51 protein-coding genes (1 of these 51 running past the window's edge) are annotated in these 55,646 nt (G+C 71.3%); 19 read left to right on the top strand and 32 right to left on the bottom strand.

From position 1 onward, the window contains the following. The 5 genes from CQ044_RS07680 to CQ044_RS07660 form a co-directional block, all read right to left on the bottom strand. On the bottom strand, window positions 1–260 hold the 5' end (the start) of the coding sequence (locus CQ044_RS07680) for a DeoR/GlpR family DNA-binding transcription regulator (protein WP_105687920.1). 517 nt of this gene lie to the left of the window's left edge; only the first 260 of its 777 coding nucleotides appear in the window; it begins with the start codon at window positions 258–260; its stop codon lies beyond the left edge, outside the window. 91 nt (window positions 261–351) lie between these two features. Further along, window positions 352–1,221, bottom strand: coding sequence for a class II fructose-bisphosphate aldolase (locus CQ044_RS07675; RefSeq protein WP_105687919.1), 870 nt, complete (start codon window positions 1,219–1,221; stop codon window positions 352–354). Next, window positions 1,218–2,192 carry a 1-phosphofructokinase family hexose kinase gene (locus CQ044_RS07670; RefSeq protein WP_105687918.1) on the bottom strand — a complete coding sequence of 325 codons (975 nt, stop codon included), beginning with the start codon at window positions 2,190–2,192 and terminating at the stop codon, window positions 1,218–1,220. The genes CQ044_RS07675 and CQ044_RS07670 overlap by 4 nt, the downstream gene beginning before the upstream one ends. Further along, window positions 2,189–3,244, bottom strand: coding sequence for an ROK family protein (locus CQ044_RS07665; RefSeq protein WP_105687917.1), 1,056 nt, complete (start codon window positions 3,242–3,244; stop codon window positions 2,189–2,191). The genes CQ044_RS07670 and CQ044_RS07665 overlap by 4 nt, the downstream gene beginning before the upstream one ends. Before the next feature lie 9 nt (window positions 3,245–3,253). Beyond that, window positions 3,254–4,168, bottom strand: coding sequence for an SIS domain-containing protein (locus CQ044_RS07660; protein ID WP_105687916.1), 915 nt, complete (start codon window positions 4,166–4,168; stop codon window positions 3,254–3,256). 189 nt (window positions 4,169–4,357) lie between these two features. On the opposite strand from CQ044_RS07660, the gene CQ044_RS07655 reads away from it, so the two are divergent. Further along, on the top strand, window positions 4,358–5,119 hold the full coding sequence (locus CQ044_RS07655) for a histidine phosphatase family protein (protein ID WP_181158218.1): 762 nt from the start codon (window positions 4,358–4,360) through the stop codon (window positions 5,117–5,119). Window positions 5,120–5,141: 22 nt separating this feature from the next. Here the strand turns inward: CQ044_RS07655 and CQ044_RS07650 are convergent, their stop codons facing one another. Next, on the bottom strand, window positions 5,142–5,438 hold the full coding sequence (locus CQ044_RS07650) for a chorismate mutase (RefSeq protein ID WP_045271589.1): 297 nt from the start codon (window positions 5,436–5,438) through the stop codon (window positions 5,142–5,144). Window positions 5,439–5,586: 148 nt separating this feature from the next. On the opposite strand from CQ044_RS07650, the gene CQ044_RS07645 reads away from it, so the two are divergent. Both CQ044_RS07645 and CQ044_RS07640 read left to right on the top strand, forming a co-directional pair. Continuing rightward, window positions 5,587–6,822, top strand: coding sequence for an AI-2E family transporter (locus CQ044_RS07645; RefSeq protein WP_105687914.1), 1,236 nt, complete (start codon window positions 5,587–5,589; stop codon window positions 6,820–6,822). Between the two features lie 107 nt (window positions 6,823–6,929). Then, window positions 6,930–8,378 (top strand): HNH endonuclease signature motif containing protein, encoded by a 1,449-nt coding sequence (locus CQ044_RS07640; protein WP_105687913.1) that lies wholly within the window; start codon window positions 6,930–6,932, stop codon window positions 8,376–8,378. Between the two features lie 294 nt (window positions 8,379–8,672). On the opposite strand, the gene CQ044_RS07635 is transcribed toward CQ044_RS07640, so the two are convergent. Next, the gene (locus CQ044_RS07635) at window positions 8,673–9,017 is read right to left on the bottom strand and encodes a helix-turn-helix transcriptional regulator (RefSeq protein ID WP_082076650.1); all 345 of its coding nucleotides are present in this window, start codon (window positions 9,015–9,017) and stop codon (window positions 8,673–8,675) included. A gap of 100 nt (window positions 9,018–9,117) precedes the next feature. Here CQ044_RS07635 and CQ044_RS07630 point away from each other — a divergent pair, with 100 nt between their 5' ends. After that, on the top strand, window positions 9,118–10,422 hold the full coding sequence (locus CQ044_RS07630; protein ID WP_105687912.1) for an FAD-dependent oxidoreductase: 1,305 nt from the start codon (window positions 9,118–9,120) through the stop codon (window positions 10,420–10,422). A gap of 21 nt (window positions 10,423–10,443) precedes the next feature. Continuing rightward, entirely contained in the window at window positions 10,444–10,854 is a 411-nt protein-coding gene (locus tag CQ044_RS07625; RefSeq protein ID WP_105687911.1) for an arsenate reductase ArsC, read from the top strand. Window positions 10,855–10,883: 29 nt separating this feature from the next. Here CQ044_RS07625 and CQ044_RS07620 read toward each other — a convergent pair whose 3' ends face one another. The 4 genes from CQ044_RS07620 to CQ044_RS07605 all read right to left on the bottom strand — a co-directional run bounded on the left by CQ044_RS07620 (window position 10,884) and on the right by CQ044_RS07605 (window position 14,079). Then, window positions 10,884–11,357, bottom strand: coding sequence for a DUF3237 domain-containing protein (locus tag CQ044_RS07620; RefSeq protein WP_105687910.1), 474 nt, complete (start codon window positions 11,355–11,357; stop codon window positions 10,884–10,886). Next, window positions 11,354–11,851, bottom strand: a complete 498-nt coding sequence (locus tag CQ044_RS07615) for a MarR family winged helix-turn-helix transcriptional regulator (protein WP_105687909.1) — start codon at window positions 11,849–11,851, stop codon at window positions 11,354–11,356. Before CQ044_RS07615 ends, CQ044_RS07620 begins: the two co-directional genes overlap by 4 nt. After that, window positions 11,848–13,152 (bottom strand): flavin-dependent oxidoreductase, encoded by a 1,305-nt coding sequence (locus tag CQ044_RS07610; RefSeq protein WP_105687908.1) that lies wholly within the window; start codon window positions 13,150–13,152, stop codon window positions 11,848–11,850. Before CQ044_RS07610 ends, CQ044_RS07615 begins: the two co-directional genes overlap by 4 nt. A 240-nt stretch (window positions 13,153–13,392) precedes the next feature. After that, window positions 13,393–14,079 (bottom strand): TetR/AcrR family transcriptional regulator, encoded by a 687-nt coding sequence (locus CQ044_RS07605; RefSeq protein ID WP_219844933.1) that lies wholly within the window; start codon window positions 14,077–14,079, stop codon window positions 13,393–13,395. A gap of 141 nt (window positions 14,080–14,220) precedes the next feature. Here CQ044_RS07605 and CQ044_RS07600 point away from each other — a divergent pair, with 141 nt between their 5' ends. The 6 genes from CQ044_RS07600 to CQ044_RS07575 all read left to right on the top strand — a co-directional run bounded on the left by CQ044_RS07600 (window position 14,221) and on the right by CQ044_RS07575 (window position 22,053). Then, window positions 14,221–15,960, top strand: coding sequence for an amidohydrolase (locus CQ044_RS07600; protein ID WP_258133197.1), 1,740 nt, complete (start codon window positions 14,221–14,223; stop codon window positions 15,958–15,960). After that, window positions 15,957–17,624: an ABC transporter substrate-binding protein gene (locus CQ044_RS07595; RefSeq protein WP_105687905.1), complete on the top strand. Its 1,668-nt coding sequence runs from the start codon at window positions 15,957–15,959 to the stop codon at window positions 17,622–17,624. Before CQ044_RS07600 ends, CQ044_RS07595 begins: the two co-directional genes overlap by 4 nt. A gap of 49 nt (window positions 17,625–17,673) precedes the next feature. After that, window positions 17,674–18,630: an ABC transporter permease gene (locus tag CQ044_RS07590; RefSeq protein WP_105687904.1), complete on the top strand. Its 957-nt coding sequence runs from the start codon at window positions 17,674–17,676 to the stop codon at window positions 18,628–18,630. Continuing rightward, complete coding sequence (locus tag CQ044_RS07585) at window positions 18,627–19,493, top strand: ABC transporter permease (RefSeq protein WP_105687903.1); 867 nt, start codon at window positions 18,627–18,629, stop codon at window positions 19,491–19,493. Before CQ044_RS07590 ends, CQ044_RS07585 begins: the two co-directional genes overlap by 4 nt. Beyond that, window positions 19,490–21,172 (top strand): ABC transporter ATP-binding protein, encoded by a 1,683-nt coding sequence (locus tag CQ044_RS07580; RefSeq protein WP_105687902.1) that lies wholly within the window; start codon window positions 19,490–19,492, stop codon window positions 21,170–21,172. Before CQ044_RS07585 ends, CQ044_RS07580 begins: the two co-directional genes overlap by 4 nt. Window positions 21,173–21,429: 257 nt before the next feature. After that, complete coding sequence (locus CQ044_RS07575; protein ID WP_105687901.1) at window positions 21,430–22,053, top strand: histidine phosphatase family protein; 624 nt, start codon at window positions 21,430–21,432, stop codon at window positions 22,051–22,053. Window positions 22,054–22,305: 252 nt separating this feature from the next. On the opposite strand, the gene CQ044_RS07570 is transcribed toward CQ044_RS07575, so the two are convergent. Both CQ044_RS07570 and CQ044_RS07565 read right to left on the bottom strand, forming a co-directional pair. Then, window positions 22,306–23,709 carry an aspartate aminotransferase family protein gene (locus CQ044_RS07570; RefSeq protein ID WP_105687900.1) on the bottom strand — a complete coding sequence of 468 codons (1,404 nt, stop codon included), beginning with the start codon at window positions 23,707–23,709 and terminating at the stop codon, window positions 22,306–22,308. 20 nt (window positions 23,710–23,729) lie between these two features. Further along, window positions 23,730–25,229: a CoA-acylating methylmalonate-semialdehyde dehydrogenase gene (locus CQ044_RS07565; protein WP_105687899.1), complete on the bottom strand. Its 1,500-nt coding sequence runs from the start codon at window positions 25,227–25,229 to the stop codon at window positions 23,730–23,732. Between the two features lie 111 nt (window positions 25,230–25,340). On the opposite strand from CQ044_RS07565, the gene CQ044_RS07560 reads away from it, so the two are divergent. Continuing rightward, entirely contained in the window at window positions 25,341–26,933 is a 1,593-nt protein-coding gene (locus CQ044_RS07560; RefSeq protein ID WP_258133196.1) for a PucR family transcriptional regulator, read from the top strand. A gap of 29 nt (window positions 26,934–26,962) precedes the next feature. Here CQ044_RS07560 and CQ044_RS07555 read toward each other — a convergent pair whose 3' ends face one another. From CQ044_RS07555 to CQ044_RS07540, 4 genes are all read right to left on the bottom strand, one after another. Beyond that, entirely contained in the window at window positions 26,963–27,388 is a 426-nt protein-coding gene (locus CQ044_RS07555; RefSeq protein WP_045271574.1) for a VOC family protein, read from the bottom strand. A gap of 131 nt (window positions 27,389–27,519) precedes the next feature. Further along, complete coding sequence (locus CQ044_RS07550; RefSeq protein WP_105687898.1) at window positions 27,520–27,864, bottom strand: cupin domain-containing protein; 345 nt, start codon at window positions 27,862–27,864, stop codon at window positions 27,520–27,522. Then, on the bottom strand, window positions 27,861–29,255 hold the full coding sequence (locus CQ044_RS07545; RefSeq protein ID WP_105687897.1) for an FAD-binding oxidoreductase: 1,395 nt from the start codon (window positions 29,253–29,255) through the stop codon (window positions 27,861–27,863). Before CQ044_RS07545 ends, CQ044_RS07550 begins: the two co-directional genes overlap by 4 nt. A 104-nt stretch (window positions 29,256–29,359) precedes the next feature. Then, complete coding sequence (locus tag CQ044_RS07540) at window positions 29,360–29,827, bottom strand: Lrp/AsnC family transcriptional regulator (protein WP_045271571.1); 468 nt, start codon at window positions 29,825–29,827, stop codon at window positions 29,360–29,362. A 100-nt stretch (window positions 29,828–29,927) separates the two neighbouring features. Here CQ044_RS07540 and CQ044_RS07535 point away from each other — a divergent pair, with 100 nt between their 5' ends. Together CQ044_RS07535 and CQ044_RS07530 are read left to right on the top strand one after the other, a co-directional pair. Beyond that, window positions 29,928–31,376, top strand: a complete 1,449-nt coding sequence (locus CQ044_RS07535) for an aminobutyraldehyde dehydrogenase (RefSeq protein ID WP_105687896.1) — start codon at window positions 29,928–29,930, stop codon at window positions 31,374–31,376. Window positions 31,377–31,533: 157 nt separating this feature from the next. Then, the gene (locus CQ044_RS07530; protein ID WP_105687895.1) at window positions 31,534–32,325 is read left to right on the top strand and encodes an alpha/beta hydrolase; all 792 of its coding nucleotides are present in this window, start codon (window positions 31,534–31,536) and stop codon (window positions 32,323–32,325) included. A 77-nt stretch (window positions 32,326–32,402) separates the two neighbouring features. Here CQ044_RS07530 and CQ044_RS07525 read toward each other — a convergent pair whose 3' ends face one another. From CQ044_RS07525 to CQ044_RS07490, 8 genes are all read right to left on the bottom strand, one after another. After that, complete coding sequence (locus CQ044_RS07525) at window positions 32,403–33,320, bottom strand: ABC transporter substrate-binding protein (RefSeq protein ID WP_105687894.1); 918 nt, start codon at window positions 33,318–33,320, stop codon at window positions 32,403–32,405. A gap of 107 nt (window positions 33,321–33,427) precedes the next feature. After that, a complete protein-coding gene (locus CQ044_RS07520) occupies window positions 33,428–34,162 on the bottom strand; it encodes an ABC transporter permease (RefSeq protein WP_105687893.1) in 735 nt (244 codons plus the stop codon). Next, window positions 34,159–34,845, bottom strand: coding sequence for an ABC transporter permease (locus CQ044_RS07515; RefSeq protein ID WP_105687892.1), 687 nt, complete (start codon window positions 34,843–34,845; stop codon window positions 34,159–34,161). Before CQ044_RS07515 ends, CQ044_RS07520 begins: the two co-directional genes overlap by 4 nt. Window position 34,846: 1 nt before the next feature. Then, on the bottom strand, window positions 34,847–35,734 hold the full coding sequence (locus CQ044_RS07510) for an ABC transporter ATP-binding protein (protein ID WP_045271564.1): 888 nt from the start codon (window positions 35,732–35,734) through the stop codon (window positions 34,847–34,849). A gap of 14 nt (window positions 35,735–35,748) precedes the next feature. Continuing rightward, entirely contained in the window at window positions 35,749–36,081 is a 333-nt protein-coding gene (locus tag CQ044_RS07505) for a DUF427 domain-containing protein (RefSeq protein ID WP_105687891.1), read from the bottom strand. Window positions 36,082–36,294: 213 nt separating this feature from the next. Next, a complete protein-coding gene (locus CQ044_RS07500) occupies window positions 36,295–37,713 on the bottom strand; it encodes an NAD(P)/FAD-dependent oxidoreductase (RefSeq protein ID WP_105687890.1) in 1,419 nt (472 codons plus the stop codon). A 104-nt stretch (window positions 37,714–37,817) separates the two neighbouring features. Beyond that, complete coding sequence (locus CQ044_RS07495) at window positions 37,818–38,432, bottom strand: hypothetical protein (RefSeq protein WP_105687889.1); 615 nt, start codon at window positions 38,430–38,432, stop codon at window positions 37,818–37,820. A 155-nt stretch (window positions 38,433–38,587) separates the two neighbouring features. Continuing rightward, the gene (locus CQ044_RS07490; RefSeq protein ID WP_146116756.1) at window positions 38,588–39,868 is read right to left on the bottom strand and encodes a hypothetical protein; all 1,281 of its coding nucleotides are present in this window, start codon (window positions 39,866–39,868) and stop codon (window positions 38,588–38,590) included. 244 nt (window positions 39,869–40,112) lie between these two features. Here CQ044_RS07490 and CQ044_RS07485 point away from each other — a divergent pair, with 244 nt between their 5' ends. Continuing rightward, on the top strand, window positions 40,113–41,723 hold the full coding sequence (locus CQ044_RS07485; protein ID WP_105687887.1) for a response regulator transcription factor: 1,611 nt from the start codon (window positions 40,113–40,115) through the stop codon (window positions 41,721–41,723). Window positions 41,724–41,866: 143 nt separating this feature from the next. Next, window positions 41,867–42,958 (top strand): NAD(P)/FAD-dependent oxidoreductase, encoded by a 1,092-nt coding sequence (locus tag CQ044_RS07480; RefSeq protein ID WP_181158217.1) that lies wholly within the window; start codon window positions 41,867–41,869, stop codon window positions 42,956–42,958. Window positions 42,959–43,151: 193 nt separating this feature from the next. Here CQ044_RS07480 and CQ044_RS07475 read toward each other — a convergent pair whose 3' ends face one another. Both CQ044_RS07475 and CQ044_RS07470 read right to left on the bottom strand, forming a co-directional pair. Next, on the bottom strand, window positions 43,152–44,294 hold the full coding sequence (locus tag CQ044_RS07475) for a beta-propeller fold lactonase family protein (protein WP_105687885.1): 1,143 nt from the start codon (window positions 44,292–44,294) through the stop codon (window positions 43,152–43,154). A gap of 119 nt (window positions 44,295–44,413) precedes the next feature. Further along, a complete protein-coding gene (locus tag CQ044_RS07470; RefSeq protein ID WP_045271557.1) occupies window positions 44,414–45,700 on the bottom strand; it encodes an adenylosuccinate synthase in 1,287 nt (428 codons plus the stop codon). Between the two features lie 220 nt (window positions 45,701–45,920). Here CQ044_RS07470 and CQ044_RS07465 point away from each other — a divergent pair, with 220 nt between their 5' ends. Beyond that, entirely contained in the window at window positions 45,921–46,802 is an 882-nt protein-coding gene (locus tag CQ044_RS07465) for a hypothetical protein (RefSeq protein WP_146116755.1), read from the top strand. A gap of 118 nt (window positions 46,803–46,920) precedes the next feature. Beyond that, a complete protein-coding gene (locus CQ044_RS07460) occupies window positions 46,921–47,880 on the top strand; it encodes a DMT family transporter (protein ID WP_105687883.1) in 960 nt (319 codons plus the stop codon). A gap of 33 nt (window positions 47,881–47,913) precedes the next feature. Here CQ044_RS07460 and CQ044_RS07455 read toward each other — a convergent pair whose 3' ends face one another. From CQ044_RS07455 to CQ044_RS07445, 3 genes are all read right to left on the bottom strand, one after another. Then, the gene (locus tag CQ044_RS07455) at window positions 47,914–49,341 is read right to left on the bottom strand and encodes a mechanosensitive ion channel domain-containing protein (protein WP_105687882.1); all 1,428 of its coding nucleotides are present in this window, start codon (window positions 49,339–49,341) and stop codon (window positions 47,914–47,916) included. A gap of 1 nt (window position 49,342) precedes the next feature. Beyond that, complete coding sequence (locus tag CQ044_RS07450) at window positions 49,343–51,490, bottom strand: adenylate/guanylate cyclase domain-containing protein (protein ID WP_105687881.1); 2,148 nt, start codon at window positions 51,488–51,490, stop codon at window positions 49,343–49,345. 129 nt (window positions 51,491–51,619) lie between these two features. Further along, window positions 51,620–52,924, bottom strand: coding sequence for an acyltransferase (locus CQ044_RS07445; RefSeq protein ID WP_105687880.1), 1,305 nt, complete (start codon window positions 52,922–52,924; stop codon window positions 51,620–51,622). A gap of 156 nt (window positions 52,925–53,080) precedes the next feature. Here CQ044_RS07445 and CQ044_RS07440 point away from each other — a divergent pair, with 156 nt between their 5' ends. After that, the gene (locus tag CQ044_RS07440) at window positions 53,081–53,461 is read left to right on the top strand and encodes a DUF4190 domain-containing protein (protein WP_105687879.1); all 381 of its coding nucleotides are present in this window, start codon (window positions 53,081–53,083) and stop codon (window positions 53,459–53,461) included. A gap of 6 nt (window positions 53,462–53,467) precedes the next feature. Here CQ044_RS07440 and CQ044_RS07435 read toward each other — a convergent pair whose 3' ends face one another. Together CQ044_RS07435 and CQ044_RS07430 are read right to left on the bottom strand one after the other, a co-directional pair. Continuing rightward, complete coding sequence (locus tag CQ044_RS07435; protein WP_105687878.1) at window positions 53,468–54,139, bottom strand: response regulator transcription factor; 672 nt, start codon at window positions 54,137–54,139, stop codon at window positions 53,468–53,470. Continuing rightward, on the bottom strand, window positions 54,136–55,389 hold the full coding sequence (locus CQ044_RS07430) for a sensor histidine kinase (RefSeq protein WP_105687877.1): 1,254 nt from the start codon (window positions 55,387–55,389) through the stop codon (window positions 54,136–54,138). Before CQ044_RS07430 ends, CQ044_RS07435 begins: the two co-directional genes overlap by 4 nt. Window positions 55,390–55,646 lie beyond the last annotated feature (257 nt).

The raw sequence follows: 55,646 nt of genomic DNA, 5'->3' as shown, positions 1-55,646 counted from the left end.
GCCGACGCCGCCTGCGCGATGCGCTCCTTCTGCGAGGTGCGCTGATGGCTCTTGTACCGGATCGGCAGCTCGTACGCGACCGACTGCGCCACCGCCCCGCCGTGGGTGCGCGTGAGCAGCCGCCGCTCCGACAGGCTGTCCAGGTCGCGGCGGATCGTGGCGGCAGATGCGTCGAAACGCTCCGCGAGCTCCTCGACCGACACGTCCCCCCGCACGGCGAGCAGGTCGAGGATGGCCGTCAGCCGGTACGCCCTGTTCACCGGGCGACTCCGAATCCCTCGTTCGAAGCGCGCGAATCGCTGTATTCCGGGCGAAGATCGGGCAAAGTGCGCGCTTCGAAACGGAGCCCCGTCACGACTTGTCCGATCCGGCGAACAGGCGCAGCAGGCGCGCGGCCTCGCCGGCCACGGCGTCGCGGGCGGGGGCGAGGTACTTCCGCGAGTCGACGAGGCGCGGATCGGCTTCCAACTTCTCCCGGATCGCGCGGGTGAAGAAGCCGTTCAGGTGCGTGGAGACGTTGATCTTCGTCATCCCCGCGCGCACCGCCGCCGCGATCGCGTCATCCGGCACACCGCTGGATCCGTGCAGCACGAGCGGTACGTCGACGCCGTCCTCCCCCGCGCCGCGCAGGGCCTCGCGGAGGCCCGCGATGAGATCGAGGTCGAGCGCCGCGGTGCGGTCGGTCATCGCGTGCGAGGATCCGACGGCCACGGCGAGGGCGTCGACGCCGGTCTCCGCGACGAAGGCCCGAGCCTCCTGCGGATCCGTGCGGACGCCCGGCGCGTGCGCACCGTCCTTGCCGCCGACCTCGCCGAGCTCGCCCTCCACGTACACCTCGGCGGCGTGGGCGCGCTCGACGACCTGCGCGGTGAGCGCGACGTTCTCGGCGTAGTCGAGCGCGCCGCCGTCGAACATCACGGAGCCGAAGCCCAGGGCGATGGCCTCGTCCACGAGCTCGGGACGCTCGGCGTGGTCGAGGTGCACGGCGACCGGGGTCGCGGCGCGCCGTGCGACCGCGAGGGTGGCGAGCGCGATCGGCTCGAGGCCGCCGTGGTAGTCGGCGCAGTTCTGCGAGATCTGCAGGATCACGGGCAGCTCGGCCTGTGCGGATGCGGCGACCAGCGACTCAGCCGTCTCCAGGTGGATCACGTTGAAGGCGCCGACGCCGGTGCCGCGGCGGGCCGCGTCGTGCACGAGGTCGCGGGCGGAGACGAGGGTCATCGGGGTGTCCTTTCGGTGGACGGTAGGCTCAGCGCCGTCAGGGACGGGCTGTCGATGAGCAGGGCGGACTCGAGGTCGGGCCACGACGGGTGGATCTCGCCCGCGAGGGGCATCAGCACGGCGGCGGCCGACCAGGCCGTCGCACGGCGCAGCAGCACGGTCGGATCCTTCTCGCCCTGCGCCATCAGCACGGCGCAGGCGGCGACGGCGGCATCGCCCGCGCCGGTCGGATTGCCGGCGAGGGGGTGGGCCAGTCGGGCGCGGACGACCTCGTCCGCGGTGACCGCGAGCATCCCGTCCGCCCCGCGGGAGAGCAGGACCAGCGATGCTCCGCGGTGCAGCAGTTCGCACGCCCCGGCGATGGGATCCGCGATGCCGGTGGCCTCCGCGAGCTCGGCCGCATTGGGCTTGAGCACGGTCGCCCCGGCGTCGGCGGCGGCCAGCAGCGCCGGCCCCGATGTGTCGGCGATCACGATCGCGCCGGCGTCGCGGCCGATGCGGATGAGCGTCGGCAGCAGATCGTCGGGAGCGCCCGGCGGGAGGGATCCGGAGAGGACGAGGACGGGCTTCGCCTTCGTGGCCGGAGCATCCAGCGCACGCACCACGGCGGCCTTCAGCGCGTCCCACTCCTGTGTCGTCGGGTTGATGCCGCGCTCGTTGACGATCGTGGTGTCGCCGAGGTGCTCGTCGACCAGGGCCACGCTGCGACGGGTCGCCCCCTGCACCGGGACCAGCTCGTACGGAACAGGGGAGGAGGCCAGTTCGGCGGTGAATTCGGCGCCGGTCGCCCCGCCCGAGGTCGCGAGGGCGAGGACGGAGGCGCCCTGCGCGTGCGCCACCCGGGCGACGTTCAGGCCCTTGCCGCCCGCGCGGGCGATGCCGGCATCGGCGCGATGAGTCTCGCCCTGCACGATCCGATCGACGTGCCAGGTGAGATCCAGGGCGGGATTCGGCGTGACGGTGACGATCATCCGAGACTCCTCGCGCGCAGCGCCGCACCCAGGATCCCGGCGTTGCCCAGCAGCTGCGCGGGCACAAGCTCCGGGATGCGGTGGAAGCTGAGGCGCGCCCTCAGGCGCGCGCGCAGCTCGTCGAACAGTGCGCCGCCCGCGCGCGACAGCCCGCCACCGATCACGATGGCCTGCGGTGCGACGACCGCGGTGAGCTGCGCGAGCGACAGGGCGAGCGCGTCGAGCGCCTCGTTCCAGACCTCGACGGCGGCCTCGTCGCCCTCGGCGGCGAGCGCGATGACCTCCTTCGCCCCCTCGACGGCGATCCCGCTGCGCGCGGTGTAGCGGCGGGCGATCGCGCCTGCGGAGGCGATGGCCTCGAGGCAGCCGCGCGCTCCGCACGGGCACAGCGGCTCGTCCGCGACCGGGGAATGGCCGACCTCGCCGGCGTAGCCGCCCGACGTGAAGGGCTCGCCGCCCAGCAGCAGCGCCCCGGCGATCCCGGTGCCGATGATCAGCACGATCGAGTTCGGGTACGGGCGCGCGCCGCCGAGCACGTGCTCGGCCCACCCGCCCGTGCGGACGTCGTGGTCGAACGCGACAGGAAGCCCGAACGCCTCCTCCGCGAGTGCGCGGATCGGCGCGTCCCGCCAGCCCATGTTGCTGGCGAAGACGCCGACACCGGCGACCTCGTCCACGATGCCGGGGACCACCAGTCCGACCGCGACCGGATCCACCCCTGGATGCTCCTCGCGCAGCTGCGCGCCGAGCTCGACCAGCCGGGCGATCAGCCGCTCCGGGAGGTCCGCCCCCGGATCCGGCGTCGGGGTGCGGCGCAGCCCGAGCATGACGCCCTCGGCGTCGAACAGGGCCGACTTGATGTCGGTGCCGCCCACGTCGAACGCGAGCACGGGCGCACCCGCGCCGAGCTCGGCCGCCGACCCCGGATCCTGACGCGGGACGAGGGGGTCCCCCGAGGCATCGGTGATCACGTCGGGCACGGCACGGGCGGCCTCTGCCGCCTCGTGCGCGCGGGCGTCGTCCACGGTGGCGTCGCCGGAGGGGATCGTCATCGCCGGCTCTCAGTCCTCGAGGATGACCGAACGGGTGAGGTTGCGCGGCTCATCGGGGTTGAGACCCTTCGCCAGCGCGCGGTCGAGCGCCACGCGGTGCAGGCGGACGAGATCGGCCATCGGGTCGATCGCGTGCTGCACCCAGCGGCCGCCGGTCGCGGCGACCTGGGCGTCCAGCCCCTCGGGCGCGGCGCCGAACTGCCAGGTGATGCGGCCGGGGGCGGCGATGGCGATCGGACCGTGGCGGTAGTCCATGGAGGGGTACGACTCTGTCCACGACTGCGACGACTCGCGCATCTTCAGGGCCGCCTCGTGTGCGAGCCCGATCGTCCAGCCGCGGCCGAGGAACGTGTACTGCTCGGCGCCCGCGAGGGTCGGATCCACGTCGGCGAGCGCGGCGCGGGCGTCGGCGATGGCGGCAGTCAGGTCCTCGCCGAGCGAGGCGCGGAACAGCGCGAGCGCGGTGGTCGCGAAGCGGGTCTGCACGACGGACTGCTCGTCGGCGAACGGCAGCAGGATCGCGTCGTCGACCATGCTCACGAGCGGCGAGGTCACGTCGCCGATGACGCCGATGACGCGCGGCGCGGATCCGGATCCCTTGAGCTCGTCGACGAGCTCGAGCACCTCGGTGGTCGTTCCGGAGCGGGTCAGGGCGACGACGGCGTCGTAGCCGCGATCCATGAACGCCTCGCTCGCGGCGTAGGCGTCGGTGATGCCGAAGCCCGCGCGCTCGCGCAGCGCGGCGTAGGACTGGGCCATGAACCACGAGGTACCGCAGCCGATCACGGCGACGCGCTGGCCCTTCGCCGGCAGCAGCGCCTGCTCCGCCGTCATGCCGGCGGCGCGCTCCCACATCTCGGGCTGCGAGTCGAGCTCGGCGCGCATGTGGGCGCCGGGGGCGAGATTCTCGTTCGGGTCGGTCATGCGTCCTCCTCGGCGGGCTCCGGTCGACGTCGATTGCGTGACCATGCTCGATCTTACGGTAAAACACGCACTTTCTGTCACTTGATCCGGAAATGGCTCCGCGCACGAAACATGAACAGCACTAGGCTTTCGCCAGTTCGAAACCTTAACGACATATGGGTTTCGGAGACATCCATCGAAGGAGATGACATGCCCGATCTGTCCCGTCGCACCGCCCTGCTCTCGCTCGGCGGCGCCGCCCTCACCGGAACGCTCGCCCTGGCCGGAGCCGCTCCCGCGGTCGCGGCGCCGACCGCGCAGCCCAACCGTACGATCACCGTGTACCTCGTCCGCCACGGCAAGACCTGGCTGAATCAGGCCGGCCGGATCCAGGGCTGGTCGGATTCGCCGCTCACCGAGGCGGGGGTCGCGATCGCCGAGACCGTCGGCCGCAACCTCGCCGCGAAGATCGGCGGATTCGATGCCGCCTACTCCGCCGACATGATGCGTCACTTCCAGACCGCGAACGGCATCCTCTCGGCCGCGGGCTCTTCGCTCTCCCCGACGCAGATCGCCGGCCTCCGCGAGGTCGCCTACGGCGGCTGGGAGGGCGAGAAGCAGTCGACCGCGTTCCCGCAGCTCGCTGCCGCGGGGCCTCTCGACACTCTCGCGCACATCATCGACGCCTTCGTCGCGAGCAACCCCGACAAGACCCTGCCCACCGAGACCTGGGCACAGGTCGCCGAGCGGATGACTGCCGCGCTCACCGCCGCGGCAACCGACCGCCGTCTGCCCATGCGGCACGGCGGCAGCATCCTCGCGGTCTCGAGCGGTATGTCGATCACGTGCCTGCTGGAGTCCCTCGGCGCGACCGTCGACGGCGCCATCGAGAACGGAGCGGTCAGCACGCTCCGCTACGCGCGCGGATCCTGGACCGTGCAGTCCGTGAACGACACCAGCTACGCGGGCTGATCCCGCCCGTCGGGCCGTCGGGTCAGCGGGACTCGGCGGCCTCGGTGTGGTGCCGGATGACCTCCGCGACGACGAAGTTGAACCACTTCTCCGCGAACTCCGGATCCAGGTGCGCCTCCTCGGCGAGGGCGCGCAGGCGCGCGACCTGCTGCTCCTCGCGACCGGGATCCGAGGCGGGCATGTCATGTTCCGCCTTGAGCACGCCGACCTGCTGCGTGCAGCGGAACCGCTCGGCGAGCATGAAGATGAGGGCGGCGTCGATGTTGTCGATGCTGGCGCGCAGTCGCAGCAGTTCGGTGCGGGGATCGGGGGCGGACATCGGGGCTCCTCACCGGGCGGCGGATGTGCGATCCCTCCGACGATAACCCGTTCCGCCCCGAGTCGGATCCGCCGTGACGGGTCCAGGAACCTCGGAAGCGCGGGAGGGACACCCCCGGGGGCGCGCACCCCTCCCCTAAAGTGAAGCCATGACCAGCGACGACTCCGGGCTCGACAACAGCGCAGTCGCAGAGGCCGAGGACGGCGAACGCGCTGTCACGACGGCCCAGGCCGACACCATCGCGGCCGACGACGACGCCGAGGGCCACTACACGCCCCGCCCCGTCGTCGAGCCTGGCACGCCGCGCGGCTCGTTCTGGACCCGGATCGACCGCCCGTTCGTGTTCGGCTTCCTCGTCACCCTGGGCGGTCTCGCGGCGATCCTCCTCGGGCTCGCCCTGACGAGCCTGTCCACGGTGCTCATCTACATCGCGTTCGCGCTGTTCGCCGCGCTCGGCCTCGATCCGGCCGTCCGGTGGCTGGAGCGGCGCGGAGCCTCGCGCGCGTGGTCGGTCGTGATCGTGATCGTCGGGTTCGCGCTCGCTCTCGTGCTCGTCATCCTCGCGATCGTCCCCGTCGTGGTCACGCAGATCGCGGAGTTCGTCAAGTCGATCCCCTCGACGATCCAGGAGTTCCTGCACAGCGATCTGTACCGCTGGATCCAGGGGCAGTTCGGCGGCGGCGTGAGCGACCTCATGGGCGAGGTGCAGAAGTTCCTCAGCGACCCGAACAAGCTCATGCAGCTCGGCGGCGGCGCGCTGCAGGTCGGCAACGCAGCGCTGCAGGTCGGCGCGGCGATCGCGACCGGCATCTCCGGCGCCCTCATCGTCCTCGTCCTCACGCTGTACTTCCTCGCCACGCTGCCCTCGATGAAGAGCGGCCTGCTGCAGCTGGCGCCCGCGCGCGACCGCAAGAACGTCTCGCGGATCACCACCCAGATCACCGACTCGGTCGGCGGGTACGTGATGGGCATGGTGGTGCTCGCGCTCATCAACGCGGCACTCGTCTTCGTGCTCTACCTCGTGCTCGGACTGCCGTTCCCTCCCCTGATGGCGACCGTGGCCTTCCTCATCACGATGATCCCGCTGGTCGGCCCGATCCTGTTCTGGATCATCGGCACCGGCATCGCGCTGTTCAGCTCCCCGCTGATGGCCCTGATCTTCGCGCTCATCTACCTCGTCTACATGCAGGTGGAGGCGTACGTCATCACCCCGCGCGTGATGAACAGGGCGATCTCGATCCCCGGATCCCTCGTCGTGATCGGTGCCCTCGTCGGCGGCACGCTGCTCGGTCTGCTCGGCGCGCTCATCGCCGTCCCGGTGACCGCATCGATCCTGATCATCGTCAAGCAGGTCTGGATTCCCCGGCAGAACGCCCGCGTCTGATCGACGCCCCGTCGCACGACCGTTCTGTGATCGGTTCGTGATGTTTTGGCTGTTGAGGGGGCGCTTTTCGGGGTCGGAATGTCGGTGGTCCGGTGTTGACTTGATTCATGACGAACTCAGCCGACACGGTGGCGGATCCCGGGGTCGACCCGGTCGATCCGGTCACGGTGCTGCGTCTGCTGAGGGAGGGTCTGGCCGCGGCCGAGGCGACGATCATCCGGTTCCAGGCGTTGCGGGACGCGCAGCTCGGGGCCGCGCAGCGCGTCGCCGAGGAGATCGCCGCCCGAGACGCCGGTGCGGGAGCGGTGCGGGGTGAGTCGGTGGATCTCGCGACACGCAGCGTCGCGGCCGAGTTGGCCGGGGTGCTGCACATGTCGGATCGGGTCGTGCAGGCGAGGATGGCGCGCGCTGCGGACCTGGAGACCCGGTTCCCGGAGGTCACGCGGGCGTTCGGGGAGGCGCGGATCAACGCCGCCCACGTCCGGGTGATCCAGGACGCCGGTGCCCGTCTCGATGAGACGGTGCGGGCCGAGTTCGAACAGATCGCGGTGGACGCGTGTGCGGGGGAGACGCCGCATCGGGCGAAGCGGATCGTGGAACGGGTCGCGGAACGCCTCGCGCCGCGAAGCCTGACCGAGCGTCACCGGGAGGTGCAGGAGCAGCGTCGGGTGTGGCGGGAAGACCTCGGCGACGGGCAGAAGGCCCTGGGCGTGATCCATTCGGCCGCGATCGTCGACGGGATCTATGACCGGCTCACCCAGCAAGCGCGAGCAGTGAGTGTCGCGAACGCGCAGGCCGCGAAAGACGATGCCTCTCTCAAATCGGAGAGCCTCGGCGACCCCGGCGACGCGCGGACGATGGACCAGCTGCGCGCCGACTTGTGCGCGGATACCTTGCTCACCGGGACCGCGTCCGGGCACGACACGTCCGCCGGGCTCCTGTCCGCGATCCAGGCGCGGGTGGAGGTCACCGTCTCGGTGCTCACCCTGCTTACGCCCGACACCGCGGGGGCTGGCCGGAAAAAGTCACCGGCGGGATCCGGGACCTCGACAGGATCCGGGACCGCGTTCGGCGTCCGCACCGAACAGCCCGCGGAACTCGCCGGCGGGCAGCCCATCGACACGCACACCGCCCGCACCCTCGCCGGCGGGGCCACCGCCTGGGAACGCGTCCTCACCCACCCTGTCACCGGGGCGATCCTCGCCGTCGACCACTACCGCCCCAACGCCGACCTGCGCCGGCTCCTGCACGCCCGGGATTCCCGGTGCCGGTTCCCGACCTGCGGACTCCCACCCGCCGCGCAGGACCTCGACCACACCATCGACGCCGCGCACGGCGGACCCACGGAGGAAGGCAACCTCGGCGGACTCTGCCGCCGCCACCACATCCTCAAACACCAGACCGCCTGGAAAGTGACACAACGCGGAGCCGGGATCCTCGAATGGACCAGCCCCACCGGCGCCACCTACATCGACCGACCACCCTCACCCGTCACCTTCACGGTCGAAGACCCGGACCCACCCCCGGAACCCGACCCAGAGACCCCCGGATTCTGACCAGCGCGGCGGTCACCCTCGACCGTCACCCCGCGAGCGCGGTCAGCGCTGCGCGCCCGGGTCCTCGAGGGCACGCGTCCTGAGCGGAGCTTGGACCATCTGGAGCACGGCAAGAGCGTCCGGAGCACAGGCCAAGTCATCCCGACCTCAGCCAGAGCGGCCGGAGCACAGGCCAAGTCATCCTGAGCGCGGCCAGAGCATCCGGAGCACAGGCCAAGTCATCCTGAGCGCGGCCAGAGCGGCCGGAGCACAGGCCAAGTCATCCTGAGCGCGGCCAGAGCATCCGGAGCACACTCAGAGCATCCGGAGCGAGGCCGCTGCAGCGTCCAGCGCACCCTCGGCGATCGCGAAGTACGCCCACTTGCCGCGCTGCTCGCGCGTCACGAGCCCGGCCTCCGCGAGCAGCTTCATGTGGTGCGAGACCGTGCCCTGGGAGAGCCCGACCGGCTCGGTGAGATCGCAGATGCACGCCTCGCCCCCCTCGCCGGCGCCGATGAGCGAGAGCAGCTTTACACGCGTCGGATCCCCCAGCGCCTTGAACACGTGAGCGATCCGCTCGGCCTCCTCGACGCCGACCCGGGGCTCGCGCACCGTGGCGCAACAGGCGGCGTCGGCGACGATGGTCACGGGGAGCGTCATGCGCCCATCCTTCCACGTATTGACATTCATCGATAGATGATGGACGGTAGTCGCATTGAAGTCTTTCAATCTGAGACTGCTGCCGATCCGAGGAGCACCGATGTCCGACCTGCCCGTCGTCGTCGTGGGCGCAGGCCCCCAGGGCCTCGCCGCCGCCGCCCATCTCGTCGAGCGCGGACAGGACGTGGTCGTCCTGGAACGCGGGGAGAGCGCGGCCGCGGCTGTCTCGGAATGGGGGCACGTGCGACTCTTCTCAGGATGGCCGGAGCTGGTCGACGCCGCAGCACAACGCCTCCTCGAGGGAACCGGCTGGATCGCTCCTGCCGAGGGGTACCCGACCGGCCGCGAATGGGTCGACCTCTACCTCGCTCCCCTCGCCACGGCTCTGGGCGACCACGTCCGCACCAGCACGACGGTGACCGGCATCGCCCGAGCCGGGCGCGATCGGGTCGTCGATTCTGGTCGCCGCGACGCCGTGTTCACCGTGCACACCGTCGGCGCGGACGGACGGGAGGGACGCATCGCCGCGCGGGCCGTCCTCGACGCATCCGGCACCTGGGCGACACCGGGTCCGGCCGGTGCCGACGGCCTTTCGGCGCTCGGCGAGCGCGCAGCCGGCGACCGGATCTCCTACCGGATCCCGGACGACGTGTCGGCGCTCGCGGGGACGCACGTGCTCGTCGTGGGTGCAGGCAACTCCGCCGCGCACGCCGTGCTGCGACTCACCGAACTGGCCCGCACGGAACCGGAGACGAGGGTCACCTGGGTGCTCCGGCGCGGCGGAGTGGGTTCCGTGTTCGGCGGCGGCGACGGCGACGGCCTGCCCCAGCGCGCCGCTCTCGGCGTCCGCGCACGACGCGCGATGGAGAAGGGCCTCGTCGACGTGGTCACCGCATTCCGCGTGGCAGAACTCCGCGCGGACGCGGACGCGGACGGCGTCACGGCCGTGGCGGGCGACGGGCGCGAGATCCCCGGCATCGCCCACGTCTTCGCCCTGACCGGCTTCCGCCCCGACACGTCCTTCCTGTCCGAGCTGCGGATCGACCTCGACCCCGCCCTGGAGGCGGTGGCGGGCATCGCCGCCGAGATCGACCCGAACATCCACTCCTGCGGATCCGTCGGCGCGACCGGCGCACGCGAGCTGGTCCAGCCGGAACCCGGGTTCTTCATCGTCGGAGCGAAGAGCTACGGCCGCGCGCCGACCTTCCTCGCGCTCACCGGCTACGAGCAGGTGCGCAGCGTCGCCGCACACCTTGCCGGCGATCACGAGGCCGCGGCCCTCAACGAACTGGCCCTCCCGAGTACCGGCGTATGCGGAGGATCCGGCGACTTCGACGCGGCCGGCGAAAGCTGCTGCGCCGCCCCCGTCCTGCAGATCGGCGCCCGCCCGGTCGTCGTAGGCTGATCCCGGAACGAGGAGAGACGCATGACCGCCGAAGCCACCCCCGCCGTGCTGTTCGTCTGCGTGCACAACGCGGGCCGTTCCCAGATGGCCGCGGGCTTCCTGCGCGAGATCGCGGGCGACCGCATCGAGGTCCGCTCCGCCGGGTCGCTGCCCGCCGAGCAGATCAACCCCGTCGCCGTCGCCGCGATGGCCGAGCTGGGCATCGATATCGCCGCGGAGCAGCCCAAGGTCCTCACCACCGAGGCGGTACAGGACTCCGACGTCGTCATCACGATGGGCTGCGGCGACGCGTGCCCGTTCTTCCCCGGCAAGCGCTACGAGGACTGGGCGCTCGACGACCCGGCGGGCCAGGGCATCGAGGCCGTGCGGCCGATCCGCGACGAGATCCGCCGGCGGATCCAGCAGCTCGTCGGCGAGCTCCTGCCCGCCTGAGGCAGTCTCCCGACGGCGCGATCGGCGCCTCAGACGATCCGGTGCACCCGGTAGCGGACCTCTGATCCGTCCCGCCGGCACACGGCGACGAACAGGGTGCCCTGCAGCTCGGCGAACTCGGGAGCGGCCGCCTCGACCTCGAAGGTCGTCCGGAAGTAATAAGCGCCCGGATCCACCGGCTGGCCGCGCCCCAGCCGTGCGAGGACCTCGGCCGCCCCGCGGCGCACCCCGCGCGTGCGGATGAGCAGAGGCCCCGCGGCGGCGACGGCAGAGTACTCCGCGTCGATGCCGATCGTGCCGTCGGAGGCGATGAGCTGCCGGTCGGATCCACCGGCCAGGATCTCGGCCTCCAGAGAGCCGGTGATCCGGCCGCCGAGGATCGGCACCACGCGGCGGTGGCCGGCGGAGGTGATGCCATGATCCCGAGGGGGACCGACCTGCACCGTGACCTCGAACGCCGGCTCGAGCCGGGGCTCCGGAAGCTCTGCGAACAGGTCGCTCATCGCGTTGACCCTCGCAGCGCGGCGGCGAGCTTCTCCAGAGCCGGGACCGCGGCCGTCACGGCCTCGCGATCGGCAGGATCCAGGGTCTCCAGCGCGTCCCGGAGGAGCTCCCCCGCGGCCTGATCGAAGCGGCCGAAGAGGTCGAGAGCACGCGGCGACAGGACGACGACGACACGGCGGCCGTCGCCGTCGGCCCTGCGCCGCTCGACGAGGCCGTCGGCCTCCATCGCACCGAGCAGGTTGCTGACCGTGGAACGGTTCAGGTGCAGCGCCTCCGCGAGCTCGGCAGGACCGCGCTCCGCGCTGCCCGAAGACGGCAGCAGCGCACGCACGACCTCGATCTGGGCGTCGGGGATGTCGGGCAGCTCGCCGCGCTCGCGCGCCGCGGCCAGCAGGGTGCGCCGCAATGGGGAGATGACCGCGGCGAGGCGGTTCTCGGCGTCGCCCGCGGAGTCAGCAGCCGGCGCGGATCCGGCCGAGGCGCGGCCGCTCACGCCGGACCCCCGACGCTGAGCGAGGCGCGCTCATTGAGGATCGACGGCGCGAAGCCCGCGGCGCGCTTGTAGGCGTTCGCGATCTCCTCGCGCTCGCTCCGCGGGATCACGTCGTCGATGCGCGCGAAGCCCTGCGGGGCGCGCTCGGCCGCGAGCAGCATGACCCGCTCCGGACCGGTCGCCCTGGTGCCCGCCAGCAGCGCGGTCATCGCGGGGCGGCGCGCGTCCTCGTAGCCGGCGAGCGCCGCGTCGATCGCCGCGCCCTCCGCCGTACGGTCCGCCGCAGCCCCCGCATCGACGGCAGCTCCGGCCCGCGTCGCCGTGCCGAGGTGGAACGCGAGGGTGCGCGCGTCGAGGATGGCCTGGGATCCGCCGTTCGAGCCGTTCGGATACATCGCGTGCGCGGCATCGCCGATGAGCGTGGTGCGCCCGAACGTCCACTGCGGCAGCGCATCGCGGTCGACCATCGGATACTCCAGGATCTCCTCCGCGTTCGCGATGATCGCGGGCACGTCCAGGCCCTCGAACCTCCAGTCCGCGAAGAGCTCCGCGATCGGACCCGGATCCACGGCGCGGTTCCAGTCCGCATCGGGGTGACCGATCCCGCGCCGCTCGGCGATGAAGTTCAGCCGCTGACGCCCGTCCTCAGGAGCCCCCAGCGGGTACGCGACGAACTTCTGGTCGCCGTCGCCCGCCATGATCATCGTGCGCCCGTCGACGAGCACGGGCGCCTCGGCCACCCCGCGCCAGAGCGTCAGCCCGCTCCACGGCGGAGCCCCCTCGGCGGGATAGCGGAGCGCACGCAGCGCGGAGTGGATCCCATCCGCTCCGATCACCAGGTCGTAGGTCGCGGTGGTCTCGCCGTCCGCCGTCGCGAAGCGCGCCGTCTCGGATCCGTCGTCCTCGCCCTGCACATCCACGAGGCGATGGCCGAGCCGGATCACGTCGCCGAGGCGCTCCACGACCGCGTCGCGCAGGGCGAGCTGCAGGCGACCGCGGTGCACGGAGAGCTGCGGCCAGCGGTAGCCGGCGGCGAGCCCGCGGGGCTCGCTCCAGATGTGCTGGCCGAAGCGGTTCATGTAGACGAGGGTCTCTGGAGCGACGCCGAGCGCCTCTACGCGGTCGCGCAGTCCGAGCTCGGTGAGCTCACGGATCGCGTGCGGGAGCAGATTGAGGCCGACCCCCAGACCGCGGATCCGGTCCGTCCGCTCGTGCACCGTGATGTCGCGGAAGCCCGCGGCCTCCAGGCTGAGCGCGGTGGCGAGTCCGCCGATCCCCGCGCCGATGATTCCGATCCGCATCGATCTGCTCCTGTCCTCGGCATCCTCGCCGTCGGAAACTAGTTTTGTCACAAAATTATCCCCGACGCAAGCCTCTTTCTCGGCCCGTGGCGGTGGAGTCCCGGATTCTCCCGTCGCAGAAGCTGCCGTTCTGGCAACCGGAAAGCGGCAACTTTTGCGACGGGAGCGGTCCTTGGCGACAGCCATCGCGACGGGAACGGATCCGGCGAGGTCACCGGCGCGGACCTGCGGACGACACCGTCAGCGGGCGGCGCGCTCTGCGGATTCCAGGACGAGATCGACCCCGAGGAAGAACAGATCGCGGTCGCGCAGCGAGGCGAGCGCGACCGTGTGCGCGGCGATGCGGGGGTGGCTGCGCGGATCCGCGAGCGGCGGCTCGTCGAACCACGGGCCGTCGAGGTCCCCGTCGCCGCGGTCGGCTCTGGCCCGGGCGATGCCCGCCGCGGTCGACAGCACGTGCGAGGCCATCAGCGCATAGTGGCGCACGACGCCGGCCTCATCCAGGCCTGCGGTGGTGAACGCCTCCAGCATGAGTTCGATCGCGCCGAGCTCGCCGGGGCCGTGCGTGGTGAGCGTGGTGGCCTCCGCACCGACCGCGGGGTACTGCGAATACAGATCCAGCGTGGCGCGCGCCAGCGCACGCAGGCGTCCCTGCCAGTCCTCGACCGGCAGGTCGACGCTCCGGACGGCGCGCAGCGTGATGTCGTCCAGCAGCGCCCGCATCAGGTCGTCCTTGCTGCGGAAGTGCCGGTAGATCGCGGTCGGATCCGCGCCGAGCCGCGTGCCGAGCTCGCGCACCGAGATCGTCGTCGCACCCGAGGCCGCCAGCTCCAGCCCCGCCGACACGATCACGCCCGCGTCCAGACGCGGGCGCATCGGCACCGCGTCGTCGACATCCCCGCCGCGGCGGGCCCTCTTCGATGGCATATCCCCTCCTGCCTCTATCGTGCCACGCCCGCAACGTGCTGTCATCGCTTTAGTCAACACTGTTGACATCGCCTTTGACTCTGGCTAGCTTTGTCGCATCCCACGGCCGTTCGGCCCTGCTTCAACGACGAAAGGCGGATGATGACGACGCGCGTCTTCCACGGCGGATCGGTATTCACCGGATCCGGATCCCCCCTGCTCGGCCAGGCCGTCATCGTGCGCGACGAGCGCATCGACCGGATCGTGCCCGAGTCCGAGCTGGCCGCGATCATCGGCGCAGAACCCGGCGGATCCGTCGAGCTCATCGACCTGCGCGGCGCCCTGCTGAGCCCCGGCTTCCAGGACGCCCATATCCACGCGGTCGGCGGCGGCGTCGAGCTGCTGCAGTGCGACCTCAGCGGCACCGGAACCGCTGAGGAGGCGGTCGACGCCGTGCGCGCCTACGCCGAAGCGAACCCCGACGAGGAGTGGATCCTCGGGGGCGGCTGGTCGATGGACTGCTTCCCCGGCGGCAACCCGACCCGCGACCTGCTCGACGCCGCGGCCCCCGGACGTCCCGTGCTGCTGGCCAGCCGCGACCACCACAGCATCTGGGCCTCGACCGAGGCGATCGAGCGCGCCGGCATCACGAGCGAGACCGCGGATCCCGCCGACGGCGTGATCATCCGCGAGGCCGACGGCCACCCCGCCGGCACGTTCCACGAGGGCGCCGGCGAGCTCTTCAACACGGCGCGACCTGTGACCGGCGAAGACCTGCGCTACCGCGGCCTGCTCCGCGCCCAGGAGGAGCTCATCGCCCTCGGCATCACGGGCTGGCAGGACGCGATGGTCGGATCGAGCGCGATCGGGGTGCCGGATCCGCTCACGGCCTACGAGCAGGCCCTCGCCGAGGGAACACTCGCGGTGCACGTCACCGGCGCGCAGTGGTGGGAGCGCGACGGCGGCATCGAGCAGGTCGAGCGCATGGTCGCGAAGCGCCACCGCATCGCCGCCCTCGGATCCCCCGAGCGCCTCGAACTCGGCACCACCAAGATCATGGTCGACGGCGTAGCGGAGAACCACACCGCCGCGATGCTCACGCCGTACCGCGACGCGCATGGCCACGACACGCACAACCACGGCCTGAGCTTCATCGATCCGGAGCACCTCCGCGAATACGTGACGGCGCTCGACGCGGCGGGCCAGCAGGTGCACATGCACGCGCTCGGCGACCGCGCGGTGCGCGAGGCGCTCGATGCGCTGCAGGACGCCCGCGACGCGAACGGCCCCACCGACGGCCGCCACCACCTCGCTCACCTGCAGATCGTGGCGGAGGAGGACGTTCCGCGGTTCGCGGAGCTCGGCGCGATCGCGAACCTCCAGGCCCTCTGGGCCACGCACGAGGACCAGCTCGACGAGCTCACCCTGCCGTACCTGCAGGAAGGCCAGGAGGCGCGGCAGTATCCGTTCGGCGACTTCGTGCGCGCGGGCGTTCGCCTCGCGGCCGGCAGCGACTGGCCGGTGTCCAGCGCCTCCCCGGTCGACGCGCTCCACATCGCCGTCAACCGCACGACCCCGGGATCCGACCGGGAGCCCCTGGCGGGTGCGCACCAGCGCCTCGACCTCGCGACCGCGATGGCCGCGTACACCTCCGGTTCCGCCTACGTGAACCACCGCGACCACGACACCGGAACCATCGCCCCCGGCTTCCGCGCCGACCTCGTCGTGCTGGATCCGTCGCCCTTCGACCTGCCGGTCGAGGAGATCTTCCGCAGCCGCGTCGTGCAGACCTGGATCGACGGACGCCGGGTGTACGCCGCCGAGAGCGCCCTCGCCACCGCGGAGGCCGCACCCACGACCGAGAGCACCGCCCGCACCGAGCTCGAAGGAGAGCTGTCATGACCCGAACCCGCCTCCCCCGCGTCCGCGCCCGTCGCCGGTCCGCCGTCGCCGTCGGCGCCGCGGTGCTGATCGCCGCGACCTCCCTGACGGCCTGCTCCGGCAGCGCGAGCGGCACCTCCACCGGATCCGCCGGGTCCGACTGGAAGCTGACCACGAAGACCGCCGCCGCCACCGGCGACCTCGACTCCTACTCCTTCGCGCTCTACGCCGAGCCCGCGACGCTCGACTACGCGTACGCGTTCGACTACCCCGACAACCAGGTGCTCGCCAACGTGTGCGAGTCGCTGCTGCGACTGAACCCCGACTACTCGCTGAGCCCGGGACTCGCGAAGTCCTTCTCGAACCCCGATCCGCTCACCTGGGTGTACGAGCTGCGCGACGGCGTGACGTTCCACGACGGCACCCCGCTGACCGCCGCCGACGCGGTCGCCTCGATGCAGCGGATCATGGACCCCGCGGTCGGATCCGCCTGGTTCTCCGTCTATCAGAACGTCGAATCGATCACGCAGACCGGGCCGATGGAGGTCACGGTCAAGACGAAGATCCCCGACTCCCAGTTCAACCTGGGGATGGGCGGATCCGCCGGCGTCATCGAATCGGCCGCCACGCTGGCCGCGAAGGGCAAGGACTACGGCAACTCGACCGGCGGGGTGAACTGCACCGGCCCGTTCCAGCTCCAGCAGTGGAAGTCCGGCGAATCGCTCACACTCACCCGCTACGACGGCTACTGGGACAAGGACCTGCGCGCCAAGTCCGCGAAGATGACGTTCGCGATCATCCCCGACGCCACCGCGCGCGTGAACGCGCTGAAGTCCGGAAACGTCGACGGATCCTGGATGATCCCTCTCGAGGCCGCCTCGCAGCTGCAGGCCTCGGGCAAGGGCGACGTCCTGTACGCGCCGTCGAGCGCGACGAGCAACCTCGTCGTGAGCGACATGAAGGGCACGCTGGGCGACAAGCGCGTGCGTCAGGCGCTCATGCTGGCCCTCGACCGCAAGGGCATCCTCAAGGCCGCCTCGCAGAACATCGGCGAGGTCAGCGACGTGCTGACCACGAAGCTGGTGTGGGGATCCGCCTCCGACGCAGCGACCAAGACGGCGTTCGACGACGTCACGCACTACCAGCAGGACCTCGCGAAGGCGAAGAAGCTCGTCGAGGAGGCCGGCGCGACGGGCAAGGAGCTCGTCTACGTGACCGCCCCGATCGGCAACGACTTCTCCGTCGTCTCCCAGGCCACTCTGGCCGCCGCGCAGTCGATCGGCCTGAAGCTGACCATCAAGACGGTGACCCCCGCGCAGTACACGGCGCTGTTCAGCGACCCGAGCGCCAGGGAGGGCGTGGATCTGTTCTACACGGTCTGGTACCTCTCCAGCCCCGATGCCCTCGAGATGTACGGCGTGCTGCGCACCGGCGACTTCAGCAACTACGGCGGCTGGAGCGACAAGGAGTTCGACGACACCGTCAACAAGGCCGTCGGCACGTTCGACCCGGCCGAGCGCAGCGCGCTCACCGCGAAGGCGCAGCAGATCGCGAACGAGGAGCTGCCCTGGCTGCCGCTCGCCGCGGGCCCGCTGCCGCTGTTCCTGGGCAAGCGCATCACGGGACTGCAGCCGTCGATGGCGTTCCTGTACTACCCGTGGGCCGCCCAGATCGGCAAGCGATGAGTCCGGCTCGCGCTGAGCGCAGCGCCGAGAACAGGACAGCACGGATCCGATGAGCACCGTTCGTCGCGTCGCGGGGAAGCTGGGCGGGCTCCTGCTCACCCTCTTCCTCGCCTCGCTCCTCGTCTTCTTCTCCCGCTTCCTCGTGCCGGGCGACCCGATCCGGTTCCTCCTGCGCGGGCGCAAGCCCTCGCCCGAGGCGATCGTCGAGGTCACCGCCCAGTACGGCCTGGACCTGCCGCCGTGGCAGCAGTACCTGCGCTGGATCGGGGGCGTCCTGCACGGCGACTTCGGCCGCTCGCTGCAGTTCCGGCAGGACGTCACGACCGTGCTCGGCGACCGCCTGCCGGTCACCCTCATGCTGGTCGTGATGGCCGGGGCGATCATCGCCGTCGTCGGCCTCGTCGGCGGCGCGGTCGCGGCCCTGAACAAGGGACGCGCGGCGGACCGCGGCATCCTCATCGGCCTCACCGTGCTCGGTGCGATCCCGTCGTTCGTCGGATCCATCGTGCTCATCTCGATCTTCTCCGTGCAGCTGGGCTGGTTCCCCTCCTTCGGATCCGGATCCGGACTCTGGGACACGGCGTTCCACCTGGTGCTGCCGTCGATCGCTCTCGCGATCGTGTTCATCGTGCTGGTCGGCAAGGTCACCAGATCCGCGATGGTCGAGCAGCTGAACCGGGAGCACGTCGAGGTCGCCGTCTCGCGCGGCGTCCCGCGGATCGCCGTGGTGCGCCGGCATGTGCTGCGCAATGCGCTCGGCCCGATCCTCACGGTGTCCGGCCCCCTCGTGGCCGGTCTCATCGTCGCGAGCTCGATCGTGGAGCAGGCCTTCGGGCTCTCCGGGATCGGATCCCTGCTGGTCGGCTCGGTCGACCGGCTCGACTTCCCCGTCGTGCAGGCGATCGTCCTGCTCGTGGTCACCGCGTTCGTCCTGGTGAACGCGATCATCGACATCCTCGAACCCTGGATCGACCCCCGATCCGCTGCCGGAGCAGGAGCACGATGACCTCCTCAGCCCCCACCCTCGCCGTGCGCGTGCTGCGCATGCCGAAGAAGATGCGCGGACGCGGCATCGTGATCACGAGCATCGTGGTGCTCGCGATCGTGACGCTCGCCGCGATCCTCGCCCCCTGGGTCTCGCCGTACGATCCCGACGCGGTGGACTTCACCGCGTTCTACGCCCCGCCGTCGGCCGCGCACCTGCTCGGCACCGACTCGCTGGGCCGGGATCTGCTCAGCCGGATCATCTGGGGCGGGCGCACGGCCCTGCTGGGCCCGCTGCTCGTCGTCGTGTTCTCCACGATCCTCGGCATCCTGCTGGGCCTGGTCGCCGGCTGGCGCGGCGGCTGGGTCGACGCCGTGCTGGGCCGCATCTTCGACGTGCTGTTCGCCTTCCCGTCGCTGCTCATCGCGATGATGGCCGTCGCCCTGTTCGGCAAGGGCCTGATCGCGCCGGTGATCGCGATGAGCATCTCGTACGCGCCGTTCGTGGCACGGCTCACCCGCTCGCTCGTGGCGGCGGAGCGCACCCGCCCGTACGTCGCCGCGTACCGCGTGCAGGGCTTCGGCGGCGCGTGGATCGCGCAGCGCAGGGTGCTGCCGAACGTCGCGCCGATCGTGGGCGCGCAGTCGACGCTGAACTTCGGCTACGTGCTCGCCGAGCTCGCAGGACTGTCTTTCCTGGGCCTCGGGGTGCAGGCGCCGACCGCGGACTGGGGCGCGATGATCAACGAAGCCCAGGCCGGCATCGCCGCCGGACAGTTCCTCCCGGCGATCGCGCCCGCCATCGTGGTGGTGCTCGTGGTCATCGCCGTCAACATCGTCGGCGAGGACCTCTCCGACCGCATCGGAGGGGAGATCCCCGCATGACCGGATCCGCAGTTCTCGACACGTCAGCACCGTCGTCCGTGACCGCTCTGCTCGACATCCGCGAGCTCACGCTCGACCTCGCCGACGGCACCCGCCTGCTGCACGGGATCTCGCTGTCCGTCGCGCCCGGCGAGACCGTGGGCCTCGTCGGCGAGTCCGGATCGGGCAAATCGCTCACCGCGCGCACCGTGCTCGGGCTCACTCCCGACCGGGCCGAGATCGGCGGATCCGTCTCGGTGGACGGCCGCTCGCCGCTCGCCCCCGAGACGCTGCGGAGCATCCGCCGGGCCGACGCCGCGATGGTGTTCCAGGACCCGAGGGCCGGCATCAACCCGATGCGCACGATCGGCGATCACCTCACCGAGGCGCTGCGGTTGAACGAGGGCTGGTCCCGGTCGCGGGCCAGGGCTCGCGCCGCCGAGCTGCTCGCGGACGTGCGTCTCCCCTCCCCCGCCGAGCACCTCGACCAGCATCCGCACGAGCTGAGCGGCGGCATGCTGCAGCGCGTCATGATCGCGGGTGCGCTGACGACCTCGCCCCGCCTGCTCGTCTGCGACGAGCCGACCACGGCCCTCGACGTGACCACCCAGGCCGAGATCGTGCAGGTGCTCCGCGAGCTCTGCGCCGAGCGCGGCATGGGCATGCTGTTCATCACGCACGACCTCAACCTCGCCGGATCCCTGTGCGACCGGCTGGTGGTGATGAAGGACGGCGCCGTGGTCGAGGAGGGCCCCGCCCTCGAGGTGCTGCGCGCCCCGCAGGCCGAGTACACCCGCCGCCTCGTCGCCGCGACCCCCCGCCTGACCGGCGACATCGCAGTGATCCCTGACCGCGAGACTGCAACTGGGCGACGAGACAGCGCTCAGGAGCCGCAGTCTCGTCGCGGAGATGGAGTCTCGCGGGAAGGGCGGGAAGTCGAGGTCAGCGGGGTCTCGAAGACGTACCGGGTGCGCGGGCGCGGCGAGGTGCACGCGGTGGCCGATGCCACGCTGCGGATCCCGGCGGGCGGGGCGCTCGCGGTCGTGGGTGAGTCCGGATCCGGCAAGTCCACGCTCGCCCGCATGATCGTCGGGCTGGAGCAGGTCGACACCGGCACGATCCGGATCGGCGGACGCGACGCCGGAAGCGTGCCGAAGAGTCGCGAGGAGCGCCTCGCCCGCGCGAAGAGCGTGCAGATGGTGTTCCAGGATCCGTACCTGTCCCTGGATCCGCGGATCCCCGCCGGGCGGGCCGTCGCCGACGCCCTGCGACTGCACGCGGGACTCGACAAGGCCACGGCGAACGCCCGCGCGCTCGAACTGCTGACGGCCGTCGGCCTCGGCGAGGAGCACGCGGTGGCGCGCCCGAAGACGCTCTCCGGCGGGCAGCGGCAGCGCGTCGCGATCGCCCGTGCGCTCGCGATCGAGCCCGACCTGCTCGTGATGGACGAGGCGACCAGCGCGCTGGACGTCTCGGTGCAGGCGCAGGTGCTGGACCTGGTCGCCGATATCCGCCGCCGCCAGGGCCTCACGCTGCTGTTCATCAGCCACGACCTGGCTGTGGTGCGCAGGGTCTGCGAGCAGACCCTCGTGATGCGCCGCGGGGAGATCGTGGAGCGCGGCGCGACGGCCGAGCTCCTCACGAACCCGCAGCACGAGTACACCCGCCTGCTGCTGGACTCCGTGCCGGTGCCGGCCTGACTGACCGGGCCGGGCTGGCGGGCTGGCTGTGCTGGCCTGAGCGTGCTCAGCCTGGCACTTCAGGGCCGCTCCGTTCGGGGCCTGTCGGTTCGGGGCCTGTCGGTTCGGGGCCGCTCCGTTCGGGGCCGCTCCGTTCAGGGCCGCTCGGTTTGGGGCGTACTTCACGGTTTTGGGGCGCGTCCCATCGCTCAAACACGGCAGGATCCGCCCCAAAACGGCTGGATCCGCCCCAAAGCCGGGCGACCTAGGCTGAAACCATGACGCGGATCTGGGTGGTGCGGCACGGGCAGAGCATGCTGAACGAGGCGGAGCGGATGCAGGGCTGGTCCGATGCGCCGCTCACCGCGCTCGGCCGCGAGCAGGCGACGACTCGAGGGCTCGACCTCGCCGCCGCCGGGATCCAATTCGACGCCGCGTTCTCGGGCGACGGCATCCGGCACCGCGAGACCGCGGCGCGACTGCTCGACGCGTCCGGATCCGAGCTGCAGGCGGAGCCGGATCCGCGCTGGCGAGAGCTGTGCTTCGGGCGGCTCGAGGCGGTGCGCGCCCGCAAGTTCTTCCGGCTCATGCAGGCGCACGCAGCGGCCGACAATCCGTTCATCGCGACGCTGGACGCCCTCGCCGCGAAGGATCCGCTCGCCGAGGCCCCCGCGGACGTCGCCCGGCGCGCGACCGCAGCGCTGCACGACGTCGCCGGCGCCGGATCCGAGGTGCTCGTGGTGACCAGCGGCATCACGATCCTGACCCTGCTGCACGGCCTCGGCGCCGACCTCGAACACCTCGCCACCGGCCCCGCGAACCTGTCGGTCTCCACGGTGCACCGCATCGACGAGGGCTGGCGGGTCGACCGCGTCGCGGATCCGGATCCCGTCGCGGTCTGACGACGAGGTTCCGGCTCGCCCGAGGCCGGTTCGGGGCGCACTCCCACGTTTTGGGGCGCACCACGCCCGCAGAACGTGACGTCACGCGCCCCAAAACGTCGAATCACGCCCCAAACCGGAGATGGACCAGCCCCAAACCGGAGATGGACCAGCCCCAAAACGGGAGCCAGCCCCAAAACGGGAGAAGGCCCTCCCCGAACCGAACGGATCCCGCCCCAAGACGGGACGGGATCCGGAGCAGCTCCGCGCGGCTCAGTCGGTGTGCGAGTCCGCGACGTCGAGGGCCTCGTCGAGCACGGCGAGACCGCGGACCAGCTCGTCCTCGGTGATCACGAGGGGCGGCGCGACGTGCATGCGGTTGAAGTGCGTGAACGGCCACACGCCGCCCTTCTTCGCCGCCGCGGCGAACGCGCCCATCGGCGCCGCATCGGCGCCGGCCGCATTGAACGGCACGAGCGGCTCGCGGGTCTTCTTCGAGCGCACGAGCTCGACAGCCCAGAACAGGCCCTGTCCGCGCACCTCGCCGACGCTCGGGTGCTTCTCGGCCCAGGCCTCGAGCGTGGGCTGCACGATCCGGGCGCCGAGGTCGCGCACGCGCTCCAGGATCCCGTCGCGGCGGAACACCTCGAACGTCGCGACTCCGGCCGCGCAGGCCAGCGGGTGGCCGGAGTACGTGAGCCCGCCCGCGAAGGACACGTTGTCGAACGCCGCGGCGATCCGGTCGGAGATCACGACGCCGCCGAGCGGCACGTAGCCCGAGTTCACGCCCTTCGCGAAGGTGATGAGATCCGGCTTGGCGTCGAACGCGTCGATGCCGAACCACTCGCCGAGCCGGCCGAAGCCGACCATGACCTCGTCCGCGATGTACACGATGCCGTAGCGGTCGCACAGGTCGCGCACGCCCTGCAGATAGCCCGGCGGCGGTACGAGCACGCCGTTCGTGCCGACGACCGTCTCGATGATGATCGCGGCGATCGTGTTCGGGCCCTCGAGCTGGATCGTCTGCTCGAGGTGCTCGAGAGCGCGCTGCGACTCCTCGGCCAGCGTCGTCGAGTGGAACGCGGTGCGGTACAGGTACGGGCCGAAGAACCGCACCGTGCCGTTGTCGACCGAGTCGTTCGCCCAGCGCCGCGGGTCGCCGGTCAGCGAGATCGCCGTCGCCGTGGAGCCGTGGTAGCTGCGGTACATCGACAGCACCTTGCGGCGCCCGGTCGCGGTGCGCGCCATGCGCACCGCATACTCGTTCGCGTCGGCGCCGCCGTTCGTGAAGAACACCTTCTCCATGCCCTCGGGCGCGACCTCGGCGATCAGCCGGGCCAACTCGCCGCGCACGTCGTTCGCGATCGACGGCTGGATGGTCGCCAGGCGACCCGCCTGCTGCTGGATCGCGGCGACGAGATCGGGCTGCTGGTGACCCAGGTTGAGGTTCACGAGCTGGCTCGAGAAGTCGAGATAGGCGTTGCCCTGGTAGTCCCAGAACGTGGATCCCTCGCCCGCCGCGACGGGTACAGGATCGATGAGCGCCTGCGCGCTCCAGGAGTGGAACACGTGCGCGCGGTCGTCAGCGCGCACCTGCGCCTCGGCCTCGGAAGCCGGCAGCGCGTGCACAGCGCCGTGCCGGTCGGTGAGGCGAGCGGTGTCGGTGAGGGTGCTCATGGTCTCGGATCCTTTCCGCGTCAGTGGTTGCTCGGGAAGCCCAGGTCCACCTGCGCCGGCGTGTTGTCGGGCCAGCGCGTGGTGACGACCTTGGAGCGCGTGTAGAAGTGGACCGACTCGGGGCCGTAGATGTGCGAGTCGCCGAAGAGCGACGCCTTCCAGCCGCCGAACGAGAACGCCCCCACCGGGACGGGGATCGGCACGTTGACGCCGACCATGCCGACCTCGATGTCGAACTCGAACTGGCGGGCGGTGCCCCCGTCGCGGGTGAAGATCGCGACGCCGTTGCCGAACTGGTGGGCGTTCACGAGCTCCACGGCCTCCGCGTAGCTGTCGACCCGGACGACGCCGAGCACCGGGCCGAAGATCTCGTCCTCGTAGAGCTTCATGCCGGGCTTCACGCCGTCGATGAGGCTGATGCCGGTGAAGAAGCCGTTCTCGTCGAGACGCTCGCCGGCGGCGATGCGCTTCGTGCCGTCGATGAGCACCGTGGCGCCCTCGCCCGCGGCTCCCGTGACGTACGACTCGACGCGGTCGCGGTGCTCGCGGGTGATCAGCGGGCCCATCTCGCTCGCGGCGTCGGTGCCGTCGCCGATGCGCAGGTTCTGCACCTTCTCGGTGATCGACGCGATCAGCGGATCCGCGATCTCGCCCACGGCGACCAGCACCGAGACGGCCATGCAGCGCTCGCCGGCCGAGCCGTAGGCGGCGGAGACCGCGGCGGCTGCGGCGCCGTCGATGTCGGCGTCGGGCATGACCACCATGTGGTTCTTCGCGCCGCCGAGGGCCTGCACGCGCTTGCCGTTCGCCGAGGCGCGCTCGTAGATCGACTTCGCGATCGGGGTGGATCCGACGAAGCTGACCGCCTTGACGTCCGGCGAGTCGAGCAGGGTGTCGACAGCGACCTTGTCGCCGTTGACGACGTTGAGCACGCCATCGGGCAGCCCTGCCTCCTGGAAGGCCTTCGCGAGCCAGATCGCCGCGGACGGGTCCTTCTCGCTCGGCTTCAGCACGACCGTGTTGCCGCAGGCGATCGCCGAGGCGACCATCCACAGCGGGACCATGACGGGGAAGTTGAAAGGCGTGATGCAGGCGACGACGCCGACCGGCTGCTTGACCGAGTGCACGTCGACGCCGCGCGCGACCTGCTCGGCGCGCTCGCCCTTGAGCAGGTGGACGAGACCGGCCGCGAACTCGACGTTCTCGATGCCGCGGGAGACCTCGCCGGCCGCATCGGAGAGCACCTTCCCGTGCTCGCTCGTGACGATCGCGGCCAGCTCGGGCGTCCGCTCGGCGAGGATCTGGCGGAGGCGGAAGAACACGTCGGCGCGCTTGATGAGGCTCGTCGCGCGCCAGGCCCGCAGCGCGGCCTTGGCTGCTGCGATGGCCTGCTCGACCTCGGCGGCGCTCGCGAAGGCGACGGTGCGGTGGGCCTCGCCGGTCGCAGGGTTGTACACCGGGCCGGTGCGCTCGGTCTCGCCGGTGTCGGCGCCGTCGATGAAGTGGCGGATCACAGTCACGTGATGCTCCTCGGGTCAGGGATTCGGGGACTCAGGACGCGGATCCGGACACTCTGATCGGACGCGTCCGCGGGCTTGCTCTCCCATGCTGGCAAAGGGGAGGATGGATCCGTGCCCGCAGATCGTCTCGACTTCCCCGCCGATCGGACAGATCGTCCGAACCGCTCGCCTCGCGCGCCAGACCGGTCCCTGAGCGAGCGAAGCGAGACGAAGGGCGACCCCGGGCTCCCGACCGTCGCAGACGCTCTCGTGGTCGCCTCGCTGCAGGCCGGGATCCCCGAGGTGCTGGCCGGATCCGTCGAGGTGCCGGTGCGCTGGGTGCACGTGTCGGACAGCGAGCGGGTCGCCGCCCTGCTCGACGGCGGGGAGCTGTTGCTCACGACGGGCGCCGGCTGGCCCGGTGCGGCCGATGCGCTCACCCGGCTCGTCGACGAGCTGGCCGATGCGGGCCTCGCCGGCATCGTGCTGGAGCTCGGCACCCGGTTCGCGGTGGTGCCGCCACCACTGGTCGCCGCATGCCGCGCGCGGGACCTCGCGCTCGTGACCCTCGACCGCGAGGTGAAGTTCGTCGCGGTCACCGAGGAGGTGCACCGCCGCATCATCGCCGGGCAGGTCGAGGCGCTGCAGGAGCGGCAGCGGCTGCACGAGCTGTTCACCGGGCTGAGCCTGCGCGGAGCGCCGGTCGAGGTGGTCGTGCGGGAGACCGCGCGAGCGCTGCGGGCGCCGGTCGTGCTGGAGGACCTCGCGCACGAGGTCGTGGTCGCCGACCCGTTCGACCTCGCCGAGGCGGAGGTGCTCGACGGCTGGCCCGGTCGGTCGCGTCGGCTGCCGCCGGAGTGGACGCGCGTGCCGGTCGCCGCCCGCGGCACGCGCTGGGGCGAGCTGATCGCGCTGCCAGGACCACCGCACCCCGCGGGGCCGGCGACCGTGCTCGAGCAGGCCGCCACGGCGCTCGCGCTCTCGCGGCTCGCGGACGGCGAGGGGGCCTGGGCGCGGTTGCGCGCGGAGGGACTGATCGCCGCGCTGCTCGGCGAGCGGTACGTGACGGTCGCCGACGTCGAGGCGCGCCTGGAGGCTTCGGGGTTCCCCGTGCGCGGGCGCGCGCTGTACGTGGCCGTGTCGACGGCCGGTGTGTCGGGGCCACGGGCCGCAGAGGCGAACGCGGACGCGGACGGACGGACCGTCGCCGACGTCCGCACCCTGACCGCCGAAGTCGGATCCGAGCGGATCCTGCTCGTGTCGCTGCCCGCGGGTGCGCGGCTGCCGGATCCGCTCGTCGCGGACCTGGATCCGGGCGCCGTCAGCGATCCCGCCGCGACGACGGCCGAGCTGCTCGCCGCGATCCCCGTCGTGCGGCGCCTCGCCCGCCAGGCCGCGCCCGGATCCGTGCTGCGCGTCGCCGACCGCCCCCTCGCGCGCCTCGCCGCCGAGCTCAGCGGCGATCACCGGCTCCAGGAGCACAGTGCGCGGCTGCTCGCGCCGCTCATCCGCCACGACGACGCCACGGACGGCGACCTGCTCAGGGTGCTGCGCGCCGTGGTCGCGCACCCGGGGAACCGCACCGCCGCGGCGACCGCCTCGCACCTGTCCCGCTCGGTCTTCTACCAGCGCCTCGCCCTCATCGCGGATCTGCTCGGCGCCGATCTCGACGACGGCGAGACGCTGTCGGCCCTGCACCTGGCACTGCTCGCCCACGGGCGGTGACGGACCGAGGTCACCGCCCGCGCCCCGACTCAGCCGGCCGCGCGCGCCCCGCCCATCACACGCTCCATCATCTCGGGCGACGGTTCGCCGATCGCGATGATGTTGTCCTCGGTGTCGCTGAACCACGCACCGCGCTCGCCTCCGAGATCCGCGATCCCGTCGACGGTCTTCAAACCAGGGAAGTCGTACTCGTGGAACTCGACCCCTCGCGAGCGCAGCTCCGCCACGTCGCGGTCGATGTCGTCGGTCACGAGATTGAGTGCGGTGTTCTTGGCCGTGCCGGCGAAGTCGGTGCGGTACACCAGCACGACGGCGCCCCCGACGTCGTAGAACAGGTTCTCCGATTCGGCGTCCGTGTAGATCGGGTCGCGATCGAGCACGTCGTGCCACCAGCGCTTGGCGCGATCGAGGTCCGTGACCGGAAGGACGGCCGTCGCCATGAGTTTCTCGAACATGATGAGCCCCAGCCCAGGGGGTTGTCATCCCCGCGTCGGTAGCGCAACGCCGCGCCGCCTGGGCGCGCGGATGAGGTCCCCGCGCTGAGTCTATTCCTGCGCCCGCCGTCGGAGAAGACCTCCCGGAGGAGTCAGGCGATGTACACCTTGCGCAGGGTCTCCGTCACGGTCCAGGTGGTCCGCATGCCCTCGGCGAGACGCACGACGGATCCGGGACCGACCTCGAGATCCGGCAATGCCGGATCCTCGAAGACGACGGTCGCCCGCCCGGAGAGCACGACGAAGAGCTCGTCGACCTCGGTGTCGCACGCAGTGCCCGGCGTCATCTCCCAGATGCCGATCTCACGATCGCCGGTGTCGTCGAGCACCGCGATCGCCGTGGTCGGAGCGCCGGCCACGACCTCGTCCGCGGGCAGCGGCTCGTGCGCGAGGACGAGGTCGACCACCGCGGTGCCGGCGGCGGGCAGGGCGGTCACGAGTCGAACCCCATGCCGACGGCGTCGAGCGTCTTCAGGAACAGGTTGCGCCTGCCCTGGTTGTGGTCCGCCTGGTTCATCGCCGAGCGCACGAGGTTGACCCCGATCGAGGCCGCCGGCTCCGGCGGGAACGGGATGGGCTTCGTGCGCACCATCTCCAGCTGGGTGCGCTCCGTCGTGAGCCCTGCGAGCTCGTCGAGCATGACGTCGGCCGCGAACCGGGTCGCGCCCACGCCGAGGCCGGTGAAGCCGGTCGCGTACGCGACGCGACCTCCGCGCGCGGTGCCGAAGAACGCGCAGAACCGGCTGCACGAGTCGATCGCGCCGGCCCAGCGGTGCGTGAAGCGCAGGCCCTCGAGCTGCGGGAACGTGGTGAAGAAGTGCGAAGCGAGCCGCCGGAAGCTCTCGGGCCGCTCCTCGTACTCCTCGCGCACCTTGCCGCCGAAGTGGTAGACCGCGTCGTAGCCGCCGAACAGGATCCGGTTGTCGGCGCTCAGCCGGTAGTAGTGGAACTGGTTCGCGCTGTCGGCGAGGCCCTGACGGTTCTTCCAGCCGATCGCGTCGTACTGCTCGGCCGTGAGCGGCTCGGTCATGAGCGCGTAGTCGTACACGGGCACGGTCATGAGGCGGTTGCGCTTGAGCAGGGAGGGGAACACGTTCGTGGCGAGCGCGACCTGGTCGGCGACGACGGAGCCGTTCTCCGCCGTCAGGGTCTGCACGCCCTTGCCGTTCAGGCCCGTGACGCGGGTGCGCTCGAAGATCCGCACGCCGAGCTCAGTGGCGACCCGTGCGAGCTCGAACACGAGCTTGGCCGGGTGCACCATCGCGCATCCGGTGCGATCCCAGGATCCGGCGAGGTAGGTGGGCGAGGCGACCTCGGCCCGGACGGCGGACTCGTCGAGGAAGTCGTCGCCCTCCATCCATTCGATCTGATGCGGCTCGACGGCCACGGCCATCTGGCCCGTGCGCTCCCAGTCCACATCCATGCCGTAGCGCTCGACCGTGTCCTGGATGCCGTCGAGGTTCTCGAGCCCGAGACGCTCGAGCTGCTCCATCTCGTCGGGCCAGCGGTTCGTGCCGTTCTCTTCGCCGTGCGTGAGGCTCGCCTCGCAGAACCCGCCGTTGCGGCCGGATGCCGCCCAGCCCACCCGGTTGGCCTCGAGCAGCACGACGGAGCGCTGGGGGTCCCGCTCCTTGGCGCGGATCGCGGTCCACAGCCCCGCGTATCCGCCGCCGACGATCGCGAGATCGGCGCGCACCTCACCCGACAGCGTCGGGTAGGAGGGGCGCTCGATGTCGTCGATCCAGAACGCGGCGTGCGCGGTGTTCTCGAGAGAGCGCTCGATGACCGAGGCGCTCGGCTGCCGTCGTTCGAAGACGGTCGTTCCCATGATGATTCCTTGTCCGGGATGGTGGGTGGTCTTTCGCGGGGCGCGACGCAACGCCCCTGGCGCCGCCGTGCGGCCGGGTTCTGGAGGGCAGAAGGCTCAGCGGATCAGCGCGTGCCCCAGTTGTAGAGGTCCTTGTGGAGCCCTGCGTAGAGGAAACACTCGGTGTGCGAGACGCCCTCGATGGTGCGGATCCGGGTCGCGATCAGCTCGAGCAGATCCTCGTCGCTCTCGCAGATGGCCTCCGCGAGGATGTCGAAGGATCCGAGCGTCACGTTGACATATGCGATCTCGGGAATATTCGCGATCGCCTCCGCGGCGACTCGCGGATCCCCATCGACGCGGATGCCCAGCATCGCCATGCGGGAGAATCCGAGTTGGCGAGGATCGGTCACCGCGACGATCTGCACCACACCGCTGTCGGTGAGACGCTGCACGCGCTGACGCACGGCCGCCTCGCTGAGTCCCACGGCGCGGCCGATCTCGGCGTAGGGCCGACGGCCGTCCTCCTGCAGCAGTTCGATGATCCGCTTCGAGACGTCGTCCAGCACCGGCACCTTCGGCTTGTCGCTCATGTGACGATCTTGACATTCCCGACGGCACTCTGCAACTGATTTCGCAGAATCTGATCCAGATTTCTTCCGATTCCGTCGATTCTCGCCTATTCTTTTCACCATGCAGAGCACACTGTCTGAAACTGCACTGTTGCAGAACTTCATCGGCGGGCGCGCCGTCGCCGCCCACGGCGAGGGCCGCATGGACCTCATCGACCCCGTCACAGAGCAGGTGTACGGCCAGGCCCCGATCTCGGACCAGAGCGACGTCGACGCCGCCTACGCCGCGGCCGCCGCCGCCTTCCCGCTCTGGCGCGACACCACCCCGGCGGCGCGCCAGCTCGCGCTGTTCCGGATCGCCGACGCGATGGCCGCGCGTGCGGAGGAGTTCGCCGATCTGGAGTCGCAGGACACCGGCAAGCCCCGCGCGAACCTCGTGGCCGACGAGATCGACCAGTCCGTCGACCAGTTGCGCTTCTTCGCGGGAGCGGCGCGGAGCCTCGAGGGCCGCGCCGCTGCGGAGTACATGGCGGGGCACACCTCGTACGTGCGGCGCGAGCCGGTCGGCGTGATCGGTCAGGTCACGCCCTGGAACTACCCGCTGAACATGGCCGTGTGGAAGATCGCACCCGCGCTGGCCGCCGGCAACACCGTGGTGCTGAAGCCTGCCGAGGCCACCCCGCTCACGACCCTCCTGCTCGCGGAGATCGTCGCCCAGCACACTCCCGCGGGAACGCTGAACGTCGTGCTCGGCGACCGCAGCACCGGCGCCGCCCTCGTCGCGCACAAGACGCCGCAGATGGTCGCGATCACCGGATCCGTCCGGGCCGGCATGGCCGTCGCCGAGTCGGCCGCGGCCGACGTGAAGCGCGTGCACCTCGAGCTCGGCGGCAAGGCCCCCGCGATCGTGTTCCCCGACGCGTCGATCGAGAAGGCCGCGGAGGGCATCGTGACCGGCGCGTTCTTCAACGCCGGGCAGGACTGCACGGCCGCGACCCGCGTGATCGTGCACGCCTCGGTGCACGACGCTCTCGTGAAGGCCCTCGTCGAGCGGGTGCGCACGCACGCCCGCACCGGCGCACCGCACGAGGAGGGCGTGTTCTTCGGCCCGCTCTCGAGCGCCGCGCAGCTCGCCCAGGTGCAGGGCTTCGTGGACCGCCTGCCCGCGCACGCGACGATCGAGACCGGCGGCACGCGGCAGGGCGACGTCGGCTACTTCTTCGAGCCCACGATCGTCTCCGGCATGCGCCAGGACGACGAGGCCGTGCAGAGCGAGATCTTCGGGCCGGTGCTGACCGTCCAGTCCTTCGAGGACGACGACGAGGCCCTCGGCTACGCGAACGACGTGCCCTTTGCGCTGGCCGCATCCGTGTGGACGAAGGACCACACGCGGTCGCTGCGCTTCTCCCGGGATCTGGACTTCGGCTGCGTGTGGATCAACACGCACATCCCGTTCGTCTCGGACATGCCGCACGGCGGATTCAAGCACTCGGGCTACGGCAAGGACCTGTCGCAGTACGGTTTCGACGACTACACGCGCATCAAGCACGTGATGAGCGCCCTCGACTGACACGGGCAGGGGTGCTACTGTCGCCTACGCCGTGCCGGCGAGAGATGAGGAGGTGATACCCATGAACGATTCGACGTGGGTGCTCCTCCTCGGGGTCACGGTCGGGCGATAGGTCGTCCGGGAGCGCCGTACCAGCGCACTCCCGAAAGGCACGACCATGAACATCACCCCTGAACTGATCTTCACCACAGATAAGCGCACAGCTTCTGAGCAGGCTTCTTCCGCGCCGCAGCTCGACGACATCGCCGAGCGCGACTTCACGCTGGGCGGCATCGACGGCATCCTCTGGACGCCGGGATCCGCCTCCGCCGACCATCCCGTCCCCCTGATCCTGCTCGGGCATCCGAGCGGGCCCGGTCTGGCCCGGATGCGTCCGCGGCTGGAAGGGCGAGCCCGTGCCGCCGCCGAGCTCGGCTTCGCCTCCGTGGCGATCGAGATGCCCGGCAACGGCGCACGACCTCGGCTTGCCGGGCTGGAGAGCGCTCGCGCCGACCTGATGCGGGCGCTCGACGCCGGCGCGCGCCCGAGCGAGGACGTGATCGACCGCCTGGTGCTCCCGCTCGTCGACGAGACGGTGCCCGAATGGCAGGCGACGCTCGACGCGATGCTCGCCCTCCCCGAGATCGGCGGCCCCGTCGCCTACTCGGGCGGCGTGCTCGCGATCGGCATCCGGCTCGCCCTGGTCGAGCCGCGGATCGTGGCCGCCGGCCTGTTCGCAGGCAGCTACGTGCCGTTGAGCATCCTGGACGAGGCCCGGCGGGTCACGATCCCCCTGCACGTGCTGCTGCAGTGGGACGACGAGGGCAACGACCGGCAGCGGTCGCTCGACGTGTTCGACGCGTTCGGATCCGCCGAGAAGACCCTGCAGGCCAACCTCGGCGGGCACACCGGCGTTCCGGCGCACGCCGGGGAGGACGCCGGCAGGTTCTTCGCGCGGCATCTCGGGTAGCCCCGGCGCCTCCGGGGTCGTTGACAAGGACGGCCCCGGGATCGGATCCCGGGGCCGTCCTGATCAGAGATTGGGCGTCAGCTCAGGCCCTGCGCCTTGAGCCAGGCCTTGGCGATGTCCGGAGCCTGCTTCTTGTCCACCGTGCTCTGCACGTTGAGCTTGACGAGCTCCTCCGTGGTCAGCTTGGCGCTGACGGCGTTGATCGCCTTCGAGATCTTGTCGGAGACGGTCGCGCTCGCGATCGGCACGACGTTCGACGACAGGATCATGTTCTTCGGATCCTTGAGGGCGACGAGGTCGCCCTTCTCGAACGCGGGGTCGGCCGAGTAGATGTCCGCCACCTGCACGGTGCCGGCGCGCAGCGCCTCGAGCGTCGTCTGGCCGGTCGCCGAGAACGCCAGGTCGACGCCGTAGTCGGTCTTCGCCGCGGCGGGGCCGTAGGGACGCTTCTCGAACTCGGGCGCGCCACCCACGGTGACCGTGCCGGTCATCTTGGAAAGGTCGGCGATCGAGTCGAGACCGAACTTGTCGGCGATGGACTTGAGCACCGTGTAGGTGTCCTGATCCGCGGCCTTGGCGTAGTCGAGCGCGACGAGGCCCTTCGGGAGGGTCTTCTTGAGCGCCGCGTAGACGTCGTCCGGGCTGTTCGTGTCGGCCTTGCCGCCCAGGTACTCGAGCAGGTTGCCGGTGTACTCGGGGAACAGGCTGATCGCGCCCGACTTCACATCGGGCATGTACGCATCGCGCTGCCCGATGTTGAACTGGCGCTTGACGGTCATACCGTCCTTCTCGAGCGCCTGCGCGTAGATCTCGGCGATGATCTCGTTCGAGTAGTAGGCCTGGGATCCGATCACGATCGTGTCGGAGGATCCGGATCCGCTGCTCTCGCTCGGCTTGTCGAGCGGGTTGCTGGATCCGCACGCGCTGAGTGTGAGCGCGACGGCGACCGCGGCCGTTGCTGCGGCGGCGATCCGGGTGATGCGAGCGGTGAACATGGTGTTCCTCTCTTGGGCGATCTGTGTTCTTGGGCGATCTGTGTTCTTGGGCGATCTGTGTTCTTGGGCGATCTGTGTGTTCTGCGGATGCGGGACGGCGGAGGTGATCAGCTGCGGGCGGCGCGGAGCGCGCGGGCACGGCGTCGGGGTTCGCCCTCGGTGCGCCCGCCGCCCGAGGCCCGCACTCCGGCGGGCACGGCGGCACGCTGTGCGAGCGCGAACACGAGATCGGCGAGCAGGGCGAGGGCGGCCACGAGGAGCGCGCCGGCGAGCACCTGATCGAACTGGTTCAGCTGGATGCCCTGGATGATCGGATAGCCCAGCCCGCCCAGGTTCACCCACCCGGCGATCGTGACGGTGGCGATCACCTGCAGGGTCGCGGCACGGAGGCCGCCGATGAGCAGGGGCAACCCGAGCCGGAACTCGACCTTCCAGAACACCTGCCACGGTGTCATGCCCATCGCCTTGGCCGCGTCGAGGACCCGGGGATCGATCGCCTCGATGCCGATGTAGGCGCCCGCGAGGAGGGAGGGGATCGCGAGGAGCACGAACGTGACCAGTCCCGCGGTGGGGATCTGAAGCACGCCGAACAGCAGCACGAGCAGGATCAGCAGGCCGAACGAGGGGATCGCACGGGCGGCACCCGAGATCGCCACGGCGACCTCCCTGCCGCGACCGGTGTGGCCGATGATCCATCCGGCGGGGACGGCGATGACCGCTGCGACGAGCACCGACGCCACGGTGTAGAGCAGGTGCTGGCCGAGCAGGTTGGGGAGCGCGTAGGTGCCGGTCCACTGCGCGGGATCGAGCAACCACCGGATCGCGTCGATGAAGAGGTTCATACGGCGCCCCCCGCCACGACGGCAGGCCTGGCGCCGAGCGAGGACCGCTTCGGCGCGCGCTGCCACGGCATGAGCACGCGGCCCAGCAGCACGAGCAGCACGTCGACGATGAGCGCGAGCACGACCACCGCGAGCACGCCCGCGAAGACCTCCTCGATGAGCCGGCGGTCCAGCCCGTTGGTGAAGAGATAGCCGAGGTTCGTGACGCCGATCAGCGTTCCGACCGTCGCGAGAGCGATCGTGCTGACCGCGGCCACGCGGATGCCGGCGAGGATCACAGGCCCGGCGAGGGGCAGCTCGACGGTCCAGAACCGGCGGCCGGATCCGTAGCCCATCGCGGTCGCCGCCCGGCGGACGTCGGCATCGACCGAGTCGAGCCCGTCTGCGACCGAACGCACCAGGATCGCGATGTTGTAGATCGTGAGCGCTGCGACGAGGTTCGGCTCGAGCGTCGCCCGGTAGCCGAACAGGGCGGGCATCAGCATGAGCAGCGCCAGCGAGGGGATCGTGTAGAGCAGGCCGGTGAGCACGATGATCGGTCCGCGCACCAGCCGGAACCGCCAGGCGATCCAGCCGAGCGGCACCGAGACGACGACCCCGAGCACGAGCGCGATCAGGCTCTGCCGCAGATGGGTTGCGGTCAGATCGAGGATGAGCCCGAGATTGTCGATGATCCAGGTCATGTCAGTCGGCGGTCCTTGCGTCGACGGAGACCTCATCCGCCGCCCTCGGCGGATGCGCGTCCAGCAGCGAGGCCGGGGACTGCACCAGCGTGCCCTGGGCGCGGCCGTCGGCGTCGACGATCAGCGTGCCGTGCGGGGTCTGCTTCAGGTGCAGCGCGCGCTTTCCGCGGTCGGCGCCGACGAACGCCGCGACGAAGTCGTCGGCCGGGGCGGAGAGGATGTCCTCAGGGGATCCCTTCTGCACGACGCGGGCGGACTTGTCCAGGATCACGATCTGATCGCCGAGGAGGAAAGCCTCCTCGATGTCATGCGTGACGAACACCACCGTCTTGTCGAGTTCGCGCTGCAGGCGCAGCAGCTCCTGCTGCAGCTCCGTGCGCACGATGGGATCCACCGCCCCGAAGGGCTCGTCCATGAGCAGGATGTTCGGATCCGCGGCGAGCCCGCGCGCGACGCCGACGCGCTGCTGCTGCCCGCCGGAGAGCTGACTGGGATAGCGGTCGGCGAGGGCCTGGTCCAGCCCGACGGTGTCGAGCAGCTCTCGCGCGCGGACGTGCGCGTCGCGGCGCGGGGTCCCGTTGAGGCGCAGCACCGTGGCGACATTGTCGATCACGGTGAAGTGCGGCATCAGCCCCGAGTTCTGCATCACGTAGCCGATGCTGCGGCGCAGCGCCACGGGATCCTTGTCGAGCACGCTCTCGCCGTCGATCTCGACGGCGCCGGAGGTGGGCTCGACCATGCGGTTGATCATGCGCAGCAGCGTGGTCTTGCCGGAGCCGGACGAGCCGACCAGGACCGTGGTCTTCCGGGCGGGGATGACCAGGCTGAAGTCGTCGACGGCGCAGGTGCCGTCGGGGAAGGTCTTGGTGACGGAGCGGAATTCGATCATCGGCAGTCCGCCCCTCAGGGGAGCGCCCCCTCCTGCGGAACGACGCCCTCGCGCACCGTCACGGCCGGGGCGAACGCGACGTACCCCGAGAAGTCGACACCGGCGCGCTCGACGGCCTCGGCGGACGGATGGAGGTGAGCCCAGGCCAGATCCTCGTGGTCCTGCTCGCCCACCCGGATCGCGTAGGACTGGCGCTCGCCCTGCCCCGAGGGCGATTCGGACGTGGAGCCGGCCTGCAGCACGCCCTCCGTGATCGACGTCGGCGGGAAGTACCTGTCACCCTCGATGACCACCACGTCGGCGTCATCCGCGTTCGCGATGACGGTTCCTTCGAATACTGCTTGCATGCTCGTCCCTCCGGGGAATCGATGCGACTCGCTTCTTCTCGGCCTGCGGCGTGGCGACACGGCGCGTTACCGACAGTACGCGGGGCCTCCGACATCGGGAACAGCCATGCCGTTCTCCGGATTCCCCCTTTCCCCGGTTCGAAGCGCGCAAATGGCTGGATCCGGGGCCCGGATGGAACCATTTGCGCACTCTGAAACCGGGGAGGGAGTCCGTCAGGCGGACTCGCGGCCGTAGGCCTCGAGGAGGCGCAGCCAGACCTCGCTCATGGTCGGATACGACGGCACCGCGTGCCAGAGCCGAGCGAGCGGGACCTCGCCCGCGACCGCGATCGAGGCGGCGTGGATGAGCTCGGCGACGTCGGGTCCGACCATGGTCACGCCGAGCAGCACCTGCCGGTCCTCGTCGACGACCATGTGGGCGCGGCCCTTGTAGCCGTCGGCGTGCAGCGATGCCCCCGAGACCGAGGAGAACTCGACCTCGACCTCCCGGACACGATGGCCGGCCTCGCGGGCGGCCGCCGCGGTGACGCCCACGGCCGCGACCTCGGGCTCCGAGAACACGACCTGCGGCACCGCGGCATGGTCGGCCGTCGCGACGTGCCGGCCCCAGCGGTCGTCGTCGACCGGCTCGCCCTTCGCGCGTGCAGCGATCACATCGCCCGCGGCCCGGGCCTGGTACTTGCCCTGGTGCGTGAGCAGCACCCGGCCGTTCACGTCGCCGACCGCGTAAAGCCAGTCCACGCCGGGCACGCGCAGGGTGTCGTCAGTGCGGATCGAGCGGCCGGCCGGGAGTCCCACGGTCTCCAGGCCGATGTCGCCGCTGCGGGGCGTTCGTCCGGTCGCGACGAGGATCTCGGCGGCGTGCACATCGCCGCCGTCGGTCGTCACGGTCACCCCGTCGGCATCGCGCGAGACGCTCTCGGTCGCGACGCCCAGGCGCACGTCGACGCCGAGCGCGCGCAGCCCCTCGGCGACGAACTCGCCCGCGAACGGCTCGACGGATCCGAGCAGACCCGTGCGGGCGAGCACCGTGACCTCCGCACCGAGCGAGGCGTAGGCGGTGGCCATCTCGACCGCGACCACCCCGCCGCCGATCACGACGAGCGAGGCCGGGATCTCTTCGGCGCTCGTGGCCTCGCGACTCGTCCAGGGGTTCGCCTCGTGAAGGCCGGGGATCGGCGGGATCGCGGCGTCGGATCCGGTGCTGACCGCGACGGCGTGCCGAGCGGTGAGGGTGCGCACGCTGCCGTCGGGCGTGGTGACGGCGACCTTCCGCTCGCCGCTCAGGCGCCCGTGCCCTCGCACGAGATCGATCCCGGCGGAGCCGAGCCAGGCCACCTGGCCGTCGTCCTGCCAGTGGCTCGTGAACGCGTCGCGCCGGTCGAGCACCGCACGCACGTCGAGCTCACCGGTGATCGCCTCGGCCGCACCGCCGACATGCTGCGCCGCGCGCAGGGCCTGCGGCGAGCGCAGCAGCGCTTTCGACGGCATGCACGCCCAGTACGAGCACTCGCCGCCGACGAGCTCGCTCTCCACGATCACGACGCTGAGCCCGGCCTGCACCGCGCGGTCGGCCACGTTCTCTCCCACGGGGCCGCCGCCCAGCACGATCAGGTCGTATTCGTCGGTCATGCGATCCGCCTCTCGGTCAGGGGTGGTCGCAGAGCACGGCGCCCCCCCGACCTCATCCACCCTCCCAGAACAGCCGGAGTCCAGCGCGGATTCCTGAGAAATCGTCAGACGGGGTCCGCGGCGGGTGTCACGACCGACGGATCCCGGACTTCGATCACGAGCGGAGCGTCGGCATCCGCATCCCTGATGCGCCAGATCCGCGCCCGCGCGCCGACGCCGGGCACCTGCGTCTGGAGGAGCATCGGCGTCCCTGCCGTCGCTCGTTCCCACGTCCCGGAGAGCGCGCCTCCGGCGACGTCGACCACGAGCTCGAAGCGGTCGACGCCGCCGTCCTCGATCGTCGACACCGTGCGCGCCCGGACCGCGCCGTCGAGGCGCTCGATGCGGCCGGCCGCATCGAGCCAGCGCGCATGGGCCCGGACGCGCTCCGCACTGTGCACCAGGGAGCCGATGTAGACCGCCCAGAGCACCACGACGAGGACCGCGATGAACACGGTGAAGAAGAGCGAGAACCAGACGCCGGGAGTCGTCATCGTCCAGAGCGGGACGATCGAGCCCGCCCCCACGACCGTGGCGAGCACGAGGAGCACCACGAAGACCGCCCTGGCGCCGGGGCGCATCGCACCTCGCAGCGGAAGCTCGGTCGGCGGAACCGGATCCGGCCAGTGCTCGACGAGCACCACGACCTGACCGACGGACGCCGAGGGCGGAGGGGTCATAGCCGGGAGTCTAGGGCGTGGAGGGAAACGGTCTGGGCGTCAGTTCCGCAGGAGATCTGCAACTCCGCGGGAGGATCCGCGCGGGAATCACCTGCGAAGTTGCAAGGATCCTGCAGAGTGGCGATGTCACGCCGCGGGACGGCGGCCCCGGTCCCTCAGCGGCAGGCCATCGCCTGCTGCACGACCGCGTCCGGCGGGGAACCGTACGCCTGCGTGCCGTTGCCCGGATCGGTGAATCCCATGCCGATGGCCCAGGCCGTCGCCCACGCCTCCGCCGAGGCCGAGTCCGTGTTGTCGACCATCGACCGGCACTTCGTCGCGATCGCATGTCCGGCCTCGTGCGCCACCAGCGCTCTGCTGGAATCGCCGGGCCATTCCTCGGCGACGGAGTTGGACAGCAGGATCGTCGCGTACTGGCCCGACTCGATCGGCGTGCGCGTCTCACCGGACAGGTAGCCGTTGTCGCCGCCGAGGTCGTTCACCCGATCCGCCCACTGGAAATCGAGCAGCACCCCGGGGACGAGGGATCGCGCGAAGTCCTCGATCTGCTGTCGCGCCCCCTGCAGCGGACCCGCCTCGGCCGCGAGAGTCGCGACGTGCCCGTCGCGCACCTGCTGCACGGTCGTGGCGTAGTCGCGGAATCCCTGCGCGACCTGCTCGTCGAAGGAGGTGGTGGCGACCAGCTGGGCAGACAGCTCGCGCAGCGTCAGGACGCCCTCGTTCGGCGAAGGCGTGTTGTCGCTCTCGATCTGCGCGGCGAGCCCGCCCGCGGCCTTGACCACGGCGAGACCCGTCTCACCGATCGCGCTGGTCGCGGATCCGAGTTCCTCGGACGAGTGGCCGAGCGCCGAGGTCAGGGTGCTGACCTCGCGCGAATCCGCTTCCAGCCGGGCCGTACGGGCGTACAGCTCCCAGAACCAGGACGGCTTCGTGCCGGGCTCGGGAACCCGGGCGCTGGTCAGCGACATGGCCGCAGCGGACGCCTTCTGCGCGCGGTCCCGCGCCGTGGTGAGCCCGGCCCTGTGCGCGTCGGTGACGAGGGCGGGATCGGTCACGCCCAGCAGCACGTCGGCGGCACGCGCGGATTCGTCGTCGACGGCGCGGACGCGCTCGTTGTTCGACGCCTCATCGCCCTGCTTCGTCAAGGCCGTCGCCAGCTGCGTGTGCGCCTGGTCGTAGCCGAGGTTCGCCGTGAGCTGCAGCACCGCGCCGACACCGGCGAGCAGCAGCACCCCGGCGATCGACAGCGACCGGGCCAGCACGACGCGGCGCCGACGACGGGGAGCCGGGTCGGCGGGTGCGGGGGCCTGGCCGGGCGAGACCCCGCCCACGGGACCGGCGGAACCGAAGCCGACAGCGAGCTCGTGACCGCCCTCCCGCGCGACGTCGAGGGGATCCGGTGCGCCGGGCGCGGGCATCGACTCGTCATCTGCCACGTTCATATCCCCCGCCCGCATTCGCGTCGCTGCGTCGTGCGCGGTGGCCGTCGGCCCCGCTGCGATCAGACTAGAGCCTGACGGGAGCAGGCGACACGACCGCGGGACCGGATCCTGTGCTGACATCCTGCAGGTCGATGGTGGCTCCGCAGGAGAGTCCGAGCAGGAATCGCCTGCCGAGTTGCAAGCATCCTGCATCGAACACGCCCTTGTCCCCTGTCGCGGTCGGGAACATACTGTGCGCATGGCGATCCGGGACGCGCCCGTCGTGGACTGGACGGGCCGATTCGACGACCTCGCGGCGCAGGAGGCGATCCTCGGCGCCGACGAGCTGGACGAGCTCGGTCAGGCGGCCTGGTTCACCGGCCGCGACGAGGTCAGCCGCCGGGCCTGGGAGCGCGCGCACCTGCGCCACCTCGATGACGGAAACCTCGCGGCAGCTGTGCGATGCGTGTTCTGGCTCGGCTTCACGCTCAGCGAGCAGGGGGAGGAGGTGCTCGCCCGCTCGTGGATGGGTCGTCTGTTCGATCTCTGCGCCCGGCCGGAGGCCGATGCGCGCACGGAGGTGTTCCAGGAGCTGTGCGGCGCGGTCGCCCGGTACGCACAGGGCGACCCGGAAGGATCCGTCCCGCTCTACCGGCAGGCCGCGGACTCCGCGGCCGCTGCCCGTGATACCGACGTCGAGGCCCTCGCCACGATGGGACTGGGCCGTTCGCTCGTGCATCTCGGCCGGCCCGAGGAGGGTTTCGTGTGCCTGGACAGGGTGATGCTCATGATCGGATCTGGTCGTGTCAGCGACAGAGCCGCTGGCCCTGCGTTCTGCGCCGTCGTAGCGAGTCTCCTCGCGCGCGGGGATCTGGAACGCGCTCGGGTGTGGACGCGCGACCTCGGAGACTGGTGCGACACGCAGCGGGGGCTTGAGCCGTTCCGTGGCGAATGCACACTGCATCGCGCCACGGTCATGCAGCTGGGCGGCGAATGGGGAGCGGCGACCAAGGCCGTGGAGCAGGTGTGCCGCACAGAGAAGCGGACAGAGACCCTCGGAAACGCCTGGTATCGCGCGGCGGAGCTGCATCGGGTCGCCGGCAGAGCGGCACGAGCCCGAGATGCGTTCCGGGAGGCCGCGGCGCTCGGACGCGAGGTGCAGCCCGGCCTCGCCTTGATGCACCGGGACGGCGGAGAGCTCGACACCGCGTGGTCCGGCCTGACCAGGGCGCGGGCGACGGCGCTCGGCCCCGCCGAACGCGCCGAGGTGCTCGCTGCGGCCGTGAGAGTGGCTCTGGACCGCGGTCGCCTCACCGAGGCCCGCGCCGCTTCCGAAGAGCTCGCCGCGTGCGCCGTCGCGTTCGATACCCCCTGCCTGCGTGCCCAGGCGGCACAGGCCAGCGGCGAGATCGCGCTGCGGGAAGGCCGTCCTGCCGAGGCGCTGCCACTGCTGCGTGCCGCCTGGCTGGATTGGCGGCGCCTCGACGCGCCTCATCCCGCCGCGCTCGTGCGCATCGCGATCGGATCCGCCGCCCGCGCCGCCGGCGACGAGGAAGGCGCGCAACTCGAGTTCGACGCGGCCCGCGCGGTGCTGGAGGGGCTGGGCGCCGTGCCGGATCTCGCCCGGCTCGAGCGCCTCGCCACGACCGCGCATCGGGAGGCATCGGATCCGGGACTCAGCCGACGCGAACGCGAGGTGCTCGAGCTCGTCGCCAAGGGGTGGTCGAACCGCCGCATCGCGGAACGTCTGTTCCTCAGCGAGCGCACGGTCGCGCGCCACGTCGGCAGCATCCTCAGCAAACTCGACGTGCCGTCGCGCTCGGCCGCGACCGCGTACGCCTTCGGGCACGGGCTGGTCGGCATCGGCTGAGCCGCCGCGAGGACTCGCCGAGCGACCCGGATCCCGATCCGCGACCTTCTCGGAATTGGTCATTTCTGCCGATGCCGCGGGTTCCTGCCCCGTCGTACCGTGCCGGAGAACCGGAGAACCGGATCTCCGGAGAGGAGGTCATCATGTCCACCACGACACTCGACCTGGCGATCGTCGGCGCGGGCGCGGCGGGGCTGCACACCGCACGCCGGGCGATGGACCGCGGCGCGACGATCGGCGTCTTCGATGCGCACGCGCGCATCGGCGATTCCTGGCGCGAGCGCTACCGTTCTCTGCGCCTGTTCACCCCGCGGCGCTGGGCGGAGCTGCCCGGACTGCGCCTCGAGATCGGGATGTTCGAGTACCCGACGGCGGCACAGCTCGCGGACTATCTGGAGCGGTATGCGATGACGTTCGAGATCCCGGTGCGCACGGCCACACGCGTCCAGCGGCTCTCTGTGGAGCCGGACGGCCGCTTCCGCATCGAGCTCGACGCGGGCGAGGAGGCCGTCGCGGACAAGGTGGTCGTCGCCGCCGGCGTGCACCACCGGCCGGTCGTGCCCGCGTTCGCCACGGGGCTGGATCCGTCGATCCGCCAGCTGCACTCGCTCGAGTACCAGGGCCCGGAGGACTTCGCGACGGGGGCGGTGCTCATCGTGGGCGCCGCGAACTCGGGGACCGACATCGCCCTCGAAGCGGCCGCCAACGGACACGGGACCGTCCTCGCGGGCCGCCACCCGGGCCAGGTACCCGGACGCATCGACACCCCGGTCGGGAACCTGATCAGCGGGATCTTCATCCGCCGCCTGCGCAACATCACGCTCGACACCGAGAAGGGGCGCCGTGTCTGGGAGCAGCAGCGCGGGCACGGCGTGAACCTGGTCCGCAACCACCTGTCCGACCTGCGCCGCGCGGGCATCCGCCGGGTCGGCCGGGTGGCCGGCATCGACGACGGCCTCCCGGTGCTGGAGGGCGGCGAGCGGCTGCACCCCGCGACGATCGTGTGGTGCACCGGATCCCGCCCGATCCTGAACTGGATCGACATCCCGGGATTCGCGGATGAGAACGGGATCCGGCATGAGCGCGGTCTGTCCACGACCGTGCCAGGGCTCGCGTTCATGGGCCTGCCGTTCCAGTACTCGATCGCGTCACCCACACTGATGGGCATGGGTCGCGATGCCGACTACGTGGTCGAGCATCTGCTGCAGCCGGCGCCCGCGCTGCGGGCGGTGTGAGGGCGGGGTCGGCGGGGTGCGCGGTGCCCTGGGCCTGGGCGTCCGCAACTCTGCGCGGCGTCCATTCCGCAGGAGATTTGCAACTCCGCAGGAGGATCCGGGCCGGAATCGCCTGCAGAGTTGCAAAGGTCCTGCGGAGTTGCGCGCCCGAACCGCGCGCACAAGCCGCCCGCTTGCCTAGCTGCCTGCCTGCTCAGCGCACCGACAGCAGGTGCGTCGGCGCGGGGGCGGGAGTGCGGTGCCGGACGCGACCAGGGGCTCCGGTGCGGTCGTCGAGGTCGAGCACGCTGATCTCGTCCGAGCGCTGGCCCGCGACGAGCAGCGCGCCGTCGTGCACGAGGTGGTGGCGCGGCCAGTCCACGCCCGCATCGGCGAGCGCGAGGGGCTCGACCCGCTCGCCGGAGCCGCGCACGCGGAGCGCGGCGATCGTGTTGCTGCCGCGCACCCCGGCGTAGAGCGTCTCGCCGTCGCGCGAGCGGCTGAGCTCGGCCGGATAGTCGTGGCCCGGCGTCACGATCGCCGAGACCGGGACGCCGGAGACCAGGCCCCAACGGCCCTCGCGGTCGGCGGCCAGGGTGAACAGCTCGCACGAGTACTCGGTCACCACGTGCAGGTGCCCGCTGGGATGCGCGACCATGTGCCGGGGACCGGATCCGCGCGGCAGCACCACTTCGTGATCGGGCGTCAGCCCCGACGCCGAAGGGCGCCAGATCCGCACGAGGTCGTAGCCGAGGTCGGTCGTCGCGATCCGGCCGTCGGGCAGGAAGGCCGCCGCGTGCGCGTGCGAGACGCGGGGATCTCCGTTCGGATCCAGGCGGTTCGGATCCGCGGCGTAGGGATCCTCGGCGACCATCGGATCCGCGCGGTCCTGGGACTCGTCGCCCCCCTCGCGCTCCTCGGCGTCGCGGTCGCCGAACAGCGCCGCCCGCAGCTCCGCCGCCTTGTCGCGCGCACCGGGCACGAGGCCGCCGTCCGCGCCCAGCCCGATCCGCACCACCCGGCCGTCGCCGTAGCAGCTCGCCACGAGGAAGCGGCCGTCGGGCGCGACGGCGAGGTGGCACACGGACTGCCCCGCCGCGACCGGCCGCCCGAGCGGGCGCAGGGCGGTCTCGCCCGCGCGCGCGAACGCGGCGACCTCCCCTGATCCCTCGAGCGCCGCGTAGACGACGTCGAGCGTCGGATGCTGCGCGAGCCAGGACGGCGATGGAGCCGGCGCGACCGCGCCGCGGTACGCGAGCGTCGTCGGCCCATGCCCCTCGTCGACCGCCAGCACGCCGATGCCGTCGGCGTGCCCGTCCATGTCGACGCCGTAGCCGCCGACCCAGAATCGCGTCATCGCATCCTCACTCTCTCGTCGAGTGCACGCCCTGCTGTCGAGTGCACGGGTCGTTCACGCCGATAGCCCGTGCATTCGGCAGTATCCCGTGCGCTCGGCACGCGGCCGCCCCGCAGAGGTCAGTCGACGAGGTCGTGGCGCACGACGACCTGGTCGCGCTCCGGGCCGACGCCGATCACCGAGATGCGCGTGCCGCTCATCTTCTCCAGCGCGAGCACGTAGTCCTGCGCGTTCTTCGGCAGATCCTCGAACGTGCGCGCGGAGGAGATGTCCTCCTGCCAGCCCGGGAAGTACTCCAGGATCGGCTTCGCGTGGTGGAAGTCGCTCTGGTTCACCGGCACGTCGTCGAAGCGCACGCCGTCGACGTCGTAGGCGACGCAGACCGGGATCTGGTCGAGGCCGTCGAGGATGTCGAGCTTGGTGAGCACGAGGTCGGTGATGCCGTTCACGCGGGTCGCGTAGCGGGTGATCGGGGCGTCATACCAGCCCACCCGGCGCGGACGCCCTGTGGTGGTGCCGAACTCGAAGCCGCGCGCGCGCAGCCAGTCGCCCTGCTCGTCGAAGAGCTCGGTGGGGAAGGGGCCGGATCCGACCCGCGTCGTGTACGCCTTCACGATGCCGACGATGCGATCCAGACGGCCGGGGCCGACGCCGGATCCGGTCGCGGCGCCTCCGGCGGTCGCCGAGGACGACGTCACGAACGGGTAGGTGCCGTGGTCGACGTCGAGCATCGTGGCCTGGCCGCCCTCGAACACGACGACTTCGCCGCGCTGCAGCGCGTCGTCGAGCAGGTGACCGGTGTCGGCGACCATCGGACGCAGCCGCTCGGCGTAGGAGAGCAGGTCTTCCACGATCTCGTCGCACGTGATGGCGCGACGGTTGAAGACCTTCACCAGCAGGTGGTTCTTCTGGTCGAGGGCGCCCTCGACCTTCTGGCGCAGGATGTTCTCGTCGAAGAGGTCCTGCACGCGGATCCCCACGCGGTTGATCTTGTCGGCGTAGGCCGGGCCGATGCCGCGGCCGGTGGTGCCGATCATGCGCTTGCCGAGGAAGCGCTCCGTGACCTTGTCGAGCGTGCGGTGGTACTGGGTGATGATGTGCGCGTTGGCGCTCACCTTGAGGCGCGAGGTGTCGATGCCGCGGGATCCGAGGGCCTCGAGTTCGTGGAAGAGCACTTCCAGGTCGATCACGACGCCGTTGCCGATCACGGGGGTGACGCCGGCCGAGAGGATGCCGGAGGGCAGCAGGTGCAGAGCGTACTTCTCGTCGCCGACGACGACCGTGTGCCCCGCGTTGTTGCCGCCGTTGAACTTGACGACCCAGTCGGTGCGCTCGCCGAGCAGATCCGTGGCCTTGCCCTTGCCCTCGTCGCCCCACTGGACGCCGACGATCACGATTCCTGGCATGGGTGTTCCCCCTTTTCAGCGGCCTGCGGGCCCCTGGGGGCGGCCGCATCCGCTGCCGTGCTTTCGCCGGGTTTGCACCGGCTGATGAGCTGGCCCGATCGGGCGGAGCCAGTCTATCGGAGGGTGCGGACGGGCCGTGGGGACTCCTAGTGCGGACGGGCGTTCGGATATCGTGAGGCGCACGCCCCTGCTGGGGCGCACCGCCGAATCGGATCAGGACATGACGCAGGAGACGGATCTCGGATCCGCGGCCCCGGGCGCACCGCCCGCAGGGTCCCCGCGTCGCGCCGCCCGACTCGAGCCGCAGTCCGCGTCGATCCTGCCCACCGCCGCTCCGGTCGCACGCGCCGGAGAAGGGCCCCAGGGCCTCGGCCGACGCAGGGCGCTCCTGCTCGTCGGCGGAGCGGCCGCGGTGCTGCTCTGCGCAGCCGGGGGCGTGCTCGTCCTCGGTCTCCACCCCGCCACGACCGACCGCCCGGCGACCGCGGCCTCGGCCTCGGCCTCGGCCTCGGACATCTCGGTCGAGGCCGGCACCCGGAATCCGGCGAACGCCCTGCTCGGAGAGGGTGGCGGCTCACCCGGCCCCCTCCCGCGCACCGCACCGGCCGCGACGACGGCTCCCGCGACGCCTGCTCCCGCGACGCCGACCGAGCCGCCGCTCGCGGATCCCCCGGCCGACGGCGGCACCTCGTCCGGGCCGACTCCCGGTGACGGCACGACGCCGGGCGGCACGGCTCCAGGGCCCGGCACGCCCTCGACCCCCTCCACGCCATCCGGCCCCGGCGCGCCGTCGCAGCCGACGCCGGTGCCGGCCGCGCCGAAGCCGCTCGCCTTCGCCGGCCTGACGCGCAACGCGACGGTCGGGCTGCTCGGCATCCGGATCCTCTCCAGCGACACCCTGTCGCTCTCCGGGGAGCCGGGGGCGACGGCATCCGTGAGCTACGGATCCTCGCCCGCCGGATCCGCGACCTTCGACGGGTCGGGCCACGCGACGCTCACGGTCGGCGGATCGCTGATCGACCTCGGCGACCCCGTGATCACGGTCGCCTACTCGGACGGCACGGCGGGCACGGCTATCCACGCCCGCCGCAGCGCGCTCTAGCACCGGCGCCGGTGCGGGCGTCCGCCACGCCGGTTCCCGGTGAGCGTGGCGGGATATCGGTGAGGGATGGCGGTCGCCGTGCTCGACCGATGTCCGCGGCCCCTGCGACGATCGAAGGATGACGGAGACCACCCAGGGACGCCCGCGACGACCCGCGGAGGGCGGCGGCACGGCCGCACCGGCCCCGCGGCGCCATGGAGCGCTCGTCCTGATCGCGGCCGTGGTCACGGTCGTCCTGTGGGCCTCGGCGTTCATCGGCATCCGCGGCGCGGGGCCCCACTTCGACCCCGGCGCGCTGGCGCTGCTGCGCATGGCTGTCGGAACGGTCGCGCTCACCGCCCTCGCGCTCAAGCGCGGCATCCGCCTGCCGGCGCGGCGGCTCTGGCTGCTGGTCGTGGTGTGGGGCGTCGGCTGGTTCTGCATCTACAACCTGGCGCTCAACGCGGCGGAGCACACCCTCGACGCCGGCACCGCCGCGATGGTGGTCAACCTCGCGCCGCTCATGGTCGTCGTGTTCAGCGGGCTGTTCCTGCGCGAGGGGTTCCCGAAGCCGCTGCTGATCGGAGCCCCGATCGCATTCGGAGGCGTCGTGCTGATCGGCCTGAACTCCTCGACGAAGAGCGGGGCCATCGACATCGCGGGCCTCCTGCTCGCACTTCTCGCCGCGGTCATGTACGCCGGATGCACCCTGCTGCAGAAGCACCTGCTGAGCGCCGGCACCGATGCGACCACGCTCACCTGGCTGGGCGCGGCCGTCGGAACGGTCGCCCTGCTGCCCTGGACCGGCAGCCTCGTGGGCGCGCTGCAGACCGCTCCGCTCGATGCGACGCTCTGGGTGGTCTACCTCGGCATCTTCCCGACCGCGATCGCCTTCACCACCTGGGCCTATGTGCTGCAGCGCAGCACCGCGGGGCAGACCTCGGCAACCACCTACGTGGTGCCGGCGATCGCGATCCTGCTGTCATGGCTGATCCTCGGCGAGGTGCCGACCCCGCTCATGTTCCTCGGCGGCGCGCTCTGCCTGCTCGGGGTGCTCGTCACGCGGCTGCGGTGGCGGCGGCGCGACCGCTTCGCCTGACCCCGGCGCGACCGCACAGCCTGACGCCGGGCATCAGCGCGGCCGGATCTCCCCTCGGGGAAGGCCGAGGGCGGCGATCGCCTCGGCGGTCGCGGCACGCTTGAGCTCGAGCGACTCGCCGATCTCGGCCGCGAGTCTCGGGTGCACCCGGATCAGCTCGTCGATGACGTCGAGCGGGATCCGCAGCACGGTCAGCACCTCCACCGCGGAGATCGTCACCGTGGTGCGCTCGCGGGTGAGCGCCGTCTGGCCGATCAGTTCGCGCGGGCCGGCCTCGCCCACCGGGATCCGTGCGTCCCCGGTCTCGAACTGCATCACGACCCGGCCGGACAGGATCAGGCGCACCTCGTTCGGCACGATGCCGGCGGACAGCACGACTTCGCCGATGCCGTACCGCTGCAGCTTCGCACCGTTGCGCACGAGGTCTCTGCCCGCCTCGTCGAGGTGCAGCACGGGCGCGGCCTCCTCGAGCGCGGCGTCGAGCATCGCGGGCTCGGCGATCGGATCGGTCGCATCGCCGTCGAGGGCGAATCCGCGCCGCCGTGCGGCGTACCAGAGCCAGGAGAGATAGAGGGAGAGCGCGGCCGAGGCCTCGGCCGGCGCCGCGATCGGGATCGAGACCGTGTACTTCGCGGAGCCGGCGTACTCGGCGCTCGCCCGCTCCTCGCGCCACCGCATCGGCAGTCCGTCGGCGAGCTGCACGAGCAGAGCCATGACCTCCTGCGGCGGGTCGTCGGTGCTGAAGGACATCGACGCCGTCGCGTAGTACGGACCTGCGGGCTCGCTCATGTTCGTGAACGAGGCGCCGGAGAGCGTCGAGTTCGGGACGATCTGGATCCCGGATCCGGTGTCGATGTGCACCGCACGCCAGTTGACCCCGACGACCCGTCCCTTCACTCCTCCGGTGTCGAGCCAGTCGCCGATCTTGAACGGCTGCTCGAACAGCAGCAGCAGACCGGAGACGACGCCGCCCGCCGCGTTCTGCAGCGCCAGGCCGATGACGATCGAGGTCACGCCCAGGGCAGTGAAGAGGCCGCCCACGTCGGCGTCCCACACCCAGGAGAACAGCATCGCGAGACCCACGACGACCAGCACGAGCCGCGCGATCTCGACGAAGATCGACGGCACGCGTCGCCGCCAGGATCCCTCCTCCGCGTTCGCGAAGAGGACGACGTTGAAGGCGGAGAGCACGAGCAGGATCAGCAGGAACCCGAAGATCGTCGCGACGACCCGCACCCAGACGTAGCCGTCGTCCTTCTGCCCGATCGCGAAGACGAGCAGGGCGAACAGCGCCCCGGCGGGGATGACCGCGTTGCGCAGCAGCGCGACCGGCTTGGCCATCGGGTTGCCACGGCGGCGGAGCGCTCCGAGCAGCTCGGTCAGCCCCACGAGGAGCACGGGCACGCCGACGGCGAGCCCGATCAGCCACCAGGTCCAGCCCTGCTGGAACAGGCCGCCCATGTCAGGCCACCTTCCACACGGTCTCGGCCTTGCCGCGCACCTCGACGGTCCCCGCCTCGACGTACTCCACGAGCTCGGCGGTGCGGTCGCGCACCTCCTGGCTGACGTAGATGCCGGGATCACCGCTCACCGAGCGCACCCGGTAGGCGAGGTTCACCGCGTCGCCCCACAGGTCGTAGGCGAGGCTCGTGCGCGCGACCAGGCCGCTCGTCACGGCGCCGGTGTCGACGCCGGCGCGCAGACCGATCGCCGTACCGTTCTGCGCGTTGAACCTCTCCAGCACCTCGCGCAGGCTGCGGGCGAACTCGACCGCCCTGCGCACGTTGTCGACCCGCGGGACGATCAGCCCCGAGGAGGCCAGGTATCCGCCGTGCAGCGTGCGCACCTTCTCGACGCCGGCGCGCTCCGCAGCCTCGTCGAAGCCGCGCATGAGCATGTTGAGCTGTGCGATCTCCTCCTCGGCCGTGAGGCTCCTGCTGTGGTCGTCGAAGCCGATGAGTTCGGCGAAGACCACCGACACGTTGTCGTGCGCCTCGGTGATCGCCTCCTCGCCCTGCTTGTACTTCTCGGCCACGCTCTGCGGCATGAGCGTGTGCATAAGGCGCTCGTTCTCCTCGCGCTGGTCGTCGATCAGCTGCTGCTTGATCCGCAGGCTCGACGCCATGTCGTTGAACGCGCTGCCGAGGTCTCCGAACTCGTCTCGCGATCCGGCCGGGACCTGCACGTCGAGATCGCCCTCGGCGACCTGGTGCACCGCGGTGACGAGGCGGTTGATCGGGCGGGTGAACACCTGCGCCAGCAGGAGGGAGAGGAGGGCGACCGCGAGCATGATCCCGAGGAGCGAGATCAGCACGATCCGCGTGAAGTCGTCCACGGGCGCGAAGGCCTCGCTCGAGTCGATGCGCGCGATGACGACCCAGTCCAGGCCGTCCACGTCGAGCGGTCCGTAGCTGACGACGCTCGACCCGCTGATGTAGTCGGATCCCTCGAGCGTGCCGCTCTTCCCGCTCTGCGCGCGGGTCACCGCCTCGCCCGTGATCGGCTGGATCAGGACGGTGCCGGCGACCTCTGCGGCGCGCTTCGCGGCCGCCGTGGGCGTGCCGTGATCGACGGCGTTCTGCACGTACTGCTTCGGGTGCTCGACCACCTCGCGCGAGGTGCTGCGCATGAGACCGTCCCGCCCGACGAGGTAGACCTCGCCCGTCGTGCCGAGTCCCTGACCCTTCCAGCCGTTGCTGCCCGTCATCACGTCGTTGACGAACGACAGCGGGAGCTGGATCGCGAGCGCGCCGGTGATGCCATCGTCGTTGCCGATCGGCGACACGATCCACATGGTCGGGGTGCCCATGGACGGCACCCAGCGCTCGAAGTCGGTCATCACGACGGTGTCGACCGAGTTCGTCGCGATCGCTTTGCGATAGGCGTCGGCGAGCTTGGAGTCGCGGAGCGGACCGGTGTCGACGTTGCTGCCGATCTCTGGCCCCTTGTACGCCGAGTAGACGACGTCGCCGGTCAGGTTGAGCAGCAGCACGTCCTCGTAGCCGGCCTGCGTCACGAGCCGGGAGAAGTAGTCGCCGTAGCGCGCCGCCGCCGCGGAGTACGTCGTGCCATCCCCGCCGTCATCGGTCGTCAGCATCTTCTCGTAGCCGGCGTCGTCGAGCGCCGTGTTCCGGGCCGTGTAGTGGGCCTGGATCCATCGGCCCGCGGCGGACTCGGGCACGAACGCACCGGATCCGTAGTGGTCGCCCGTCCTCTTCTCGAGCGCGGGGACGAAGTGGTCCGCGTAGAAACCGTCGAGCGCCGTCTCCTGGTCGGCGGGCAGCGTCTGACTCTGCAGCTCGTCGAAGCCGGCGTTGAGCGCCTTCGACATGTTCTGCGCACTGAGATTGCGTGAATTCAGCGCGGCGGTGCGCTGGACGTCAGCGAGCGCGACGGCCATCTCATGGGTGCGCATCTCGCGGATCGTGGTGAGCTGGTCGATCGAGCTCGCGTGCAGGGAGTTGCGCCCGTTGACGAACCCGATCGCGCCGATGATCAGGGCGGAGATCAGGCTCACGCCGAGCAGCATGATCAGCAGCTTCGATTGGATGCTGAGCCCTGCGCGGCCTCTGCCCCTGCCCTTGCGCCCTGCTCTGGCTGCCGGTGACATGCTCTCCACGCGAAACCCCCTCGATCCGGACACGACACTGCGAACGTAGCGGTATACCGGTATCCACGGGAAGAACGGGAACTGTCATTTCGTCATCCGGAGCGTCGGCGCCGTGCGACCCCCGCCGGATCAGCCGGCGCGCAGGCTCCCGCCCGCCAGCCGCACGCTCGCGAGGATCAGCGCCGCGCCGAGCACCCAGGCGGAGGGGGCGGATCCCGCGACGAGGATCGTGACCACGCCGCCCACCCCGACGAGCGCGGACACCGTGGCGCGACCCGTGCCGATCAGGATCGCCCTGGGCTCTCGGGCGGCCTCGCGCCGGCCTACGCGGGCGACGACGAGCGCCACCGCGATCAGCACGACCGCGAACCAGAGCGGGCGGCCCGCCCACCAGGCGGCGCTGAGCGGCACCGGCAGCGACAGCGGGGAGAGCAGCAGCGCTCCGGCGAGCGCGACCACCACGAGCATGTGCCAGGAGTAGATCGTCATCGCCCTGGCGTTGATCCATCCCACCGCGGCCGCCGTCCGCGGGCCCGCGGCCCAGGTGCGCAGTCGCGGGCGCAGGACGAGGAACAGCGCGGTCTGCGCAATGCCGGCCACCACGAGGATCGCCATCGGCGGATTGAGCGCCGTGATGAGGTCGGCCGGCGCGGCGCCGGTGAGGATCAGCACGCCTGCCACCGCGACGGCGGCGCCGGCGATCGCGAGCAGCGGTCCGCGGCGCACGCGGTCCAGGGATCCGTCCGCGACCGCGAAGCCGATCTGCTGCAGCAGCAGCCACACGAAGGCCATGTTGACCAGCCCGATCGCGGTGAGCCCGGTCGCGCCGCGCACGATGTCAACGGCGACGACCCCTGCGGCGAGCGCGACGACGGTGAGGATCCGGTGCCGCTCGTGCAGGCGCACCATGAACGGCACGAGCGCCGAGCAGCCGAGGTACACGCCCAGGAACCACAGCGGCTGGCTGATCCGGAATCCGGCCGTGGCGACGACGTCAGCCGGAACCCCGGCGATCATGAGGGCGGCCAGCGCCACCGCGGTCGCCAGGATCGCGCCGGACGCGGGGATCAGCAGCCGGCGCATCCGCGCGGCCACGTAGTCGCCGGTCGTCGCGCCCCGCGCCCGCTGCCGCGTCCACTGCGTGTACGACGCGAAGCCCCCGAGCACGAAGAACAGCGGCATGATCTGCAGGACCCAGGTGAGCGGGGCGAAACCGTCCCAGCCCTCCATCGCGTTGCGCAGGATCGGGGATCCGTCGGCGGCGACGCTCACGCCGACCATCAGCGAGTGCAGCAGCACCACGACCCCCAGCAGGATCGCCCGCACGCCGTCGACGGCCGTGTCGCGGGTGGTCTTCGCCGGGGCGGAGCCGGGGGCGACGGGCCGCGCAGGATGCGCCGGCGCGGGAGCGAGGACGGGGATGAGGAGTGCCATGCCCCTACGGTCGCGGTCAGGTCTCGCCCGCCGCGTCCCGCTGCGGTGCTGAGTACACCCCCTACCGCGGTATCACGACGATCGGGGCGGCGCCGTCGGCCGAGCTGCGCTAGGAAGGAAGGGGGCGCCTCGCCCCATGGAGACCAGGGGGAAGTCATGACCTATCCGCAGGACCCGCAATCGGGGCCGCCGCCGTATCAGGCCGCCCCGCCCTATCCGATGGCGCAGCAGCCCGCGAACGGCCAGGCGTACTACCCGATGCCGACCTACCTCGCCGCGCCGGAGCCCAAGGGGATGAGCATCGCCTCGATGGTGCTCGCGCTCGTCTCGATCCTGTTCGGGTTCACCTTCCTCGTCCCCATCGCGGCGCTGATCCTGGGCATCGCCGGACTGAGGAAGGAGCCGGCGGGGCGTGGCATGGCCGTGGCGGGCGTGATCATCTCGAGCCTGCTCCTGGTGGTGTGGGCTCTGATCGTGGTCGTGATCCTCGTCGTGGGCCTGTCGGTGTTCAGCGTCGCCGTCTCTCAGACGGCCTGACCCGGCTCAGCCCGCGGGCGCGACCAGACCGGCGTCGTAGGCGAGGATCACGGCCTGCACCCTGTCGCGCAGATCGAGCTTGGAGAAGATCCGGCTGACGTGCGTCTTGACGGTCTGCTCCGCGAGGAACAGCTCGGACGCGATCTCGCGGTTCGAGAGCCCCCGCCCGATCAGCACGAGGATCTCGTGCTCCCGTTCGGTCAGGCCCTTCAGGCGCAGCTCCGCGCTGTTCGAGCGCGGGCGGCTCTCCGCGAAGCGCTCGAGCAGGCGCCGGGTGATGCGCGGGGCGAGCAGGGCGTCGCCGGCCGCCACCACGCGCACCGCCTGCACGAGCTCCTCGGGCAGGGCGTCCTTGAGCAGGAATCCACTGGCCCCCGCCTGCAGCGCCTCGTGCACGTACTCGTCGGCGTCGAACGTGGTCAGCACCAGGACGGCGGGCGGGGTGCGGCCGTCGCGCTCGGCGGCGGCGATGATGCGGTGGGTCGCCTCGATCCCGTCGAGGTTCGGCATCCGCACATCCATGAGCACCACGTCCGGACGCAGCCGGCGCGCCTCATCGACGCCCTCGCTCCCGTCCGACGCCTGCCCGATCACGTCGAGCCCGTCCTGCGCCTGCAGGATCGCGGCGAAGCCGGCCCGCAGCATCGCCTGGTCGTCCACGATCAGCACCGTCGTCATGCCTGCTCCTCCCGGGGGATCCGCACCTGCAGCACGTACCCGCCGTCTCCCGTCACTGCCGCGGCGACCGTGCCGCCCATCGCCTCGACGCGCTCGCGCATGCCGCGCAGCCCGTGCCCTCCGCCGTCCGCCCGTGGAGCGATCGCCCTGGTCGGAGCGGCATTGCGGATCCGGATCCCCCGCTCCGCAGGCGTCTCGGTCCAGGCGATCTCCGTCTCCGCACCCGGAGCGTGCCGGGCGACGTTGCTCAGCCCCTCCTGCACCACGCGGTAGGCGGTGAGCCCCAGGAGCGGGTTGCTCTGCTCCGCGGCGGTGAGCTGCCAGGACCCGGTCTCCGTCACGGGCGCGAGGTCGTTCGCCCTGGCGAGAAGCGCGGGAAGGTCGTCGAGCCCAGGTTGCGGGGCGTGGTCGGCCTCGCCCTCCTCGTCGCGGAGCAGCCCGAGGATCACGCGCATCTCCTTCATCGCGGACCGCGCAGTGGCGGCGACCTCGTCGAACTCGGCCGCCGCATCCGCGGGAAGATCCGGCATCCGGTAGCGCGCACTCGCCGCGCGGACCTGGATCGCGGACATGCCGTGCGCGACGACGTCGTGCAGCTCGCGGGCGATGCGCGCCTTGTCCTGCACCGCCTCGCGGCGGGCGAGCTCCGCCGCGGTCGCTGCACGCTCCGCGCGCAGCTGGGCACGCAGGAGCGACCAGTTGCGGATGCCGATTCCGATGGCTGCGGCGACGAGCGTGACAGCGGCGAACACGATCAGGTCGGCGACCACAGGGCCGCTGCCCACGTCGCCCTGCGATTCGGTGGCGATCATGATCGCCAGCAGCACGCTGAACGCCCACCCGGCGACCGGGAGCCACCAGCGCGCCCGCAGTGCGACGCCGATCCAGACGAGTGCATAGGCGACGATGGTCGAGGCGGCGACCGGCCACGGCTGGTCCGGGCCCGACACGGCGAGGCCGGAGAGCGCGCTGCCCGAGATCAGCGCGAGCACGGTCGCCCAGACCGGAGCGAACAGCGCGAGCACGATCGCGGCCGCCTGCAGGAGGGAGAGGATGAGTGCCGCAGCGAGCGGTACGCGATAAGCGGTGGCGCTCAGCGATGCCGCGACCGCGAGCTGGGTGAGCGCACAGGCGACGGCGAACGCCCAGATCGCGAGGTTGCCGCGCCCCGGAACGACGCGCAGCGGCAGGATCCCGAGGCGACGCAGCCCCGGATGTTCTGCTGCAGCCTGCAGGCCCGGATCGGCCATGCGGGCTCCTCTCCACGATCGGCGGGTGATCTGTTCCACCGTACGGGGTCGGGGTCTGCGGAGGGGCAGTCCTCCCCATCCGATCCGGGTCGCACGGTCAGCCTCGGCGGTTACGCTGGCAGGGTCGCGCGGCATGATCGCGCCACGCCAGAGCTGCAGGGGGATCCGCACGTGAGCCAGAACAACGACGCCGCCGCCTTCGCCGCGCAGACCCCGCCCCCGTACGGTGGAACAGATCACCCGCCGATCGTGGAGAG

This window comes from Microbacterium sp. MYb64, assembly GCF_002979495.1.
Classification (GTDB): domain Bacteria; phylum Actinomycetota; class Actinomycetes; order Actinomycetales; family Microbacteriaceae; genus Microbacterium; species Microbacterium azadirachtae_A.
The sequence above is the reverse complement of the archived record's forward strand: the minus strand, read 5'-3'. Positions and strand labels throughout refer to the sequence as shown.

Excerpts from the sequence above, each read along its gene's own strand:
- CQ044_RS07675 (WP_105687919.1), bottom strand. The coding sequence starts at position 1,221 with ATGACCCTCGTCTCCGCCCGCGACCTCGTGCACGACGCGGCCCGCCGC.
- CQ044_RS07670 (WP_105687918.1), bottom strand. The coding sequence starts at position 2,192 with ATGATCGTCACCGTCACGCCGAATCCCGCCCTGGATCTCACCTGGCAC.
- CQ044_RS07665 (WP_105687917.1), bottom strand. The coding sequence starts at position 3,244 with ATGACGATCCCCTCCGGCGACGCCACCGTGGACGACGCCCGCGCGCAC.
- CQ044_RS07660 (WP_105687916.1), bottom strand. The coding sequence starts at position 4,168 with ATGACCGACCCGAACGAGAATCTCGCCCCCGGCGCCCACATGCGCGCC.
- CQ044_RS07655 (WP_181158218.1), top strand. The coding sequence starts at position 4,358 with ATGCCCGATCTGTCCCGTCGCACCGCCCTGCTCTCGCTCGGCGGCGCC.
- CQ044_RS07650 (WP_045271589.1), bottom strand. The coding sequence starts at position 5,438 with ATGTCCGCCCCCGATCCCCGCACCGAACTGCTGCGACTGCGCGCCAGC.
- CQ044_RS07645 (WP_105687914.1), top strand. The coding sequence starts at position 5,587 with ATGACCAGCGACGACTCCGGGCTCGACAACAGCGCAGTCGCAGAGGCC.
- CQ044_RS07640 (WP_105687913.1), top strand. The coding sequence starts at position 6,930 with ATGACGAACTCAGCCGACACGGTGGCGGATCCCGGGGTCGACCCGGTC.
- CQ044_RS07635 (WP_082076650.1), bottom strand. The coding sequence starts at position 9,017 with ATGACGCTCCCCGTGACCATCGTCGCCGACGCCGCCTGTTGCGCCACG.
- CQ044_RS07630 (WP_105687912.1), top strand. The coding sequence starts at position 9,118 with ATGTCCGACCTGCCCGTCGTCGTCGTGGGCGCAGGCCCCCAGGGCCTC.
- CQ044_RS07625 (WP_105687911.1), top strand. The coding sequence starts at position 10,444 with ATGACCGCCGAAGCCACCCCCGCCGTGCTGTTCGTCTGCGTGCACAAC.
- CQ044_RS07620 (WP_105687910.1), bottom strand. The coding sequence starts at position 11,357 with ATGAGCGACCTGTTCGCAGAGCTTCCGGAGCCCCGGCTCGAGCCGGCG.
- CQ044_RS07610 (WP_105687908.1), bottom strand. The coding sequence starts at position 13,152 with ATGCGGATCGGAATCATCGGCGCGGGGATCGGCGGACTCGCCACCGCG.
- CQ044_RS07605 (WP_219844933.1), bottom strand. The coding sequence starts at position 14,079 with ATGCCATCGAAGAGGGCCCGCCGCGGCGGGGATGTCGACGACGCGGTG.
- CQ044_RS07600 (WP_258133197.1), top strand. The coding sequence starts at position 14,221 with ATGACGACGCGCGTCTTCCACGGCGGATCGGTATTCACCGGATCCGGA.
- CQ044_RS07595 (WP_105687905.1), top strand. The coding sequence starts at position 15,957 with ATGACCCGAACCCGCCTCCCCCGCGTCCGCGCCCGTCGCCGGTCCGCC.
- CQ044_RS07590 (WP_105687904.1), top strand. The coding sequence starts at position 17,674 with ATGAGCACCGTTCGTCGCGTCGCGGGGAAGCTGGGCGGGCTCCTGCTC.
- CQ044_RS07585 (WP_105687903.1), top strand. The coding sequence starts at position 18,627 with ATGACCTCCTCAGCCCCCACCCTCGCCGTGCGCGTGCTGCGCATGCCG.
- CQ044_RS07580 (WP_105687902.1), top strand. The coding sequence starts at position 19,490 with ATGACCGGATCCGCAGTTCTCGACACGTCAGCACCGTCGTCCGTGACC.
- CQ044_RS07575 (WP_105687901.1), top strand. The coding sequence starts at position 21,430 with ATGACGCGGATCTGGGTGGTGCGGCACGGGCAGAGCATGCTGAACGAG.
- CQ044_RS07570 (WP_105687900.1), bottom strand. The coding sequence starts at position 23,709 with ATGAGCACCCTCACCGACACCGCTCGCCTCACCGACCGGCACGGCGCT.
- CQ044_RS07555 (WP_045271574.1), bottom strand. The coding sequence starts at position 27,388 with ATGTTCGAGAAACTCATGGCGACGGCCGTCCTTCCGGTCACGGACCTC.
- CQ044_RS07545 (WP_105687897.1), bottom strand. The coding sequence starts at position 29,255 with ATGGGAACGACCGTCTTCGAACGACGGCAGCCGAGCGCCTCGGTCATC.
- CQ044_RS07540 (WP_045271571.1), bottom strand. The coding sequence starts at position 29,827 with ATGAGCGACAAGCCGAAGGTGCCGGTGCTGGACGACGTCTCGAAGCGG.
- CQ044_RS07535 (WP_105687896.1), top strand. The coding sequence starts at position 29,928 with ATGCAGAGCACACTGTCTGAAACTGCACTGTTGCAGAACTTCATCGGC.
- CQ044_RS07530 (WP_105687895.1), top strand. The coding sequence starts at position 31,534 with ATGAACATCACCCCTGAACTGATCTTCACCACAGATAAGCGCACAGCT.
- CQ044_RS07525 (WP_105687894.1), bottom strand. The coding sequence starts at position 33,320 with ATGTTCACCGCTCGCATCACCCGGATCGCCGCCGCAGCAACGGCCGCG.
- CQ044_RS07520 (WP_105687893.1), bottom strand. The coding sequence starts at position 34,162 with ATGAACCTCTTCATCGACGCGATCCGGTGGTTGCTCGATCCCGCGCAG.
- CQ044_RS07515 (WP_105687892.1), bottom strand. The coding sequence starts at position 34,845 with ATGACCTGGATCATCGACAATCTCGGGCTCATCCTCGATCTGACCGCA.
- CQ044_RS07510 (WP_045271564.1), bottom strand. The coding sequence starts at position 35,734 with ATGATCGAATTCCGCTCCGTCACCAAGACCTTCCCCGACGGCACCTGC.
- CQ044_RS07505 (WP_105687891.1), bottom strand. The coding sequence starts at position 36,081 with ATGCAAGCAGTATTCGAAGGAACCGTCATCGCGAACGCGGATGACGCC.
- CQ044_RS07500 (WP_105687890.1), bottom strand. The coding sequence starts at position 37,713 with ATGACCGACGAATACGACCTGATCGTGCTGGGCGGCGGCCCCGTGGGA.
- CQ044_RS07495 (WP_105687889.1), bottom strand. The coding sequence starts at position 38,432 with ATGACCCCTCCGCCCTCGGCGTCCGTCGGTCAGGTCGTGGTGCTCGTC.
- CQ044_RS07485 (WP_105687887.1), top strand. The coding sequence starts at position 40,113 with ATGGCGATCCGGGACGCGCCCGTCGTGGACTGGACGGGCCGATTCGAC.
- CQ044_RS07480 (WP_181158217.1), top strand. The coding sequence starts at position 41,867 with ATGTCCACCACGACACTCGACCTGGCGATCGTCGGCGCGGGCGCGGCG.
- CQ044_RS07475 (WP_105687885.1), bottom strand. The coding sequence starts at position 44,294 with ATGACGCGATTCTGGGTCGGCGGCTACGGCGTCGACATGGACGGGCAC.
- CQ044_RS07470 (WP_045271557.1), bottom strand. The coding sequence starts at position 45,700 with ATGCCAGGAATCGTGATCGTCGGCGTCCAGTGGGGCGACGAGGGCAAG.
- CQ044_RS07465 (WP_146116755.1), top strand. The coding sequence starts at position 45,921 with ATGACGCAGGAGACGGATCTCGGATCCGCGGCCCCGGGCGCACCGCCC.
- CQ044_RS07460 (WP_105687883.1), top strand. The coding sequence starts at position 46,921 with ATGACGGAGACCACCCAGGGACGCCCGCGACGACCCGCGGAGGGCGGC.
- CQ044_RS07455 (WP_105687882.1), bottom strand. The coding sequence starts at position 49,341 with ATGGGCGGCCTGTTCCAGCAGGGCTGGACCTGGTGGCTGATCGGGCTC.
- CQ044_RS07450 (WP_105687881.1), bottom strand. The coding sequence starts at position 51,490 with ATGTCACCGGCAGCCAGAGCAGGGCGCAAGGGCAGGGGCAGAGGCCGC.
- CQ044_RS07445 (WP_105687880.1), bottom strand. The coding sequence starts at position 52,924 with ATGGCACTCCTCATCCCCGTCCTCGCTCCCGCGCCGGCGCATCCTGCG.
- CQ044_RS07440 (WP_105687879.1), top strand. The coding sequence starts at position 53,081 with ATGACCTATCCGCAGGACCCGCAATCGGGGCCGCCGCCGTATCAGGCC.
- CQ044_RS07435 (WP_105687878.1), bottom strand. The coding sequence starts at position 54,139 with ATGACGACGGTGCTGATCGTGGACGACCAGGCGATGCTGCGGGCCGGC.
- CQ044_RS07430 (WP_105687877.1), bottom strand. The coding sequence starts at position 55,389 with ATGGCCGATCCGGGCCTGCAGGCTGCAGCAGAACATCCGGGGCTGCGT.